Raw genomic sequence first — 55,581 nt, 5'->3', positions numbered from 1 at the left:
AAACCTAATTACATGTTACCATCATTCATCTTAGAAGAATAAGCTTGGTTATCCTTACGGCAATTCTTCTTCAGGTTGTGACTTTTACGCCACCAACCGGTAACCGCCACTTTCCGTGACCAGCAACCGCGCATTCGACGGATCGGGTTCGATCTTTTGACGCAGACGGTAAATGTGGGTTTCCAGCGTGTGGGTCGTGACCCCGGCGTTGTAGCCCCAGACCTCGTGCAGCAGCACATCACGCGCCACCACCCCGTCGTTCGAGCGATAGAGGAACTTGAGAATGTTCGTCTCTTTCTCGGTCAGGCGGATTTTCTTTTCTTCTTCGGTGATCAGCATCTTCATGCTGGGGCGAAAGGTATACGGCCCAAGCTGAAAGACAGCGTCCTCGCTTTGCTCATGCTGGCGCAGCTGGGCACGAATACGCGCCAGAAGCACCGGAAACTTGAACGGCTTGGTGATGTAATCATTCGCACCCGCGTCCAGACCCAGAATGGTATCCGCGTCGCTGTCATGTCCGGTCAGCATGATGACGGGCGCCTTGACGCCCTGCTTGCGCATCAGTTTGCACAGTTCGCGGCCGTCGGTGTCGGGCAGACCCACGTCAAGGATCAGCAGGTCGAACAGGGATTCCTTGACCTTCTGCATCGCGCAGGCGCCGTTGTTTGCCTCAAGAACGTCGAAGTCCTCGGTCATGACCAACTGCTCGCTCAGCGCTTCGCGCAGGTCATCGTCGTCATCGACCAGAAGAATGCGTTTCAATTGTGCCATGTGTGGCCCTCCTTCTTGCGGCCAGTCGTGGCCGGTTCCGATCACATGTGCGTGCATCCCCCTCCCGACAAGAATTGCTACCATCCTTTCACGCGGACGTGTCTGTCGGGGCGTTATTGTTTCAACTTTGACATTTTTGGTCTTAGATAAGGCCCGGTCTGCAAAGGCTTTCTGCAATAGGTTCCCGATGTCCCTGATCCCCGACACCACCGAAATACTGGCCCGCGCGCGCGCTGATCTGCGCATGGGGCTGCCTGTCGTTCTGCGGGATGGCGACCGATTGCTGCTGGTCGCGGCGGTCGAAACCCTGTCGGACGACAGGCTGGCGGCGCTGCGTGCTATGACATCCGTTCACTTGGCGATCACCGCGCGACGGGCCGAAACGCTGAAAGCGCGGCCCTACGATGGCGATCTGGCGCGGTTGGTGCTGCCCGATGATGCGGGCCTGTCTTGGCTGAACGCCGTAGCGGACCCGGCGGATGATTTGCGGTCTCCGATGAAAGGACCGTTCGTTGCGCTGCGCGATGGGCCTGCCGATCTGGACCGTCTGGCCCTGCGCATTCTGAAATCCGCCCGCCTTCTTCCCGCAGCGCTGTGCGCCCTGATTGATGCCGCGCCCGACGGTCTGACCATCCTTAACGCGCAGCCGACCCGAGAGGTGATGGACCAAAGCGCGCCGCTACATGAAATCATCTTTGCCCGCGTCCCGATCACCGTCGCGGAAAACACCCGTCTGCACGTCTTTCGCCCCGATGACGGAGGAGAGGAACATTACGCCATCGAAATCGGCCGCCCGCCCCGCGATAAACCCGTGCTGGCGCGGCTTCATTCGGCCTGTTTTACGGGCGATCTGCTGGGATCGTTGAAATGTGATTGCGGGCCGCAGCTGCATGGCGCACTGGCGCAGATGGGGTCCGAAGGGGCGGGCGTCTTGCTGTACCTGAACCAAGAAGGCCGCGGGATCGGCTTGGCCAACAAGATGCGCGCTTATTCCCTGCAGGATCAGGGCTTCGACACGGTCGAGGCGAACCACCGTTTGGGTTTCGAGGATGATGAGAGAGATTTCCGGCTGGGCGCGGCGTTGCTGAAAGACATGGGCTTTAGCTCGGCCCGGTTGCTGACGAACAACCCCAACAAGATCGCGATGATGGAGCGTGCGGGCATCGCTGTCACGGAACGCGTCCCACTGAAAGTTGGGGAAAACCCGCATAACACCGCCTATCTGGCCACTAAGGCCAAGAAATCCGGTCACCTGCTGTGATTCGTCTGACGCCCCAAGGCCTGCGCGTTGGCCAGATCACCCTGCCCTGCACCATGGGGCGCGGCGGTCTGAGCGACGCGAAACGCGAAGGCGACGGGGCCACCCCGCGCGGGGTTCTGCATATTGTCGGCTGTCTCTATCGCCCTGATCGCACCACCGCCCCGGCACCTTGGGCCAGACCCATCCTGCCGGGAATGCTATGGTCCGATGCTGCGGACGATCCGCAGTACAACCATCTGGTACACGCGCCCTACGCCCCCAGTCACGAAACCCTACGTCGTGCTGATTCGCTATATGACATCGTTCTGATCACCGATTGGAACTGGCCCGACGCGACCCCCGGCGCTGGATCTGCGATCTTTTTTCACCAATGGCGCCGGCCCGGATACCCGACCGAAGGCTGTCTGGCCTTTTCCCGGTCGGATATTCGCTGGCTGGCCAGCGTGACGCCACCTGGCACGCCGGTCCTGATCTAAGGCTTAGGCCGTCAGAATGCGCCCGGTCTGAGGGCGGATCGGCATGGGCGTTCCGCGTTCTGCCAGATAGGCGGGGCGGGGCGATTTGGCGGCGTAGGGTTCTGTCACCGCATTCGACAGCGCGTTGTAGACGAAGAACGCGTTAGACCGGGGGTCCGGGGTGATGTTGCCGTTCGATCCGTGCAGCGTGTTGCAGTCGAAAAAGATCACGGTGCCCGCAGGCCCCTTGGCATGGTCGATCCCGGATTCGGCGGCCAGACGTTCCAGTGTTTCCGGCGACGGAACACCGACCTCTTGGCGCTTGAGGCTGGATTTGTGGTTCTCGTCGGGCGTCTCACCCTGCGTGCAGACGAACACGTTCTGCGATCCGGGGATCAACATCAACGGCCCGTTCAACGACGAATTATCGGTCAGCAGCAAAGACGCAGACACCGCCCGCATCCGCGGCATCCCGTCTTCGGCGTGCCAGGTTTCGAAATCCGAATGCCAGTAGAACTCTTTCCCGGTAAAGCCGGGCTTATAGTTCAGACGGCTTTGATGCAGGTAGACATCGTCGCCCAATAGGAAGGACGCGACACCCGCCATCCTCTCATCCCGCGCGACGCGGTCGAACAGGCTGCTGTGATCGTCCAGACGGAAAATGGTGCGCACGGCGTCGGACTCGGGTTCGGTGACAAGGTCCTCGGCGCGGATTTTCCGCCCCTCTTGGCGCAGTCTGTTGCTGGCGGCGATCATCGCCTGCACTTCATCCGCGTCGAAAATATCCCGGCGGATCATGTAGCCTTTGGTTTTGTAATGCTCTGCATCTTCGCGCGAAATTGGTGCGTTCTCGGACCAGTCGGACCACAGAACGGGGTCCTGACGGTCTATGATGGATTCTCCGTCGGTCAGGCGGGTGGGGTAACAATCCTTATCCGCAATGATCGAGTTTGGGCTTTGAACGTTCATTACGTCCTCCTCATTCACTGTTTGATATCGGGTCCGGACAATCGGACCGCCCAACCAACACAAGGGGGATGCATCACGTTCCTGCGATGAGAATGACAGCGCTAACATCGCCGGGAAAATTGGCGATAAGTTTCACGAGTTCACCGAAAGGTGGGGATCAAGTGGCCTGAGTGTCGCGTTCGCCAAAGATCGCAGAGCCGACGCGCACATGGGTCGCCCCAAGCGCAATCGCCTGTTCGAAATCACCCGACATGCCCATCGACAGCCCATCCAATCCATTTCGTTTCGCCAGCTTTGCCAACAATGCGAAATGCAGTGACGGTGCTTCTTCTACTGGGGGGATGCACATCAGGCCTTTGAGCGGCAGACCCAGATCGCGCACCTCTTTGACAAAGGAATCCGTGTCCTCGGGCAGGATGCCGGCCTTCTGCGGCTCTTCCCCGGTGTTCACCTGAACGAATAGATCCGGGCAGGATCCGATCTCATCCGCCAGCCGCGCGATTGTTTTGGCCAGCTTGGGGCGATCCAACGAATGAATCGCCTGCGCCAGCTCCATCGCTTGCCGGGTTTTGTTGGATTGCAGCGGGCCGATGATATGCAGATCGATCTGACCGAATTCTTCACGAAACCCCGGCCATTTGCCCGCGGCTTCCTGCACCCGGTTTTCGCCATAGACGCGATGCCCCTGCTCCAACACGGCCCGGACGTTTTCGTCTGGCTGCATCTTGGACACGGCAATCAAAGTCACGTCGCTCGGGTCACGCCCGGCGTCGGTTGCGGCTTTGGAAATGCGGGTGGTGATCTCGGTCAGGGACATAAGCAAAGAAATGTCACGAAGCAGAACCGAGGTCCAGAAACGAAATGAGCAGGCCCGAAGGCCTGCTCATCGTAATTCACTCTAAGAGAGGGAATTAGAAGGAGAACGCAACACCCATGGTGCCGGTCTTGGTGGTGCCGTTGGCACGTTCGCCGTACTGAGCGAAGACCGATGCGCCGCCGCCCAGGCCGTAGGTACCGAACACGGTGTAGCCGTTGGAGTTGGCGTTTTTGGAGTTCAGGTAGTTCGCGCCAACGGTCAGGCCGTTTGCGGAGTACTGAGCGGAGATGTTGTAGGTGCCGTTGAAGACGGTTTTGTTCTTCGAGTCAGCGTAGCCTGCTGCGACGGAGAATGCGCCGAAGTCAGCTTTTGCGGACAGACCCCAGTAGTCGTCACCGGTCTGCGATTCATAGGCTGCGCCCATGGTCACTTTTGCGGAACCCAGGTCTGCACCGTAGTTCACACCGATGCCGGTGGATTTGTCGAAGCCAGCGTAGGACACTGCAACAGCAAAATCACCAATCGCGTAGTCGATGCGGGAGATGTTGTTGTTGTCGTTGTTGTCGATGAAGGACGCGCCGCCCCACAGCTCGAAGGCGATACCGGGGATACGGTGAACTTCGACCATCGCTTTGTCGAATGCGCCGTCGGTGTTACCGTAGGAGAAGGTCAGGCCGCCAGCGGATGCCGAGAACACGGTCGACGCCATGACGTCGGTGAGTTTGGTCGCTGCGGTGGACGCGGTACCCAGGCCTTCCATTTCGAACGTAGCCGACAGGGACACGCCGCCGTCGGTTTCGGTCGTACCGGTGAAGTACAGGTCGAAGTTGTTCAGAACGACGGAGGTTTTGGTAACGCCGTTGTAGTTCAGACCAAATGCAGCGCGACCGGAAACGGTGACATCTGCAGCAGCGACGGTTGCGGTGGCAATCAGTGCCGTCGTCGCGAAGAGAATCTTTTTCATAGGTTTTCCCTCGATTTCATAAGTCAGCCCAGCCCGGTCGTCCCGTCTGGGTATGAAAGGTCTTTCGCTCTTTTCGCCCTCTCTTTGCAAGTGATGCACGAAAGGCCGAAAAACTCGGCTTAAAAATGGTGCAGCATTGCCACAGTGTCGTCTTGGGCCTGCCTTGGCGCTGCCGCATCAATTCGCAGTGCTTTTCGCGATATGAATCCAAGCACCATTACAACTTGCCCCGCCCCCGGCTTGCCATTAGGAGTAGTCGGGACCTTAATTGTGGGGCCAGATTATGAACCTGAAAACCGTTGTCATTATGATGTCCATCCTGGCGGTTGCCGGATGTGGACGGTTCGGTGGCTTTACTGGTGGCGCGCCCGGGTCGGCCCGCGACGTGACCGAACAGCGCGAGATTGAGCGCTATGGTCAGCGCCAAACCACGATCTGGGAAGCCCTTCGCAATCAGCGCGACGAAGGTGACCGGGTTGCGGTGAACCGCTACCTCTGGAACGCATCGCTTGAGGTTCTCGACTTTCTGCCCGTGCAATCGGTTGATCCGTTCAGCGGTGTGATCGTCACTGGCTATGGCACCCCTCCGGGTGGTGGCCGTGCCTATCGCGCCACGATCTACATTAAGGATCCCGCGCTGGACGCACGGTCGCTGAACGTGGCACTGGCAACGCGCGGTGGCCCTGTGGCCGCAGGCACGCAGCGGGCCGTCGAAGATGCGATCCTGACTCGCGCGCGTCAGCTGCGCACCGCAGACCGCAACTTCTAAACCGTCATTTCGGCCAACTCGTCGAACCATTCCAACTGCTTGGGCAGGCAATGCCGACGCAGGTCATAGGTCTGCACGATATGTTTGCGTGCCGCAGCACCAAGCCGCGCGCGCGCATCTGCGTCCTCCAGCAGGCTGACGGCCTGATCCACCAGCGCGTCGCCATCGAAGAAATCCACCAGTCGCGCAGTCTTGTCATGCTCTAGCGCCTCAAGCACCGGCGGGGTGGACGACGCAACGATCGCCGCTTCGCAGGACATCGATTCGAACAGCGACCACGACAAAACAAACGGATAGGTCAGATACAGATGTACCCGTCCGACCTGCAGCAGCGATACGAACCGGTCATAAGGTATGCGCCCAAGGAAATGGACGCGCGCCCAGTCCGCATCACTGATCTGTCCCCGCACCTCATCTATATAGATCTGCTTCCACGTTTTACCGGCTGGCGGACGCGACCCGTACGACACGCCGTCCCCGCCGACGATCACGACCTGAGCTTTGGGCCGTTCCTTCAGCAATCGCGGCAGCGCACGCATGAACACGTGATAACCGCGATAGGGCTCTAGATTGCGGTTGACGAAAGTGATGACCTCATCATCGCGCGTCAGCACCTGCCCGGTATCCAGCGTCAGCCTTGCATCGTCTTTGCGCACTAGCGCGTCGGTGTTGATACCGTCATGCACAACGGTGATCTTGCTACGGAACGGCTGTGGAAAAGTGTTCGCCTGGAACTGAGTCGGACTGATCCCCGCCTGTGCCTGATCGAAATGCAGATGGTTGTTGATGTTTTTCAACCGGATGCGAATCTCTCCGTCCAACTCATCATTGATGGGAAATTCGGGATCGAACCCGGCGTGGGGATAATCGGTTAGGTGATACAGCTCACAATACAGACCCATCCGCGCCTTGGGCCAGACATCCCGCAGGAACATCGCCTCGCCCCAGCCATGGTGCGCGATGATGACATCCGGGGCATAGCCCTGATCGCGCAAGGCCCGCGCCGCGCGATAACAGGATTCGGCCCGTGTCACCTTGCTGTCGAGGTCCAGAACCCATGGGTGCGTTTTCTGATCCGACCGCTTCAGGATAGAATAGGGCAGGATATCGACACCGTTCCAGCTGGTGCGTTCCTTGACCCGCAGGGTCAGCGCCTTCACCTGGTGCCCCCGACGCGCCAGATCGGATGCCAAGTGTTTGAATTGTCCGGGAAAATTCTGATGGATAAAAAGGATATTCACGAAAAGGCCTGCATCTGTTTTTGACAGTCTAAACAGGCGCACCCCACCCCGCCAAGCCATCAGACCCCTATAAACTCTGGACCCTTTGGCGCGTGCCGCATATCACCCGACGAAACCGTAACGCAGGAAGGGACGGCATGTCGCGCTATTCCGCATCCGATATCGAACCGAAATGGCAAAAATCCTGGGAAGACGCCGGGGTGTTCCAAGCAGAACGCACCGCCGACAAGCCCAAGTATTACGTGCTGGAGATGTTCCCCTACCCCTCGGGCCGGATCCACATCGGCCACGTGCGCAACTACACGATGGGCGACGTGGTGGCGCGGTACAAACGCGCGACGGGGCACAACGTGCTGCACCCGATGGGGTTTGACGCCTTCGGGATGCCTGCGGAAAACGCGGCGATGGCCAACGGCGGTCACCCCAAGGACTGGACCTATTCCAACATCGACACGATGGTCGGCCAGATGAAGCCTTTGGGCTTTTCGCTCGACTGGACGCGGATGTTCGCGACCTGCGATCCGGAATACTACGGCCAGCAGCAGGCGCTGTTCCTTGATTTCCTTGAAAAGGGTCTGGTCTATCGCAAGAACGCGGTGGTGAACTGGGACCCGGTCGACATGACCGTTCTGGCCAATGAACAGGTCGAGGACGGGCGCGGCTGGCGATCCGGTGCGCTGGTCGAACGGCGGGAACTGACGCAGTGGTTCTTCAAGATCTCCGACTATTCGGATGAATTGCTGTCCGCATTGGACACGCTCGACAACTGGCCCGCCAAGGTGAAGACGATGCAGGCCAACTGGATCGGCAAATCGCGCGGTCTTCAGTTCGCCTTTGGCCTGATCGACGCGCCGCACGGCTTCGACCGGGTCGAAGTTTACACCACCCGCCCCGACACGCTGATGGGCGCGTCCTTCGTTGGCATTTCGCCCGACCACCCGCTGGCCAAAGCGCTTGAGAAGGATAACCCCGACGTCGCGGCCTTCTGTGAAAAGGCCCGCCAAGGTGGCACCACCGAAGAGGCGATCGAAAAGGCCGAAAAGCTGGGCTTTGACACTGGCCTCAAGGTCCGTCATCCCTTTGATACCGCTTGGGAATTGCCCGTCTATATCGCCAACTTCATCCTGATGGACTACGGCACCGGCGCGATCTTTGGCTGCCCGGCGCATGACGAACGCGACCACGAATTCGCAACGAAATACGACCTGCCGATCATCGACACCTTCCTTCCCGTCGAAGGCGACCACGACATCCAGAAGGCCCCCTTCGTTCCGGCCAAGACCGAAAAGGTCCGCTACACCCGTCTGGTTGCTGGCGAAGAAATCCAGACCGGAGAAGAGGCAATCAATGCCACGGTCGATTTCTGTGAACAGAACGGCGTCGGCCATGGCGTGACCAAGTTCCGTCTGCGCGATTGGGGCCTGTCCCGCCAGCGCTACTGGGGCTGCCCGATTCCCGTCGTCCACTGCGACACCTGCGGCGTCGTGCCCGAGAAGAAAGAAAACCTGCCGATCCAGTTGCCTTATGACGAGGGCGACAAGCCGATCGACTTTTCCATCCCCGGCAACCCGCTGGACCGTCACCCGACGTGGCGCGATTGCGCCTGCCCGGCCTGTGGCAAGCCCGCGAAACGCGAAACCGACACGATGGACACCTTCGTCGATTCGTCGTGGTACTTTGCCCGCTTCACCGCGCCGCGCGCCGACACGCCCACCGATATGGCCGAGGCCGAGTATTGGATGAACGTCGATCAGTACATCGGCGGCATCGAACACGCGATCCTTCACCTGCTGTATTCCCGGTTCTTCGCCCGCGCGATGAACATCTGTGGCCACCTGCCCGAGAAGTCGAAGGAACCTTTCGACGCGCTGTTCACGCAGGGCATGGTGACCCACGCGATCTATCAGACCAAAGGTGCCGATGGCCGTCCGGTCTATCACTACCCCGAGGATGTGGAGCTGCGGGATGGCAAAGGCTTCCTGAAAGACGGAACAGAGGTGACGATCATCCCCTCGGCCAAGATGTCGAAATCCAAGAACAACGTCGTCGACCCGGTTCAGATCATCGACCAATACGGCGCGGACACCGCCCGCTGGTTCGTCCTGTCCGACAGCCCGCCGGAACGGGACGTCGAATGGACCGCCGCCGGGGCCGAGGCCGCGTCGAAGCACCTTGGACGTGTCTACCGTCTGGCTGCTGAACTGGACGATTCGCCCGAGAATGAAGAGGCCGACAACGCCCTGCTGCGCGAAATGCACAAGACCGTGCAGGACGTCACCAACGGCATCGACAGCTTTGGCTTCAACGCCTCGATCGCCAAGCTTTACGGCTTCACCAACACCATCGCCAAATCCAAGGCCGGTGCCGTGGCGAAGCGTATGGCGATCAAGACGCTGGCGCAGCTAATGTCGCCGATGACCCCGCACCTGGCCGAAGAAATCTGGGAACTCCTGGGTGGCGAAGGCCTTATCTCTCAGGCGCCTTGGCCCGTCGCGGACGAAGCGATGCTGGTCGAAGACAGCGTCACCATGCCGATCCAGATCAACGGCAAACGCCGTGGTGAAATCGACGTGCCCAAGGATATGGACAAGGCAGAGGTTGAAAAACTCGCCCTTGCCACCGAAGCTGTCCAAAGGGCTTTGGACGGGGCCCAGCCGAAAAAGGTTATCGTCGTCCCGGGACGGATCGTGAATGTGGTTGTCTGATTGGCGTTTGAAACTTGCAGGTCCAATGGCGGCGCTGGCAGTGATCCTGTCGGCCTGTGGCTTTACGCCCGCCTATGGGCCTGACGGCAACGCCAACACGCTGACCCGGAACATTAAGTTGACCGAACCTGACACGCGGCAGGATTACCTTCTGGCGCAACAGGTCGAACGCCGCTTGGGTCGCGCCGAAAACGCCGACTACACGCTGAACGTCGACACCGTAACGACTCAGGACCGGATCGCCGTGACGGGCACCAACGTGACCCGTCGTTTCGAAATCATCGGCAGCGCAAATTACACGCTGACCGGCCCTGACGGCGCGCTTGTCACCAGCGGGATGGTCAGCAGCTTTACCGGCTATTCCGCGACCGGCAGCACCGTGGCGACCACCGCCGCGCGTCGCGATGCGCAGGAACGGCTGATGGTGATTCTGGCCGATCAGATCGTCACCCGGATGATCGCCGCCGCGCCTGCGGGCTGATCCATGAAACTGTCCCCCCGCGACGCTGCCGGTTATTTCACCAAGCCCGATCCGAACAAGACCGGCCTGCTGATCTATGGCGCCGACGGGATGCGCATCGCCCTGAAACGGCAAGAGGTCGTCGCCGCCCTTGTCGGTCCGCAAGGCGAAGAAGAAATGCGCCTAAGCCGGATGAACGCCGCCGACGTGCGCCGCGATCCGGCCATGCTGACCGACGCGATCAAGGCCGTCGGGTTTTTCCCCGGTCCGCGCGTCGTCTTTGTCGAAGACGCGTCAGAAACCCACGCGCCCGCGCTGATCCCCGCACTTGAAGACTGGCAACCGGGTGACGCACAGGTTGTGATCACCGCCGGGAACCTGAAACCGACGTCCAAACTGCGCAAATTCTTTGAGGCCCACAAAAACGCCTATGCCGCCGCGATCTATGACAATCCGCCCACCCGGGCCGAGATCGAATCCGAACTGGCCCGCGCCGGTCTGAAAGACCTGAAACAAGAGGCGCTGCGCGATCTGACCGCGCTGGCCAACGCCCTCGATCCCGGTGATTTCCGTCAGACGCTGGAAAAACTGGTGATCTACAAGCACGGCGACGCCAGCCCCGTAGTGCCCGACGACATTGCCGCTGTCGCCCCCGCCTCAACCGAGGCCGGGATCGACGATCTGATGGACATCGTGGCCGAGGCACGCTCGGACCAGATCGGCCCGCTGATGCAGCGGTTGCGCGCGCAGGGCACGCAGCCGGTGTCCCTGTGTATCGGATTGATGCGCCATTTCCGGACACTTTATGCCGTGGCCGCCCATCCCGGTGGGTCCAACGAAGGCATCAACAAGGTCCGCCCGCCGGTCTATGGCCTGCGCCGCGACAAGGTTTTGCGGCAGGCCCAAGGCTGGGGCGTTGAAAAGCTGCAAAGAGCCCTGACAGAGATTACGGAGACAGACCTTGCCCTGCGATCCGCCGCGCAAACCGCGCCCGCGATGGCGCTGGTCGAACGGTCGCTGATCCGTCTGGCAATGCTGGGCCGGCGTTAAGACCCTTCACGCACCTTCCGCGCGACCTCTCGATCCGCGTGGGCCTTGGCCTTATGCGCGGCCATCTCTGCTTCGGAGCGCGTGGCGGGGTTGGAATAATCCAGCTTCCACGCCGGATCATCGGACCATCGTTGGGGCGACTGAACCGTGGTGCGCGCGGCGGGGGCGCTGTCCAACACCTTCAAAGCCAAGGCCAAAGTTTCCGCCTGTGACTGCGGTTCATGCGGCTTGCCCGCTGAATTGCCCAAGGGGAAATCCGAAAACAGAAACCGTGGCGCGCCGACATGTTCAACGACGTCCTTGGCACAACCCATGATGATCGTGGGGATGCCGTTCGCCTCTAGGTGCCGGGCGATTAGGGTGACGGACTGATGGCATACCGGGCAGTTCGGCACCAAAAGCGCGGCCTCGGCCCCGTCTTGCTGACAGCGCTTTAGGATCTCGGGCGCATCAACCTCCATCGTGTGCCGGACGGATCGGTTCGTGGGCAGCCCATGGAAACGGTCGGTCAAAGACCCAAACAACTCCCCTTCGACCGCCCGCAAAGCCGCCAAGGGGAACCAGCTGTTCGGGTCTTCCATCGACGTATGGTCCCGATCGATCGCGACATGAGAGATCCTTAAGTCGTGATCCTGACGCACGTCACCGGAATAGACGTCATAAAACTTGGCCGCCGCGTTATACGCCGCCCCCGGCCCCTGATCGCCCTTGTCCGGCTGGTAGGACGCGGCGGTCGTAATCAGCGCCAGTTTCGTGTCTGACACAGGCTTTTTCAGCGGCGTAAACGGCACGTCGATGTAATGCGCCCAGACGTATGGGTTGTCGAAACCCAGCGCCAAGTACCAATCCCGCGTGCGCTGCATATACGGCACCGGGACATCATGCAGCGGGGCCTGAACGCTCACGTCACGCCCTTGGCGATGGCGTTCATGGCGCGCACCAGCTCGGCCGAGATCTCGGGCTCGGACAGCGCGTGACCTGCATGATCCACGATCCGCAGCTTGCCATTGGGCCAGCGCTTCGCCAGCTCATACGCCATACGTGGCGGGCAGATCATGTCGTAACGGCCCTGCACGATAACACCGGGGATATGGGCGATGCGGTCCATGTCACGCAGGATCTGACCGTCTTCGTCCAGCCAACCGAGATGAGTGAAATAATGGTTCTCAAGCCGGGCAAAGGCGCGGGCGTAATCGCCGGGCGCTTCGCCGCCCATGCCACCCGTCCGCATCGAGGCCAGCGAATTTTCCCATGACGACCAGACCCGCCCGTATTTCGTCTGAACCGAGATGTCGTCGGAAAACAGCCGCCGATGATAGGCCGCGATCAGATCGTCGCGTTCATCTTCGGGGATCGGATCGACAAAGCGCGCCCAGGCTTCGGGCCAGAACCTCCCTGCGCCGCCCTGATAGAACCAGTCCAGTTCATCGCGGGTCATCAGGAACACGCCCCGCAGGATCAGGTTCATCACACGCTCTGGATGCGTCTGGGCGTAGATCAGCGACAACGTCGCCCCCCAGCTGCCGCCAAAGACGATCCATTTATCGATGCCCAGCGTTTCACGGATCAATTCGATGTCGCTGACCAGATGCCATGTCGTGTTGGCCGTGACGCTGGCATGGGGCCGCGACCGACCGCAGCCGCGCTGATCGAACAGGATCACGCGATAGACCGATGGGTCGAAATACCGCCGCATCGCAGGGCTGCACCCGCCGCCCGGCCCGCCGTGAAACACCACAACAGGCACCCCTTCAGGGTTGCCCGCCTGTTCCATATATACCGTGTGGCCGTCACCCACATCGATCATGCGCTGATCGAACGGATCGATGGGCGCGTAAAGGTACGAAGATGCGCTCTTTTGGCCCGAGGACTTATCCATATCCTGCCCTATATAGATTGCAGGCAGAATGACCCCAAGGATCAGGAAATGCAAACAGCCACCACCATTGACCCAGCCGAAGTTGCAAAGTTCGAAGCCATGGCCGCGGATTGGTGGAATCCGGACGGCAAGTTCAAGCCGCTGCATATGCTGAACCCCTGCCGCTTGGACTATATCACCAGCCAGATCGCCGCCGAATACGGTCGGGATCTGGGGGCTGAGTCGCCGTTCAAAGGCCTCCGCATCCTTGATATCGGCTGCGGCGGCGGGCTGCTGTGCGAACCCATGGCGCGCCTTGGGGCCACTGTAGTCGGCGCAGATGCGGCCGAACGCAATATCCCCGTCGCACAGATCCATGCCGAACAATCCGGGCTAGAGATCGACTATCGCCACACCACGGCCGAGGCGCTGGCCGAAGCGGGCGAACAATTCGACGTGGTCCTGAATATGGAAGTCGTCGAACATGTCTCCGACCCGCTAGCCTATCTGACAGCCTGCCACAACCTGCTGAAACCCAAGGGTCTGCACATCTGTTCGACCATCAACCGCAATCCCAAAAGCTTTGCGATGGCGATTGTCGGGGCCGAGTTCGTGATGCGCTGGCTGCCCAAGGGCACGCATGACTGGAAAAAGTTCATCACCCCGGATGAGCTGTTCGACCTGATGCGTAAGGCCGGTCTGAACCCCGTGGATCGCAAGGGTTTCGTGTTCAACCCGATCTCGTGGCAATGGCGCCTGTCTGACCGCGATCTTAGCGTAAATTACGTCACCGCATCGCTGCGCCCGGAATAAGGGAACCGAAGGTGGACTAAGGCGTTGGGTCTGCATGATTTCTGCGCTTCCGCTGCCCGCCATCTTTGCCCTATTCGCCGTTAGCGCAGGTATCATCTGTATCTGCGGTATCGCCATGACGGGCCGCGCCGACACGTTGGCCGACCGTACCGGTCTGGGCGAGGCGCTGGTCGGCGCTGTCATCCTTGGCGCTGCAACATCGCTGTCGGGCGTGACCGTGTCTGTCACTGCCGCCTTGGACGGGCGGGCATCACTGGCCTTTTCGAACTCGGTCGGCGGGATCGCGGCGCAGACCGCGTTTCTTGCCGTGGCCGACATGGCGTTTCGCAAAGCCAACCTAGAACACGCCGCCGCCGAGGCGACCAACCTGATCCAAGGTGTTCTACTAGTTTTCCTGCTGTCCCTGCCATTCGCCGCCATGGCCGCGCCAGAGGTGACGATCTGGGCCATCCACCCCGTGTCGATCGCGATCCCTGTAATCTACCTGCTTGGCATGGTCGTCAGCCGTCAGGTCCGGGAAGAGCCGATGTGGAAACCCGTCAACACCAAGGAAACGCGCCACGACACCTGCGAAGATGAGGACGACGAAAACACCGGCAAATCCACCGGCCGTCTGGCCGCTGAGTTTACCGTTCTGATGATCGCCATGGGGCTGGCGGGCTGGATGATTTCCCGCACCGGGTCGGCCCTGATCGACCAGATCGGCCTGTCCGCGTCACTGGTGGGGGCGCTAATGACGGCTGTTGCCACGTCGCTGCCCGAACTGGTGACGACCGTCGCCGCCGTCAGACGCGGTGCGTTGCAACTGGCCGTGGGCGGCATCATCGGCGGCAACATGTTCGACACGCTGTTCCTGTCTGCGGCGGACGTCGCCTATCGGGACGGATCGCTGTACCACGCCGCAAACACGCAGGATTATTTCTGGATCTCGACGTCCATCCTGATGACCACCGCGCTGCTGGCCGGCCTGATCGTGCGCGAACGGCAGGGGCCCGCACGGATCGGCATCGATTCCCTATCGCTGCTGGGCCTTTACGGCGCCGCCATCGCGATTCAGATGGTCATGTAAAAAGTTATTCTAGTTTACCGCGTAATTCGCGCAGGATCGGCAGCACCGCCCGCACCTTTTCGGCCCCAAGCTCATTGATCAGATCTTCGACCATCGGAGAGATGCCTTCCAGCGCCGTATCCCGCGCCAGCCGCCCGGCCCGCGAAATCCCCACCATCTTGCGTCGCGCATCTTCCCAGTCCGGGCGGATGTTCACATAGCCCTGCATCTCTAGCCGACCCAAGGTGTTCGTCATCGCCCCGCGCGTCACGTGGAACGTCTGCGCCAACTGCGCGGGCGTGCGTTCCTTTTCGATATGCGCCAGGTGGTTCAGCACCGAGAAGTGAGAGATCTCCATTCCCTTGGGCATCACCTTGGACAGGCGGTTCCGCACCAGCTGATCTGCGGTCAGGATTTCGCTGAACAGCGCAATCGCAAGGGCGTTCTGCGGATCACTCATTGGGCCAAGGTGAACTCTCGGTCATGGGACAGGGACGGCACGCGGCGGCGCGCGTCATCGACGGCGGACAGGTCCAGATCGACCATATAGACACCCGGTTCGGTGCCAGCGTCCAGCAAGACCTCTCCCCACGGGGCGACGACCATGGAATGGCCGTGGGTCGACCGTTCCTTACCCTTCGATGCGCTGTGCGTGCCGCATTGCGCAGGGGCCATGACAAAGCATCCGGTTTCAATCGCGCGGGTCCGCAGGATGGGGTCCCAATGCGCCTTGCCGGTTACAGGCGAAAAGGCCGCCGGGATCGTCAGGATCTGCGCACCTGCATGGGCCAGCACCAGGTACAATTTGGCGAACCGCAGGTCATAACAGATGGTCATGCCGATCTTGGCAAAGCCCGCATCGGCCACCACCGCGCGATCCCCGGGACGATACCCTGCGGATTCGCGATAGCTTTCCTCGGCCGACACATCGACGTCGAACATGTGGATCTTGTCGTACCACCCGGCGATCTGGCCATCAGGCGAAATCAGGAAAGACCGGTTGGCAAAGCGCCCGTCCGCATCCTCTGTCTTCACGCCGATCGACCCCAGCAGCAGCCAGATGCCCTGCGCCTTTGCCTCCACAATCATCCCGGCAAGGAAGGCGTTGCCGTCTTCCGGCTCCAGCACCTCTTTCTGGTGACTGCGGCTGGTGGACACGCAGTTGGATACCTCGGGCGTCAGAACGAACTCTGCGCCCTGCGCCGCCGCGTCGCGCACCATGCCCCGCAGCATGACGAGGTTTTCGACCGGATCGTCCGATGACGTGATCTGAAGCAGCGCAGCCTTCATCAGGCGGCCAGCATGGGATCAAGCTTGCCCGCGCGTTCCAGCGCATACAGATCGTCACAGCCGCCCACGTGCTGATCGTCGATAAAGATCTGCGGCACGGTGTGGCGACCGGCGCGGTTCATCATCTCTTGCTTCTTCTCGGCATCGCGCATCACGTCGATTTCGTCATAGGCCACGCCCTTCTGGTCCAGCAAACGCTTGGCCGCCGCGCAAAATCCGCAGATCGGGGTCGTGTAGATGGTCACAGGTTTCATATCACCCTCCGGGTTGTTTCCCGGAACCTAAGCGTCTTTGACCGCCCGCGCCAGTGTCAGCACCCGCACATCTGCCGCGCCTGCTCTCATAAGGGCCTGACACGCCGCAGAAAGCGTCGCGCCAGAGGTCATGACATCATCGACGACCAGCACCGGACGCCCCACCGCCAGCCCTGCGCGGTTCGGGTTGATCCGGATCGCCTGCGCCATATCGGCAAAGCGTTGGGCGGGCGATTTGCCGTCCAGAACCGGGGTCGACTGCGGACGGATCAGCAAATCTGGAACGCACGGCAATAAGTGACAGCGCGCCACGCCATGCGCCAGCATCGCGCTTTGGTTATACCGCCGTTTGATCCGCCGCCGCCAATGCAACGGGATCGCGGTGACGATCATTCCCGGCAAGATCAGATCGCGCCCCGCCTCGGCCATCCAATCGGCAACAGCATCGACGTAATCCAGCCGGTCCCCATGCTTCAGCCCCAGCACGATCCGCCGCCCGTTCCCGCCATAGACCATTGCCGTCCGTCCAGCGACCCAAGGGCGCGGCGCCCGCAGGCAATCATCGCAATGCTCGCCCTCCTCCGCGTGATCCGAAGGCATCGGCGCGCCGCACGCCGCGCACACAGGGGCACTGACAAAAGGCGTTTCGCGCCAGCAGGCGCCGCACAGCCCGCCCATCTCGGCCACGGGCGCATCGCAGGTCATGCAGGTCGGCGGGTAAACCAGCCTGATCGCCGTTTGAAAGAGCTGTCGGACAAGCATATCTATGCCCCCATGACCGGATCCACGCCCCCCCGCCTGACCGACCGCACCGCCCTGACGCGCAACCGCGCGCGGGCGAAGGACGATGCGCTGTTCCTGCACGATATGGCCCAAGAGGACCTTCAGGATCGCATCAGCATGGTTAACAGATCGTTCACGGCCCCAGCGATCGTGACCGGCCACCCGAGCAAATGGGCCACGTTCCTGCCAGACGCCAAGATCGTCACCGACACTGACGTGCTGGACCTGACCGAGGGAGCGCATGATCTGGTAATCCACGCCATGGCGCTGCATTGGGCCGACGACCCCATCGGCCAGATCATCCAATGCGCCCGGGCGCTGAAACCCGATGGTCTGTTCCTCGCCACTTTCCCCGGCGGTCAGACGCTGCATGAACTCCGGGCCGCACTCGCCCAAGCGGAATCGCGCGTGACCGGCGGCCTGTCGCCCCGCGTCGCGCCCATGGCCGAAATCCGCGACCTTGGCGCCCTGCTACAGCGCGCAGGATTGGCCCTGCCCGTGGCCGACGGGGATGAGCTGACGGTGACCTATGCCTCCCCCCTCCACCTGATGCGGGAATTGCGGGACATGGGCGAAGCCAACGCCCTGCACCAGCGCCTGCGCCACCTCACCCGGCGCGAGGTCCTGACCCAAGCCGCGCAGATCTACATCGATACCTTCGGCAAGGACGATCGCATCCCCGCCACCTTCGAAATGATCACCCTGACCGGATGGGCCCCGGACGCCAGCCAGCAGCAGCCGCTGCGACCCGGCAGTGCGAAAACCCGGCTGGCCGATGCGTTGAATGCGCGCGAATTGCCGCTGAAGGATTGACCTTTAGCCCGAACTCGCTAGGTCCGACTAAAATACAAGCAAGGGACTGAATATGAGCGAATGCCCGGCACACGCCCCAGCTGATCACCCGAAGGTACCCCGCGAAAAAGTCGGCGTGCTGATCGCGAACCTCGGCACCCCCGACGACACCAGCTATTGGTCCATGCGCCGGTACCTAAGCGAGTTTCTGTCGGACAAGCGCGTCATCGATTATCCCAAATGGCAATGGCAGCCGATCCTTCAGGGCATCGTCCTGTCGATCCGCCCGTTCAAATCCGGGGCCGCCTACGATTCCATCTGGAACAAAGAGGCCGACGAATCGCCGCTGATGACCATCACCAAGCAGCAGGTCGCCAAGCTGACGACAGGGCTGCATGCCAAATATGGCGACGATGTCATGGTCGATTTCTGTATGCGCTACGGCAACCCTTCGACACCGTCCGTGGTGAAGAAAATGGTCGAGGCGGGCTGCACCAAGATCCTGTTTTGCCCGCTGTATCCGCAATACGCCGGCGCCACGACGGCCACCGCCAACGACCAGTTTTTCCGCGCCCTGATGGCCGAGAAATGGCAACCCGCGTCGCGTACCTTGCCGCCCTATTTCGCGGATGACGCCTACATCGACGCGCTGGCGGCATCGGTGGAACGCGCCTATGCCGCCGCCGATCAGGAACCCGACATCCTGATCTGTTCCTACCACGGCCTGCCCTTCCGCTATTTGAAAGAGGGCGACCCGTACCACTGCCAGTGTCAGAAAACGACGCGCCTTCTGAAGGAACGGCTGGGCTGGGCGGACGACCGGATCATGACGACGTTCCAGTCGAAATTCGGCCCCGAAGAATGGCTACAGCCTTACACCGTCGAAGAGGTCGCGCGTCAGGCCGAGAAGGGCAACAAAAAGATCGCCGTGATTGCGCCCGCGTTCTCAGCCGACTGCATCGAAACGCTGGAAGAGATCAACGAAGAGATCAAGGAAAGCTTTGAACACGCGGGCGGTGAACATTTCACCTATATCCCCTGCCTGAACGATGACGACGCGCATATCGCGGCGCTGATGGGCAAGATCACCGAAAACCTGAAAGGCTGGCTGGACTAAGTGGTCCGGCCCCTTTCGGCCCATCTAATTTCAAAGCCGGAAACGAAAAAAGGCGGTGCAACAGCACCGCCTTTTTCCTGAACTAAGTTCGCTGATCTTACTGGGAAGCAGCGACTGCAACAACAGCCAGCAGCAGCAGCGGGATCAGGATGCCAGCGGACGAAGAAGTGGTTTCTTCGACGATGACGGGTGCTTCAACAACCGGCTCAGCGTAGGAGCCTGCGGTTGCGGTCGAAGCGGCGGCTGCCAGAGCGGCGGCGAGAACGAGTTTTTTCATATCGTATCCTCCAGATATTCGCCGGAACAGAAAACATACCTGTCCGGCACCCAAGACTTACCTCGTACCACGTTCTAAGCAGCAAATTCTGTTGATTGCAAATGCTTGTTAAGCATCTGCTATGCTGCACCGCCGCAATGTCGTCAAATAAGCAACACTTGTGTGCCGACCTTGGTCATGTCGAACAGCTGGGTGATGTGTTCGTTGTACAAGCCAATGCAACCGTTGGACGATTTCCGCCCGATCTTGCGTGTGTCGTGGGTGCCGTGAATACGGTAATACGTCCAGCCAAGGTACAGTGCCAGCGGCCCCAGCGGGTTGTCCGGCGCACCACCTTCGACCACGGCCGGCCACTCTGGGTTGCGCTTGCGCATGTTGGGGGTCGGGCGCCACGTCGGCTTGACCACTTTTTGCACAACAGAGGTCCGGCCCCGGCGCGTCAGCTCTTCGGTGACGGGGACAGAGGTCGGGTAAAGACGATAGATCGACTGATCCTCGGACCAGAAATGCAGGGCGCGGCTGTCGATATCGACAAGAATCGCACCGTTGTTGGTATTCGAGAAGTAGGGACGCCAATCCAGCGTCCGGAAGCTGGAGATATTGCGGCGAACCGCAGGCTCATCCAGATCACGTTCTACAACGGTCGAGTTCTCAAAGGGCGACGCATAGTCCGGATCACGGCTTTGTTGCGCCAGGGCGGGTGCCGCAAGTGTCGCGACAGAGCCGGCCAGAAAGGCACGGCGGGACTGGAATGTTCGGCTCATATCACACCTGGAAACTTTTGAATTTGGATTATGCTCTTACTATAGCCTGTTTGACGGTAAAACCAATCAAACCAGTGTTAGTTGCGGCTTCACGCCGATGTGGGTTTGAAAGATGTCCCGCCTTTGGGTAAGCCATTAACCGAAACAGAATTCTAGGACCTTTTCAAATGCGCCTTCCGCTGATCGTCGCCGCAACCATGATTGCCCTGCAGGCCTGCGCCCCGGTCCCCACGTCTGAACCGCGCCAACTGGCCGCCGACGGCAAGCCGCTGCCCAAGCTTTATCGCATCCCCGCAAGCGGTAAGGCCAAGATTCCCTACGAAGTGCTGGACGCCGTGAACAGCCTGCGTGCCGCATCCGGCGCATCGCCTGTTCAACTCGACAGCCGCCTGACCGCCGCCGCCGCGACACACTCTCAGGACATGGCACGACAGAATCGCCCGTGGCACTTCGGGTCGGACGGGTCGTCCCCGATCGACCGTGTCCGCCGCGTGGGCTATTCCGGTATGCTGATCGGTGAAAACATCTCGGAAACCTACGAATCCGAGCTTGAGACCCTGTCGGCGTGGATGGATCAGGATGACACCCGCCGGGTGATTCTGGATCGCCGCGCCACCGACATGGGCTTTGCCTGGCATCAGGAAGGCAACGGCAAGATCTGGTGGACGATGATCACCGGTGCCGGAATGACCTCTCAGCCCGGCACCTGATCTGGTCGGCCATTATGGGTAGACGGTGATAATCGTCCCGTCGCGCACCATCGCATAGATATCTTCGATCTCGTGGTTCTTGACCGCGATGCACCCGGCTGTCCAATCGGGAACCGGCGCTTTCTTGAACCGCTCCGGATAGCCATGGATGAAGATATCGCCGCCCGCGCTTTTCCCCTGAGATGAGGCAAAGGCCACATCATCGGTATTGGGGTATGACATGCCGACGGACAGGTGGAATTCGCTGTTCGGGTTGCGACGGTCGATCCGATAGGTGCCCTCAGGCGTCTTGCCGTCGCCTTCGAACTGCTTGTGACCGACGGGCGCGAACCCCAGCCCGATGTTATAGCTTTTCAGCACTTCCTGATGATGCATCAGGTACATCTTGCGGTCGCCCTTGTAGACGAGGATCTGAGTCACCTCTGGCCCGCGGTAGGTCTTGAACTTGGACGAACAGGCCGACAGCCCAAAGGCCACGACCAGCATCATCATGATGGAAAACACGCGCATAACTGCTGCCCCTTTTTTGCAGCCTTATACCGCCAAAGGTGCATTGCGCATAGGGCTCACTGGCCCCTCACGCTCATGTGAGGCGGAAGCCCGCGACCAGTTCAACATGCGCCGACCAGCGGAACTGGTCCACCACCAGCACCGGCCCCATCTGATACCCCGCCGCGATCAGCCGTGTCGCATCACGGGCAAAGGTCACGGGGCTGCAGGACACATGCGCAATCACGGGCACCTGCGCGCGGGCCAATTCGCCAATCTGCGCCTCCGCTCCGGCGCGGGGCGGGTCGATTACGGCGGCCTCGATGCCTCTGAATTCGTCACTAAGGAGCGGGTTTCGGAACAAATCCCGTGCAACTCCAGTGATCTTCTTCAGACCCTGAGCCTCTCTCCAGCCGCGGTCCAGCGCGGCGATCATCGCCTTGTCGCCTTCAACCGCCAAAACCTCGGCGTTTTTGGCCAGCGGCAGGGCAAAGGTGCCCGCACCCGCGAACAAGTCCACGACCTGAGAGACATCGCCGACGATCTTTTGCACCGCGGCCAGCAACGCCGCCTCACCGTGCTGCGTGGCTTGCAGGAACGATCCCGGCGGCGGCACGACGCGCGCAGGCCCAAAGGTCTGGCCCGGCGCGCGGCGCATGGCGATCACTTCGTCACCCCACGTCAGGCGGGCCAGATCCAGCCGCTCTGCCTCTTGCGCCAGCAACACTTCCAGATCGCGGTCCAGATCTTTTCCGTCGCGCACCGCAACGTCCAGACCCGCATCAGACAGCGTGACCGATACCGACAGCTCTGCCTTACGCGATCCACCAGCCACGGCCAAAGCTTCGGCCACGGGGATGGCGCCCATCAAATCGAGGTGCAGCAGCTGACAGTCCGGTATTTCGACGATGGTGCCCGACGCACGGCCATGAAACCCGGCAATTGCGCCCTTCTTGGTCCGCCGCACCGACAGCGTCGCCCGTCGCCGCGACCGCGGCGGAGACGTCGTGACCCCCGCAATCTCGGCATCAATCCCCTGGGCGCGCAGCGCCTCGGCCACGATCCCGGCTTTCCATGTTTCGACAAAATCGTCAGACGCATGTTGCACCTGACAGCCGCCGCAGGATTTGAAATGCCGACAGGGCGCCGCCACCCGATCCGGCGAAGGGGTGACGATTTTCACACCCTCAAGCCGCTGGCCGTCGGGCGTGCCTGTCACCAGCTCTCCGGGCAGGGTCATGGGGGCGAAAAGGGGCCCGCGCGCGATGCCGTCGCCCTGATGCCCCAAGCGTTCGATACGATATTCTGTCATGCCGCCGGGGTTATCCTGGCGACCGCCAAGCCGTCCAGCCTATTCAGCCGCATCCCGCGCGCCGATGAACCCACCCGACTGCCGATTCCAATACCGCGCATAAAGCCCGCCCTTGGCCAGCAATTCGTCATGCGATCCCAGTTCGGCAATCCGGCCACCGTCCAGCACCGCAATCCGATCCATATGGGAAATCGTCGACAGCCGGTGCGCGACGGCAAGAACCGTCTTGCCCTCCATCACCGTTTCCAGCGCCGACTGGATCGAAGCTTCGACCTCGGAATCAAGGGCCGAGGTCGCTTCGTCCAACACAAGGATCGGCGCGTCCTTCAGGATCGCGCGGGCCAGCGCGATCCGCTGGCGCTGACCACCAGACAGCTTGACCCCCCGTTCGCCCAGCCGCGCCTTGTAACCCTGATTGCCCAGATGATCGGCCAGCGTGCGGATGAACTCATCCGCCTCGGCTTTGCGGGCGGCATCGTAAACCTCAGCCTCGGTCGCGTCGGGACGACCGTAAAGGATGTTGTCAAAGGCCGAACGATTGAACATCGCCGTATCCTGCGTGACCATCCCGATCTGCCGCCGCAGACTGTCCTGCGTCACCTGCGAAATATCCTGACCATCAATCAGAATTCGACCCTGTTCCGCATCATAGAGCCTAAGAAGAAGCGCCACCAAGGTCGATTTCCCGGCACCAGAGGCGCCCACGATCCCAAGCTTTTCGCCCGGCTGGATCGTCAGTTGGATCCCCTCAACACCGCCGACATCCCGGCCATAAGCAAAGCTCAGGTCGTCAAAGGCGATCTCACCGTGGCTCACGTTCAGCACCTTGGCATCTGGCGCATCGTACAGCCGTTGCGCGGGGGCAAGCGTGCGCATCCCGTCCTCCAACTCGCCAATATTCGCGTAGATCCCCATCAGCGTGAAGGACACCCAGCCGGTCATCTGCGCCAGTCGGATCGCCACCGTGCCCGCCGCCACGACAGCCCCGATCGTGGTCGCGCCAGACGACCACAGCCACAGCGCACCCCCGACCAGAACCACCGGCAACACACCCGCCAGCGTCATCAGCAGCACCCGGAAACTGACCGAGACTTTGGCGAAATCCACAGCGCGTTGACGGAAATCAGCGATGGCCCGCAGGGCGACGCTGTCTTCGTGATCGGCATGGGCGAACAGTTTGACCGTCTTGATGTTGGTGATCGTGTCGACCACCTGCCCGGACACCGCCGCGCGCGACGCCGCCCGCGCCTTGGACCGTGCGCGGACCTTCGGGATGAAATATCGGATCAGCGCGACATAGCCGACGAACCAAAGGGCGAACGCCAGCACCAACAGCGGGTGAATCGTGAACAACAGCGCCGCGGCCCCAATGATGGACGCGCTGGCAAAAACCACCGTGTTGATCGATTCCATCGTCACGTCGGTGATCGCGCTGGCGCTTTGCATCTGCTTTTGCGCGATGCGCCCCGCGAAATCATTATCGAAAAACGTGACCCCCTGCCCCAGCGTCCAGCGATGCAGACGGCTAAGCGACAGGGCCGAGACATTGGGCATGATGAACAACGTATTCGCCGCCGACGACAGACCCATCAGGATGGGACGCGCGACGATAAAGAACACCAGCGCCAGCACGATCATCGCAAGACTTTCACCGGAAAACGCGGCCTCTGGCCCCGACTCGGTCGCGCTGTCGATCACTGCGCCCAGCACCCAAGCCGCGCCCACCTCGACGGTGCCTGCGATTGCGGCCAGCACGCTGGCGATCAGCACCATCGGCCACGCACCATGCAGCAACCACCGGGCATAAGCGCCCAGCGTCAGCGGCGGCGCGCCCTTGGCGCGTTGGAAAGGGTCGATCAAACGGCGGGTGTCAAAACGCATCGGGGGGTCCTTCTGTGCACTTTTAAGCTAGCGCAAAGGTTCAGCGTTCAACCATCCCCATCAGCGCACAACTGCTCACGCGTGAGTGTGAAGCCAGAGGAAATCCAGCGGTCCTCAAGCTCTTTCAACCGCGCGCCCAGCGCGGGGCCTTCGAAATCGGGGATCAGATCGACGGCCTGCACAGGAAACTTCGCGCGCGCGCCTGTCTCCAGCCACTGCATGTTATGCGCAGTGATCGGCTGTTCGAACATGGCCGCACGCAGCAGCATGACGTCCAAACCGGTCTGCATCCCGTGACGATATCCCAGTTCAGCGGGACGCGTCATTTGGCCCATCTCGTCCCGCAACAGATCCAGCCGCCGGGCGTCCGCCTTGCTAAGCCGCAGCGCACTGGCGACGTTCTGGCCGCCAAGGCTTGCCAATCGCCGGATCGGATCGGGGGCAACCTCCCCTTCCAGATGCACCAGAAGCGCCAGCATCTTGTCGTCCGCACCGGGCAAGATGTGCCCCAGCACCCCGGTCTGCCGCATCGCCGCCACCGAAGGCGCAGGATCGGGTGCGCTTAGCAGTTTCAGCACCTCGGTTCCCACCCGTTCGTGGGACAGTTGCGTCAGGCCCTCCGCCCCGTCGGCGATCGCGGCCAGCGCGTCAGGGTCCATGCCCTGATCAGGATCGCCGTACCATGCGTGAAACCGGAAATAGCGCAGGATGCGCAGGTAGTCCTCGGCAATGCGCTGTGCCGGATCACCGACAAACCGCAGCCGCCGAGCCTGCAAGTCAGGCAACCCGCCCAAGGGGTCCACAACCTCTCCGTCCGGCTTGGCATATAGCGCGTTCATCGTAAAATCTCGCCGCGCGGCATCATCGGCGATATCGTCGGAGAACTGCACGACCGCGTGACGACCATCAGTCTCTATATCGCTGCGTAGGGTCGTTATTTCATGTGCCAGCCCGTGGCTGACCAACGTAACGGTGCCGTGGTCGAACCCTGTCGGGATGGCCTTGATACCCGCGTTCTTCGCAATCTCAAGCACCTGCTGCGGGTGTGCGTCGGTGGCGATATCGATGTCCCCGATCCGTCGATCCAACAGCGCGTCGCGCACACATCCCCCGACGAAAAAGGCCTGATGCCCAGCGCCTGTCAGCACATCCATCACGGCGCGCGTTCCCGGATGATCCAGCCAAGCGCCCGTGACCCGCATCACGCCATCCTGTCTGCCAGCACCCGGCAGATCCGCGCGGTCGCGCCCCAGATGTAATAGGGGCCATAAGGGGCCACGAAGTATTCCCGCCGCTGCCCGCGCCAGCGCCGTCCCTGAACGCGGTAATTGTCCGGGTTCAGCAGATGGGCCAAAGGCACCTCGAAAATCTCTTCGACCTCGCCCGGTTCGGCAACCTGCGGAAAATCATTGGTGATCCGCGCCACCACGGGAGTCATGGAAAATACGCTGACCGTTTCGTGGCGTGGCAGGTACCCCAGCACCTCGACCAGCTCGGTCGGCAACCCGATCTCTTCCCGCGCCTCGCGCAGGGCGGCGGCGGTGACATCGGCATCGGTGGGTTCGACCTTACCGCCGGGAAAGGCGATCTGTCCGGGGTGATGTTTCAGGTGCGACGACCGTTTCGTCAGGATCACGTTGATCTGACCCTGACGTTCGATCAATGGCACCAGCACGCCCGCAGGACGCAGCTGATCCGGGGCAACCAACCCCATCCGCCCGTTCAGATCGAAATCCGAGGAGCCCTCGCCGGGTTTGGCAAGGGCGTCTCGGATTTGATCGTAAACGGAAGGGTCAGCTTTCACCCTTATCCTCCGCCTCGAACCCGACAGACTTTGGGTCCAGCTCGTAATGCGCGCCGCAGAACTGGCAATCGGCCGTCACCAGACCATCATCCGTGGTCATCTTTTCGATGTCCTTGGCGGAATAGATCGACAACGACTGGCGCACGCGGTCTTCGGAACAGGTGCAGCCAAAGCGGACGGGCTGGGCGTCAAAGACGCGCGGCTGTTCCTCGTGAAACAGGCGGACCAGCAGGTCGGTCGGCGTCACGTTCGGCCCGATCAATTCCAGATCCTCAACCGTGTCGAGGTGGAGGTTCACGCGATTCCAATCCTCTTCCTTGTCGCCTTCGACCAAGTCAGAGGCGACCAGCACACCGCCTTCGCCCGATCCACCGTCTTGGGCAACATGTACCCCGGCCACAGGCATGACCTGCACCATCACACCGCCCGCGCGCCAATGTTCAGCGCCGCCCGCTTCGGTCGACTTGCCAAAGGACAGCGAAAACCGCGTGGGCAATTGTTCGGACTGCGCGAAATAGCTTTCGGCACAGGCTTTGAGCGACCCACCAGCCAGCGGCGTGATCCCCTTGTAGGGCTGCATCCCCTGCCCCTGATCCAGAAGCACGGCAAAATATCCGGTTTCCAGCTGATCAAAGGCCGACCCGGGGCGCAGCTTGGTTTCATCAAAGCTGGCGTAAGCGCGGATCAGGGCGGGATCGCCCTCTTTCTCGGGGCCATAGTAATCGGTGGCGATCATGCGCACGGCGCCCTTGGACTGCACCTGAAGCGACAGTTTCCAGCGCAGTTTGATCGTCTGACCGATCAGCGCGGTCAGCAGGGCCATTTCGGCCACCAGCGCCTCGATCTGCGGGGGGTAATCATGTTGGCTCAGGATACCTCCCAGCACGCCATCCAGCCGCGCAACGCGGCCGCGCACATCAGAGGCATCAAGCTGAAAGGGCAGGACCGTATCGTCCCAGGCCAGTTTCGATCCAATCGTCATGGGGTTTCCTTCTGCGCCTGTCACAGGCATATCTTGGCCTGCACCTAGGGGCAATGATGCCCGGTTACAAGGCAGGCCCCCATGCGTCGTTACGGAGAACCCCCAGAACCCGGCCGTCAGTACACGTTTCGCCCCGGCGTCTACGCGATCCTGCCGCGCGGGTCTGACCTGCTGCTGACCCACCAGTTAGAGCCGACGCCGGAATTTCAACTGCCCGGCGGAGGCATCGATCCGGGTGAGTCGCCCCTGCAGGCCCTGCACCGCGAGGTGTTCGAGGAAACCGGCTGGGCCATCGCCGATCCACGGCGCGTCGGCACCTTCCGACGGTTCACCTACATGCCAGAATACGACAAGTGGGCGGAAAAGATGTGCACCATCTACATCGCCCGCCCCGTCCGACCCCATGGCAATCCGACAGAGCCCGGCCATACCGCCATCTGGACCCCCGCCGCGCTGGCGTTGGATATCATCGCTGACGACGGTAGCGCCGATACCCTTGCCACTTTGCTGGCTTAGGCTGGGGTATAGTCCAGCGTTATGGCCGACACGTCGTCTTCGAACCGGCCATCCTCGCGCCGGTCAGACAGTGACCAGACCAGCGCCTCTAGCATGGCGATACCGGACAGGCTGGATAGAGACTGAAGCAGGGCGATCAGACCCTCTTCTTCCAGCATCTGGCCGTGTTCATCGGTACATTCCGTCGCCCCGTCCGACATCAGGACCAACCGGTCGCCCGGCATCAGGCGGTCGGTGACGATGTCGAACTCTGCCTCATCGACCAAACCTATGGGAAAGCCGCCCTGACCCAAGACATCAATCCGGCCATCCGCCCGTTGGATCATCGGATGCGGATGCCCCGCCTGCACCATGCGCAGCGCGCCAGTGGTCAGATCAACCTCGGCCAAAGCCAAGGTAAAGTAATGGCCGTTGTCCATTTCCTGCAACGCGATGCGGTTCAGCCGTGCGGCGATCCGGTCCGGCGCCACCGGCACCGGCCCCTGCGCCCCGCGCATGTCCACGCCGATATTCTGCTGTGGCATCGCGGGCGACAGCACCCCCGCCAGTCGCGCCGTCATCAACGCCGAACTGACACCATGCCCCGACACATCCAGCGCGTAGACCACGACGCGATTGGGCCCGACAGGGTAATAGCCCACCAGATCCCCCCCAACACGCCCAGCCGTGCGCAAGATCTGCGCGATCCGGGCGGGTCCAACCCTGACCTCGCGTTCCCGGACAAGGGATTGCTGCAGCTTCTTCGCCTCGATCAAGTCGTTGTCGATGGAATCATACAGCTGCTGCAACTCGTGCAACGTCTCTTCGATCACCCGGTTCTTGCGCGTCAGGTCCCAATGCATCCTGTGCACCCGGTCCCCCGCGATCAACCGCGCGCGCAATTCACCGGAATTCACTGGTTTGGTCAGGAAATCATCCGCGCCACTGGTCAGCCCTTCGGCGACGTCCAGCTTGTCAGCCTTGGAAGTCAGCAGGATGAAATACCCGTAATTATCGCGCGGCATCGCCCGAAAGGCTTGGCAAAATTCGGGCCCCGTCAGGCCCGGCATCATCCAATCGGAAATCACGATATCCGGCGGCGCCTTGGCGCACAGTTCGATCGCTTCTTCGCCGGTTCCCGCCTCCAGCACCTCGTATCCCCAGCGCGCAAGTGAGACACTGAGGATCCGGCGCTGCATCTTGCTATCGTCCACGACAAGAACCCGGCGTGCCTGCCCTGCCGCCGGAATCTGATCCCTGCCCCGTCGTACCTGTTCCGCCTGATCCATTACCTGCGCCTACCTTTGGCCCATGGATAGCGCCCTGCCCTCTAATGCGGTGTTAAGCCTAAAATTTTCCGTATCGATTGAGATTTCAGTAAGGTCACGCGGCTAGCGTACAGGCATGAGCGACCAGCCAACCCTTATCGACTGGACCAAGGTTCAGGATCTTTGCGAAGACGTCGGTCGCGACGGCTTTGACGAAGTGGTTGAGTTGTTCTTGGAAGAGGTCGAAACCGCCCTGCAAACCATCGGTATGGCCGAGGATTTGGAAGCCGCGTTGCATTTCGTCAAAGGCTGCGCCCTGAACATCGGCTTTGATCATTTCACCGATCTCGCGGCCCAAGGCGAACGTCTGGCCGCGCGCGGTCTGCCGGATCAGGTCGATCTGGTCGCGCTGGACCACGCGTATCGTATCACCAGGGACCTGTTCCTGTCGGAAGTCCGCGACAGGATCGCCGCTTAGATCAGGAATTCGGACAGGGTCGTATCCTGCGTGATGTCGCGATAGGTGAACCCGCCGTCTTCCAGCCGCTGAAACAACCCATCGAAATCGCTGGCCTGCTTGACCTCGATCCCGATCAGCACGGACCCGAAGTTGCGCGCCGATTTCTTCAGATATTCGAACCGGGTGATATCGTCCCCCGGCCCCAGCAGGTTCAGGAAATCCTTTAACGCGCCGGGCCGCTGCGGCAGGCGCAGGATCAGGTACTTTTTGATCCCGGAATACCGCTGCCCACGTTCCTTCACATCCGGCAGGCGTTCGAAATCGAAATTCCCGCCCGAGGTGACGCAGATCACGCGTTTTCCCTTTATTTCGTCCCTGATATCGTCCAGCACATCCACCGACAAGGCACCCGCAGGTTCCAGCACAATGCCTTCGATATTCAGCATCTCAAGCATGGTGATGCAGATGCGATCCTCTGGCGCGGCCAGAACGTCGGACCGCTGAATTCCCTTCAACCGATCCCAAGGGCGCGCCCCGATCCGTGCAACCGCAGCGCCATCGACGAAACTATCAACCTTGTTCAACGTGACAGGCCCGCCGTTTTCGACCGCCGCGGCCAAGGACATGCCGCCCGAGGGCTCCACATATTTGATCGCCTGATCGGGACCGAAATAGCTGCGCATTCCCGCCGACAGACCACCACCCCCAACGGGCAGCACGATCAGATCGGCCCCATCGGGCAGTTCCGCCTCAATCTCGGCCGCGATTGTCGCCTGTCCTTCGATCACGTCGTCATCGTCGAAGGGGGCAAGGAAATGCGCGCCCTCTTCGGCACAAAAGGCCTGCGCCTCGGCCAGCGTGTCATCGAAGTAATCGCCGGTCAGCCGGATCTCGACCATGTCGCCACCAAAGATGCGGGTCTTGTCGATCTTTTGCTGCGGCGTCGTCACCGGCATAAAGATCACGCCGCCCACCCCAAAGTGACGGCACATGAACGCAACGCCCTGCGCGTGATTGCCCGCACTGGCACAGACGAACAGCGTCGCCCCCCGCGCCCGCCGCATCGCATTGAACGCGCCCCGCAGCTTGTAGGATCGCACAGGCGACAGGTCTTCGCGCTTCAGCCAGATGTCCGCATCATATTTGTCGGACAGGTGATCGTTCCGCATCAGCGGCGTCGCCGGAAACACGGACCGCATCGCCACCATCGCGGCGCGCGCCTTGTCACGGAATTCTTCTGTGTTGGGCAGGTTGGTATCGCTCATCAGATATCCCTGCCCCGCCGCTTGGCATTGCGCAAGCTTCTCAATCTAAACTGCGTCTCTGCACCGCAACGCCATAGGTCACGGTCATCACGCTGGTCACAAGCGTGAACACCAAGGTCCAGGCCATCCCCCACAGGGCAAACTGCACCATGTAAGATGAGCCGACAAAGATATTGGTTACGATCGAGACCGCTTCGGAAATCGCATAAATTACGACTGTCGCGACCCCCAAAGACCCAGCCAGCGGCGCGGTCAAATCCCACGCCCGCACCAGCCCGACAGGTCTACCCAAAGCAGCCCCCACGATCGCCGGCGACAGGCGCAAAAACAGGGCCCAGAACATGATTGCCCCGATCACAAGCCGCACGATGTAGGACATTGAGGACGGCAAGGTGCCGACGACGCCCATCATCACACGTCCGATGAACAAACCGATCATCAACCCCGCCACCAACATACCGACCCAAAACCCGACAAACCGCAGCAGCGCGGGCAAAGGCACCGATGGCAACCAACCGACCACACCGTCCAGCAACACAAACCGATGCCACGCCGCAGCCGCCCAAAAGATGCAAACAATCACGATCAGTCCCGGCGCGACGAAAACCAAGACATCGCCGTTGCCCACCGCACGCGGCGACCAGACCCAAAGACCCACAAGGATCAGCGCCAATACGCCCGGAACCACCACCACTTTCGCCAGCCCCAAAGGGGACGCCCACAACAGGCGCAGCGCTTTCATCAATATCTTCATCAAAGACCTTCTGCTTAAGGCGTTAAATCCGCCGCCTTGCGTGTCCCAAAATGACCCTCAGCTTGCTCTTGTCGAGGAAAACCGCTACGTCGCCGCAGAACTTATCCGAGGGAAATTACATGTCCGCGCCGAAAAAAGTCGTCCTGGCCTATTCCGGGGGTCTCGACACCTCGATCATCCTGAAGTGGCTGCAAACCGAATACGGCTGCGAAGTCGTCACCTTCACCGCTGACCTCGGTCAGGGGGAAGAGCTCGACCCCGCCCGCAAGAAGGCCGAACTGCTGGGGATCAAACCCGAAAACATCTTTATCGAAGACATCCGCGAAGAGTTCGTGCGCGACTTTGTTTTCCCGATGTTCCGCGCCAACGCTCTGTACGAAGGTCTGTACCTGCTGGGCACTTCGATCGCGCGCCCGCTGATTTCGAAACGTCTGGTGGAAATCGCCGCACAAACCGGTGCCGACGCCGTGTCCCACGGCGCGACCGGCAAGGGCAACGATCAGGTTCGCTTTGAACTATCCGCATACGCCCTGAACCCCGACATCAAGGTCATCGCGCCCTGGCGTGAATGGGACCTGTCCTCGCGCACCAAGCTTCTAGAATTCGCCGAACAGCACCAGATCCCGATCGCCAAGGACAAACGTGGCGAAGCCCCCTTCTCGGTCGATGCGAACCTTCTGCACACCTCGTCCGAAGGCAAAGTGCTGGAAGACCCGGCCCAGAACGCGCCCGATTACGTTCTGCAGCGGATCACCCGCCCAGAAGACGCGCCCGACACCCCAGAAGAGGTAGAGATCACCTTCGAAAAGGGTGACGCGGTCGCCATCAACGGCGAAGCCATGTCCCCCGCAACCATTCTGACCAAGCTGAACGAACTGGGCGGAAAACACGGCATCGGCATCCTCGATCTGGTCGAAAACCGTTTTGTGGGCATGAAATCCCGTGGTGTTTATGAAACCCCCGGCGGCACCATCCTGCTCGAAGCACACCGCGGGATCGAACAGATCACGCTCGATAGCGGCGCGGGCCACCTGAAGGATTCGATCATGCCCCGCTATGCGGAACTGATCTACAACGGCTTCTGGTTCTCGCCTGAACGCGAAATGCTGCAGGCCCTGATCGACAAGAGCCAAGAGCACGTCACCGGTACGGTTCGCCTGAAACTCTACAAAGGCTCGGCCCGAACCATCGCCCGCTGGTCCGATCACTCGCTCTATTCCGAGGCGCACGTGACCTTCGAAGAAGACGCCGGTGCCTACGATCAGAAAGACGCCCAAGGCTTCATTCAGCTGAACGCCCTGCGCCTGAAACTTCTGGCCGCACGGAACCGCCGCCTCAAAGGCTGATTGGGTCCAATCCCAAAAGCAAAAACCGCCGGCACCCCCGGCGGTTTTTTCATGTCTTCATCTTTCCCAAAATACTCCGGGGGAGCGCGAGGGGGCAGCGCCCTCTCGTTCCCGCACTCTCAATCCCGCGCCTCCGCCACGTCACGCTTGCGAAATCTTCACGTCCCGTCGTTAACCTGCTGCGAAACTCACCAAAGGTCGCCTGAATGACGCTCTCTGAAATCGCCGCAGCGCTACAAAACGCGTTGAACCGCAAGCCGCTCGACAATTCGATCAAATTCGACTGCGGGGACGACGGGGCCATCACCCTTGACGGCAGCACCGCTTATCTGGACGACCGCGCCGCCGATTGTACCATCCGCATCAGCGAACCCAACCTCGCCAAGCTGATCCAAGGCAAGCTGAACCCTATGACCGCCTTTGCCATGGGCAAGATCAAGGTCTCGGGTGATATGTCGGTGGCGCTGAAGCTCAGCCAGCTGTTGTGAATGCGAAAAGGGCCGCAACTGGGATGCGGCCCTTAACGTCAGTGCCAGAATACCCAGCCTGACACCCGGCCCCTAGCCTAGGGTTGGGGCCGGAAGACAAAACCGATTACTCGGCGGTGATCGTGGTCATCACCAGTTCACCGTCCGGCTTGACCGGACCGTCTTCTTTCGCGCCCAGCGTGTATTCAAAGATACCCGTCTTTTCGCCACCGGCTTCGGAGTGAACCATCAGCATCAGCATGTCGCCCGATGCGACTTCTTCGGTCAGGATGGCGGACACGTCCATGTTTTCGCCCATCTTGATCGGCGCGTGGCCAACCACGACGCCCGGCTTCATGTCTTCACCGGTGCGGTGCACGACCAGCCAGCCGTTTTCAGAGGCGACGATTTTGGATGCGGTGACAGTGCCGCCGGATACGTCCTGATCGGACCCTTCGATCATCGGTGCCATGGCGTGGCCAGCAGCAAAAGCGGTGCCAGCGGTAAGAATTGCGGCGGTCGTTGCGATAAAGCGTTTCATAAAACAGCTCCCTGTGTTTGGTCGTTCAATACCGGCCCTCATTGGCCGTCACCCCAAACTACGAAGCTTCGAGAGGCAGAGTTTCAGCTCTCGTGAAAAAAGTTCGAAATTTCTTCTGTGGTCGGAATCACATCCGCCGTGCCCAGCCGCGTCACCATCACCGCACCCGCGCGCTGCGCCTGTTGGATGGCGTGTTCCATCGTCAGGCCCTGATCCAGACCGGCCAGAAGATATCCGGTAAACGTATCGCCCGCGCCCGTCGTATCGATAGGCGTAACCTTGGGCGCCGCGAAATCCGTCGCCTTACCGTCACGGATCCACCGACACCCCTGCGCGCCCAGCGTCACGACGATATCGGCCACCGGCAGGGCGGTGATATCAACGCCCAGCGCGGCCTCTAGCTGCGCGGCCTCGACGGCGTTCAGGATCAGCAGATCGATCATCGGCAGCACGTCCTGCACCGCAGTCACCGAAAACGGCGCTGCGGCGTAACACACGCGCATACCCCGCGCGCGCGCTGCCGCAGCAAAGGCGGCCTGCGCATTGGTTTCGTTCTGAAAGACGGCAATATCGCCGGACGCAGCCTTCGCCAGAACAGTCTCTAATCCAGCAGGAGCGATACTTATGTTGGCCGCCGGAAAGATGATGATCTGGTTTTCGCCCGCCGTGTCCAAGGCCACGATCGCATGGCCCGACACGTCACCGATCACCTTCAGATGATCGACGTTCACGCCGTATTCGGCCAACTGATCCCGCATCCATAGACCGTCTTGGCCGATGGCCCCGATATGATGAACCCGCGCCCCAGCGCGCACCCCGGCCACGGACATATTGGCACCCTTGCCGCCCAGCCCCCGCTGATGATCCGTCGCCGCCAGCGTTTCCCCCGGTCCGGGCAGATGCGGCAGGCGATAAACCATGTCCGCATTGACCGATCCGAGGTTCCAGATTGTCATCAGCGCGCCTTGCTGGCCGCCAGAAGCGCCATGTTCAGAATGTCGTTCACGGTCGAGCCGGTCGAACAAATCTGGATGGGTTTGTCGACGCCCGACAGGATCGGACCGATCACCGTCGCATCGGCCAGTTCCTGCATCATCTTCACGCTGATACTGGCCGAATGCCGCGCAGGTACGACCAGAATATTCGCGTTGTCGGTCAGCCGGGCAAAGGGATAGGCGTCCCGCGCCTTAGTGTTCAGGGCCACGTCGACGGTCATTTCGCCTTCGAATTCGAAGTCCACACCGCGCTTTGCCAGCACCTTGGGCGCCAGATGCATTTTCTCGGCCCGTTCCGACACCGGATACCCGAAGGTCGAGAAGGACACGAAAGCCACCCGCGGCTCCAACCCGAAATCGCGCGCAACTTCGGCGCAGCGTTCGGCGATATTTGCCAGGTCTTCTTCGTCTGGCCATTCGTGCACCAGCGTGTCCGACACCAGAACGATCCGACCCTTGTGGATCAGCGCGGTGACACCCGCCGCCCCATGCGCCGCATCCGCGTCAAACACGTGGTTGATCAGTTCCAGCACATGCGCCGATTTCCGCGTCGCGCCAGTCACCAGACCATCCCCGTGCCCATGCGCCAGCATCAGCGCAGAAAACACATGCCGATCTCGCGCCGCCAGACGGTGGATATCATGCTGGTCCATCCCTTTGCGCTGCAGGCGGTTATACAGGAACGCCTTATATTCCTCGAGGTGCTCGGTATTGGCGGCGTTCACCACCTTCAGCTCTCCAACCGCGTCGGACAGACCGGCGGCTTCCAGCTTTTGCTTCACGTCAGCCTCACGACCGACCACCAGCGCCTCACCCAGACCCGAGCGTTGATACATCACCGCAGCACGCAGAACGCGCGGATCGTCACCTTCTGCAAAGATCATCCGCGCCTGAGCATTCCGGGCCCGCGTATTGATCGACCGCAGGATATTCGCCGTCGGATCCATCCGCGATTTCAGCGACAGCTCGTATGCGTCCATATCCACGATCGGCCGCCGCGCCGCGCCCGTGTCCATCCCGGCCTTCGCCACGGCGGGCGGGATGCGGTGGATCAGACGCGGATCGAACGGCGTCGGAATGATGTAGTCGCGCCCGAAAGTCAGCGCCTTGCCATAGGCCATCGCGACCTCGTCCGGGACGTCTTCGCGCGCCAGATCGGCCAGCGCCTCGGCACAGGCGATTTTCATTTCGTCGTTGATCGCGCGGGCGTGGATGTCCAACGCGCCGCGGAACAGGTAAGGAAAGCCCAGAACGTTGTTCACCTGGTTCGGGTAATCCGACCGGCCTGTGGCCACGATCACATCTTCACGAACCTCGTGCACCTCTTCCGGCGTCACCTCGGGATCCGGGTTCGCCATGGCAAAGATCACTGCGTCCTTGGCCATGCTTTTCACCATCTCCTGCGTCACGGCCCCTTTGACCGACACGCCAAGGAACACGTCGGCACCGTCCATAGCTTCTTCCAGCGTGCGCAGATCGGTGGTGATCGCATGGGCCGACTTCCACTGGTTCATCCCCTCGGTCCGGCCTTGGTAGATGACGCCCTTAGTATCGCAGACGATGCAATTTTCGTGTTTTGCGCCCATCCGCTTCAACAGCTCAATGCACGCAATGCCCGCAGCCCCCGCGCCGTTCAGCACGATCTTGCAGTCCTCGATCTTCTTGCCAGAGATTTTCAGCGCGTTCAGCAGACCCGCCGCACAGATCACCGCCGTGCCGTGCTGATCATCGTGGAAGACGGGAATATCCATCTCGTCCTTCAGGCGCTGTTCGATGATGAAACACTCGGGCGCCTTAATGTCCTCAAGGTTGATGCCACCGAACGACGGACCCATCAGTTTCACCGCATTGATGAAGGCCTCGGTATCCTCGGTGTCCAGCTCCAGATCGATCGAGTTCACATCGGCAAACCGTTTGAACAGGACCGACTTGCCCTCCATCACCGGTTTCGACGCCAGCGCGCCAAGGTTGCCCAACCCCAGCACCGCCGTCCCGTTCGAAATCACGGCCACAAGGTTACCCTTGTTGGTATAGTCATAAGCCGTTTCCGGGTTCTCGTGGATTGCCTCGCAGGGCACGGCCACGCCCGGCGAATAGGCCAGCGACAAATCCCGCTGTGTCGTCATGGGAACGGTGGCCTGCACCTCCCATTTGCCCGGCGAGGGTTCGAGGTGGAACGCCAGCGCGTCTTCGGGCGTAATCCGGGATTTCGACTTGGTCATGCGGCCTTCTCCTCCATGGGCTTGCGCCTCTTACACGAAGGCACCCGCCACACTCAACCATTTCGACTTTCACCCCCTTTTCCCGCTTTGTATGGTCGCGGGAAAGCCACGGGGGGTCGCAGTGTCCAAGGAAACCGTCACGCCAATGATGGCGCAGTATCTTGAGATCAAATCAGGGTACCCAGACGCGTTGCTGTTCTACCGGATGGGCGATTTTTACGAACTTTTCTTCGACGACGCGGTCGCGGCGTCCGAGGCGCTAGATATTGCCCTGACAAAACGCGGCAAACATCTGGGCGAAGACATCCCCATGTGCGGCGTGCCCGTCCATTCGGCGGAAAACTACCTGCTGACTCTGATCCGCAAAGGGTTTCGCGTCGCCGTGGGCGAACAGATGGAAACCCCGGAAGAGGCGAAGAAGCGCGGCTCCAAATCCGTGGTCGCCCGCGACGTGGTGCGGCTGGTGACGCCCGGCACGTTGACCGAGGAATCCCTGCTCGACGCCCGCCGCCACAACTTCCTGGCGGCCTTCACCGTGGTGCGCGATGACGCGGCATTGGCTTGGGTCGACATTTCGACCGGCGCGTTTCACGTAATGCCATTGCCCACCGTGCGCCTTGGCCCGGAACTCGCGCGGCTGGCCCCATCCGAACTGCTAATCCCGGACGAGATAGAGACTGATTACCGTGAAACAGTCTCTGATTTCGGGATTTCCCTGACCCCGCTGTCACGCGGATCATTCGATAGTACCGGCGCGACCGACCGCATCTGCGCACTCTTCAAAATCGCATCGCTCGACGCCTTCGGCACATTCACCCGGGCCGAGGTTTCGGCCATGGGTGCCATCGTCGATTACCTAGACATCACGCAAAAGGGCAAACTCCCCCTGCTGCGCAAACCGGTTCGCGAAGCCTCTGACCGGTCCGTTCAGATCGACGCCGCCACGCGCCGCAATCTGGAACTGACCCACGCCCTGTCCGGCGGTCGCGCCGGGTCACTTTTGTCCGCCATCGATCGCACCGTCACCCCCGGCGGCGCGCGGCTGTTGGAACGTCGTCTCTCCAGCCCGTCCCGTGATATCGACACGATCAACGCCCGCCTGATGGCCGTCGACGCCATGGTTGAAGATCGCAAAACGGCCAAAGACCTGCGCGATGCGCTGCGGTCAGTCCCTGACATCGACCGCGCCCTGTCCCGTCTGGCCATCGACCGCGCCGGGCCCCGCGATCTGGCCTCGATCCGCAACGGGCTGACCCAGGCCGAACAGATCACACAGATCCTCGACACCGATCTGCCGCCCCTGTTGGCCGACGCGACCAGGGCGCTCACCGGCCACGACGATTTGCTGGAACTGCTCGACGCCGCGCTGGTTGCGGAACCCCCGCTGCTGACACGCGACGGCGGTTTCATTGCCCCCGGCTACGACGCCGATCTGGATGACGCCCGCAAACTTCGTGATGAAGGCCGCGGTGTGATTGCCGCGATGCAAACGGAATACGCCGAGCTGACCGGCATTCCGTCGATCAAGATCAAGCATAACAACGTCCTCGGCTACTTCATCGAAGTCACCGCCACCCACGCCGATAAAATGCTGTCGGAACCGCTGAACGAAAAGTTCAAACACCGCCAGACGACCGCCAACCAGCTCCGCTTTACCACGCCCGAACTCAGCGAGATGGAAACCAAGATCATCAACGCCGGTGGTCGCGCGCTGGATATCGAAAAGCGTCTCTACGACGCACTTAAGGGTCGAATTCTGGACGCATCCTCCGACCTGACAGACACCGCGCGGGCACTGTCCGAACTCGACCTCGCCACGGCATTGGCCGACCTGTCGATCGCTGAAAACTGGTGCCGTCCCAAGATCACCGACGATCGCACCCTGCGCATCATTGGCGGCCGCCACCCGGTCGTCGAACAATCCCTGCGCCGCGACGGATCGCCCTTCATCGCCAACGACACCGACCTGTCGGGCGACCCGTCTTCGATCTGGCTGCTGACCGGTCCGAACATGGCCGGTAAATCGACCTTCCTGCGCCAGACAGCGCTGATCACCCTCCTTGCCCAAATGGGCAGCCACGTCCCGGCGACCGAGGCTGATATCGGCGTGATCTCGCAACTCTTCAGCCGCGTCGGTGCTTCCGACGATCTGGCCCGTGGCCGCTCCACCTTCATGGTCGAAATGGTCGAAACCGCCGCGATCCTGAACCAAGCCGACGACCGCGCGCTGGTTATCCTTGACGAAATCGGTCGTGGCACGGCGACCTACGACGGCCTGTCCATCGCATGGGCAACGCTTGAACACCTGCACGAGGTCAACCAAAGCCGCGCCCTTTTCGCCACGCATTACCACGAAATGACCCAACTGGCTGGCAAACTCCCCGCCGTTGAAAACGCCACGGTCGCGGTGCGCGAACACGACGGCGACGTCGTCTTCCTGCACGAGGTCATCCGCGGCGCCGCCGACCGGTCTTACGGCGTTCAGGTCGCCCGCCTCGCCGGCCTACCCGACAGTGTCGTCGCCCGTGCGCGCGAAGTCCTGAACGCGTTGGAAGAAGGCGACCGCAACAGCGGCCAAAAACCCAAGGCCATCATCGACGACCTGCCCCTGTTCGCCGCCGCCGCCCCCGCGCCAACGGCAAAACCTGACCCGGTCCCACCGCATTACGCCGACGTCGCCAAACTCCTAGACGACACGCACCCGGACGAACTCACCCCGCGCGAAGCGCTCGACCTGCTCTACAAATTGAAAGAGGCGTCCCGCACATAGCGAAACGCCCCTCTTCATCTTTCCAAAAATACCTCCCGCCGGAGGCAAATCACGCAGGTGTCGACGACACGCCAACCTGCGCCGGACGCAGCAACCGATCCGACAACCAGAACCCTTCGGCGGACACCTGAATGATGTCGCCTGCCTTGGTTCCGGGCACAGGCGCTTCGAACATGGCTTCGTGCACATTGGGGTCGAACTTGTCGCCAACTTCGGGCGCAATCGGTTCAATCCCGTGCTTTTTGAAGGTGTTCAGCAGCTCACGCATCGTCAGCTCAATCCCTTCGATGAGCGCAGCGTTTTCTTCGGTGGTCTCGCCCGCCGCTTCCAACGCCCGCTTCATGTTGTCGTAAACGGGCAGCAGATCACGGGCCAGCTTGGACCCGCCGTACATCTCGGCTTCGCGCCGCTGCTTATCGGCCCGTTTGCGCGCGTTTTCGATTTCCGCCAGCGCGCGCATCCATTTGTCTTTCAGGTCGTCACGTTCCGCCCGCAGCGCATCGATCTCGATGGTTTCATCGTCCATCTCGTCGATGTCGTCGGAATATACGTCCGCTTCGGCCGAATCGATGTCGTCCAGAAAGTCGTCGTCTTCAGGTCCAGCCATGTCTCTACCTCTAGCTCCGGTCGGTGATCATCCGTCCAACCAACTGCGCGGTGTAATCCACGATGGGCACGATCCGCCCATAATTCAGCCGCGTCGGTCCAATGACCCCAACCGCACCAATGATCTTACGGTCCGCGTTCATATAAGGAGAGACCACCAGAGAGGAACCCGAAAGTGAAAAAAGTTTGTTTTCCGAGCCGATAAAAATGCGCACACCCTCGCCATCTTCGGCCAGTTCAAGAAATTCGGCGATGTCCCGCTTGCGCTCAAGGTCATCAAACAGGCTACGGATACGCTCCAAATCCTCTTCGGCGGCGTCGGTGCCCAACAGGTTAGACCGTCCGCGCACGATCAACCGCTCATAGCTCGACCCCTGATCGTCCCATTCGGCCCAGCCCGAATCGATCAGATCGCGCGCCAGCGCATCGATTTCCTGCCGACGGCGGGTGATTTCATCTTTCACCACCTGCGACAGTTCGGTCAGCGTGCGCCCCTCGGCCAGCGAATTCACGAAATTCGCCGCTTCGCGCATCGAACTGGGGGTCTGCCCCGGCGGCGGCGTAAACACACGGTTTTCCACGTGCCCGTCCGCAAAGACCAGCACGACCAACGCACGGTCATGCCCAAGCCCGACAAATTCGATATGTTTGATCGGCGCTTCATGCTTTGGCGCCAGCACCAGCGATGCGCCTTGCGTCGCCCCGGACAGGGCCGACCCGATCCGATCCAGCAAACCGCCCACGTCGCCGCCACCATTCCCGATCGTCGCGTCGATCTTTTCGCGGTCGGTGTTGTCCAGATCGCCGACCTCTAGCAGCCCATCCACGAACATCCGCAGCCCCTGCTGCGTCGGAACGCGTCCGGCGGACACATGCGGGCTGTCCAGCAGACCAAGATATTCCAGATCCTGCATGACGTTGCGGATCGTCGCCGCGCTGACCTTTTCGTCCATCGACCGGGTCAGCGTCCGCGACCCCACCGGTTCCCCGTTCAGCAGATAGCCCTCGACCACCCGGCGAAACACTTCTCGGGATCGGTCGTTCAGCTCTTCCAGGATTTTCGAAGTATTACTCATCTAGACGTCGGTTATTGCCACGTGGAACACAAAACATAGTCCGGGCTTGCCTTCCGTACCATGCCAAGACTATCCCAACCGCAACAGATAACCCATCTTTGAAAGGGAAACCCGATGCGGCCATCAGGACGAGAGTTAAGCGAAATGCGCGCGGTTTCAATCGAAACCAACGTCACGAAACACGCCGAAGGATCGTGCCTGATCAAAGTGGGCGACACCCACGTGATCTGCACCGCCACGATCGAAGACCGCGTACCCCCTTTTATCAAAGGCTCGGGCCTTGGTTGGGTCACCGCTGAATACGGCATGCTGCCCCGGTCGACCTCTTCCCGGATGCGTCGGGAAGCATCCGCAGGGAAGCAGGGCGGACGAACTGTTGAAATTCAACGTCTTATCGGTCGCTCGCTGCGCGCAGGCGTGGATCGCGTGGCCCTTGGCGAACGTCAGATCAGCATCGACTGTGACGTGATCCAGGCCGATGGCGGGACGCGCTGCGCCTCGATCACCGGCGGTTGGGTTGCGCTGCGTCTGGCCGTGAACAAGCTGATGAAAGCAGGCGACGTGGTCAGCGATCCGCTGGTCGATCCCGTGGCTGCGGTATCCTGCGGTATCTATGCCGGTCAGCCCGTGCTGGATCTGGACTATCCCGAAGACAGCGATGCGGGCGTCGACGGTAACTTTATCATGACCGGATCGAAGCGACTGATCGAAGTGCAGATGAGCGCAGAGGGCGCGACCTTCTCTCGGGATCAGATGGACCAACTGATGGACCTTGCCGACAAAGGCGTTGGCGAATTGGTCGAAATCCAGAAAGCGGCCTGCGCATAAATGCGAAAGTTCGAAGGAAATCAACTGGTTATAGCCAGCCACAACACAGGAAAGCTGCGGGAAATCGCGGCTTTGCTGGAACCCTTTGGGATTACCTGCACCAATGCAGGCGATCACGGCTTGGAAGAACCGGAAGAAACCGAGGATACATTCGTCGGCAACGCCCGGATCAAGGCTCATTTTGCCGCCAAAGGCACCGGCCTGCCCGCCCTGTCGGATGACAGCGGCATCACGGTCGACGCCCTAGACGGCGCGCCGGGTGTTTACACGGCCGATTGGGCCGAAACGCCTAACGGTCGCGACTTTCCCATGGCAATGACCAAAGTCTGGGATCTGCTGGAACAGAAGAACGCCCCGACCCCACGGACGGCGGCGTTCAATTGTACGCTGGTGCTCGCGTGGCCCGATGGGCACGACGAAGTCTTCGAAGGCATCGTCCACGGTCAGGTCGTCTGGCCCATGCGCGGCGAACTAGGGTTCGGCTTTGACCCCGTGTTCTTGCCGGATGGTGAAACCGAAACCTTCGGCGAAATGGACCCGGCCAAAAAACACGCCATGTCCCACCGCGCGGACGCCTTCCGCAAACTTGTCGCGGGTTGCTTTGACTGAAGATTGGGAAGCCGGCGGGTTCGGCATCTATATCCATTGGCCGTTCTGTCAGGCCAAATGCCCCTATTGCGACTTCAACTCTCATGTCGCGAAAGTGGTCGATCATACCCGCTGGCGCGACGCCTACCTGAGTGAGCTTGACCGTCACGCCGCCGAAACCCCCGGCCGCGTCGTTCGGTCGGTATTTTTCGGCGGCGGCACGCCCAGCCTGATGGACCCGGATACTGTTGATGCGATCCTGAGCCGGATCAGGCAATTGTGGCCGCAGGCCAATGATCCCGAAATCACACTAGAGGCTAACCCCGGATCAGTCGAATCCGCCCGGTTTAGAGCCTTTTTTGACGCTGGCGTGTCGCGCGTTTCCATGGGGATTCAGGCCCTGAATGACCGCGATCTTCAGCGTCTTGGACGTATTCACACCGCCAAAGAGGCGATGCAGGCCTTCGACATAGCCAGATCCACGTTTGATCGGGTTAGTTTTGACCTGATCTACGCACGGCAGGACCAAACGCCAGAGGCATGGCGGACAGAGCTAAAACAGGCACTAAACATGGCAATTGACCATCTTTCCCTGTATCAGCTGACAATCGAAGATGGCACCGCCTTTGGGGATCGCTACCGGATCGGCAAGCTGCGCGGACTGCCCGATGATGATGCTGCGGCGGACATGTACGACATCACGCAAGACGAAACGGCCAAGGCCGGGTTCAACACCTACGAGGTCAGCAATCACGCGCGCCCGGGGGCCGAGTCCCGGCACAACATTCTTTATTGGCGATACGGTGATTACGTAGGCATCGGCCCCGGCGCTCATGGTCGCCTGACATTAAACGGCATCCGCACCGCGACCGAGGCGATCCGTATGCCCAACGCCTGGCTTGATGCGGCCGAGGCCGGCAGCGGTGATAAACTGCGCACGTCCCTGTCGCGCGATGATCAGGCAACCGAATTTCTGCTCATGGGTCTTCGTCTAACGGATGGGATCGATATGGACAGGTTTGCCAATCTGGCGGGCCATCCTATTTCAAACCAACCCCTGCAGGAGCTGATCGATTTAGGGATGGTTCAGACCAATGGGGTAAACCTGCGGGCGACGGATCAAGGGCGATTGGTGCTAAACGCGGTGATTGCCCGACTTTTGGAGTAACTGATGCGCTATCTTTGGGCCGGATTGGGTTGCCTATCGCTCCTGTGTGGGTTCATCGGCGTGTTCCTCCCCCTGATCCCAACCGTCCCCTTCATCCTTCTTGCCGCATTTCTGTTCGCCAGATCATCAGAGCGTATGCACAACTGGCTGATGTCGCACCCCACCTTCGGACCGTCGATCGTGGATTGGCAGACCCATGGCGCGGTATCTCGGCGGGCAAAAAAATCGGCGACGCTTGCCTGCGCCGCCGTTCTCTTACTCTCGGTTTTCATGGGCCTTCGCTGGCAATTGATCGCCATTCAGGCCGTCACGCTAAGCTGCGTGATGATCTTTCTCTGGACCAGACCTAACGGCCCGAGCTGAGCGTCTGGCACAGCTGATCCAGCTGGTCCAAATCCTTGTATCGGATACTGACCGTCCCGCCGTCGCCCGCACCGGAATGGTTGATCACGACAGACATGCCCATCGCGGCGCTCAGATCGCTTTCCAGCATCCGTGTATCCGCGTCCTTTTCAGGTACAGACGGCTTTTTCGCCTGTTTAGTCTCTGATTTGCCTTCAGCGGCCAGCTTTTCGGTTTCCCGAACGGACAGCCCACCAGAGACCACTCGCGCCGCCAGAACCGACGGATTTTCCGCAGTAATCAGCGCCCGCGCATGACCCGCGGACAGCTTTCCTGCCTTCAACATATCCTGCACATCTTCTGGCAAGTTCAGCAGGCGCATCAGGTTGGCAATATAGCTGCGGCTTTTACCCAGAGCTTCGGCGAGCTTTTCCTGCGTATGACCAAATCGATCCATCAACTGGCGATAACCAGCCGCTTCTTCGACCGGGTTCAGATCAGCCCGCTGGATGTTCTCAATGATCGCAACTTCAAGAACTTCGGTATCGTCATAGTCGCGCAGCAAAACCGGCACTTCGTGCAGTTTCGCCATCTGAGCCGCACGCCAACGACGCTCTCCCGCGACGATTTCGTATTGATCGCCCTTCTGACGCACGATCAGCGGCTGGATGATCCCCTTTTCGGAAATCGACTTGGCCAGTTCTTCCAACTGGTCCTGCGTGAAGCTACGTCGCGGCTGATCCGGATTGGGAACCACGTTTTCAACCGGAACCATCAAGTCCGGGCGTCGGGGAGCTTCGGCCGGCGCAGCGGCGGGCTGATCTGCGTTCACGTCCGCCATCAAAGCCGACAAACCACGGCCCAAGCCCCTGTTTTTCTGGTTCTTACTCATGCCCGCTCCTCCTTGGCCTCTGCCGGTTCATTGTTTGTTAGAAATTCTTGCGCCAGCGCGCGATAGGCCTGAGCGCCCTTGGATGTGGTGTCGAACTCCAGCACCGGCATGGCGTAGGACGGCGCCTCACTGACCCGCACGTTGCGCGGGATCTTGGTCCGATAGACGATATCGCCAAGGTTATCGCGCGCATCTGCTTCGACCTGTTGCGACAGGTTGTTCCGAGCGTCGTACATGGTTAACACCACCCCCTCCATCCGGAGGTTCGGGTTAGCCGATTGACGGACATCCCGGATCGTCAGCATCAATTGCGACAGGCCTTCCAGCGCAAAGAATTCACTTTGCAGCGGGACAAGGACCGAATGCGCCGCAACCATCGCATTCACCGTCAAAAGGTTCAGGGACGGAGGGCAATCAATCAGGATAAAATCGAAATTGTATTGTTCCATCGCTGGCTGACGAAGAGCGTCGTGCAAAAGAAAACTGCGCTTTTCGTTGGCAATCAGCTCGATATCAGCAGAGGACAGATCGACCGTCGACGGAACAATGCTCAGACCATCCACATTCGTCGGCAGGATTACATCCTTCAGCTCAGCATCATCCAATAGCAATTCATACGTCGTATTTTCCCGCGCCTCGATATCGATCCCAAGCCCGGTCGAAGCGTTCCCCTGCGGGTCCAGATCAATGATCAGAACGTTGCTGCCGAACTCGGCCAAAGCAGCGGCCATGTTGATCGTCGTGGTCGTTTTTCCAACGCCACCCTTTTGGTTCGCGATCGCGACGATTTTAGCGCCGGACAGCGTTAATAGATCAGACATGCTCTACTTCCTTGATCTTCAAAATGACTGCCTCGGGATCAGTTTTACTGGGGATCACTTCGTGTTGAAAGCGCCATTCTTTCCGGGCCTCTTCAACTTCGTCTTTCCACGACCTGCCCTTCTGAAAAAGCATCACCGTGTCGGGTGTGCGATGTTTTTCCGCCAAGTTTAGGAGCGCCCCAAGAGGCGCCAGGGCGCGAGCGGAAATGATTGTGGCGGCAGCTGGGTTCAGATCATCCAGCCGGGACGCCATGACCTTGACCTGCACGCCAACTTCGCGGGCGGTATTGCGAAGAAAAGCGCACTTCCGTTGATCAGAATCGACGAGTTGAAACATCAGGTCTGGCTTTGTGTCATGGGCCATAATCGCGCAGACAAGCCCGGGGAACCCACCGCCACTGCCCATATCCAGCCAAAGCCCCTCGGCGACCTCACCCAGATTGAAAACTTGGATCGAATCTTCGATGTGTCGGGTCCATGCGTCGTCTATCGTCGACTTGGCGACCAGATTGATCTTCGGATTCCATTTTTTTAGCAGCGCTTCGTATGTCTTCAGCCGCTCTTTTGTTTCACGTGAAACATTCATAGCTAGGCCGACTTCTCTCTTTTGTCGCGCCGCAAACGCGCCAGCAGCAAGGTCAAGGCTGCTGGAGTCATGCCCTCGACCCGAGCCGCCTGCGCCAAATTTGCCGGTTTATGCAAGGAAAGCTTGCCCCGCAACTCTGCGGAAAGACCGTCCATCGCGGTAAAGTCAAAGTTTTCAGGAATGATTTGAGCTTCGTCCCTCTTCACCGCTTCAACGTCTTTATGCTGTCGCGCAATATAATTTTCGTACAAAGCGTCCTTTGCAAGCTGCTCTCGCGTCTCGTCATCCAGCTTACCTACCTCTGAATCAACAGCGATAAGTTGATCGAAGGACACGTCCTGGAATGACAAAAACTGATAAAGCGTGCGGCGAGCACCATCATTGCTGACCTTAATTCCGGCATGAGCAACCTCCTGAGGGGAGTATTCTTTGGCGGAAAGGGCTGCCCTACCGGCCGCCAAGGCATCCATCTTTGTCGAAAACACATCCCGACGCTTAGGCCCGACGCAGCCAACATCTACACCTAGAGGCGTCAACCGTTGATCGGCATTGTCCGCCCTCAGGGACAACCGAAATTCCGCCCGCGAGGTAAACATGCGGTACGGCTCTGACACACCCCGGGTTGTCAGATCGTCAATCATCACGCCAATGTAGCTATCCGTTCGGCTAAACCGCACCGGGTCCATGTCCAATGCCGACCCGGCCGCGTTCAAACCGGCGACCAGTCCCTGCGCGGCGGCTTCTTCATAGCCAGTAGTCCCATTGATCTGCCCAGCCAAAAAGAGCCCGGGTACAGATTTCAGCTCTAACCGAAGATCAAGCGCGCGCGGGTCCACGTAATCGTATTCGATCGCATAGCCCGGCTGAAAAATCTTTGCGTTTTCTAAACCTTTAATCGAATGCACATAAGCTTCTTGAACATCCGCCGGCAGAGAGGTCGAAATACCATTTGGGTACACCGTCGGATCATCAGCCCCTTCAGGCTCCAAAAAGATCTGATGGGATGATTTATCGGCGAACCGAACCACCTTGTCTTCAATCGACGGGCAATACCGCGGGCCGACCCCGTCAATATGCCCCCCATACATTGCTGACCTATTCAAGTTTTCCTGAATGATCGCATGGGTTTGTTCATTCGTGTGGGTAATACCGCACGACACCTGGGGCGCCGAAACCGCCTTCGACAGGAAAGAGAACAACACCGGCTCTTCATCACCCGGCTGCTTTTCCAACTCGTCCCAATTGATCGTACGGCCATCCAAACGCGGCGGCGTGCCCGTCTTAAGTCGCCCCAGGGGCAATCCGAAACCGTCAATTCGCTCTGCCAGCTTCACGGATGGCTTATCGCCAATCCGTCCACCCGGGCGTGACTGGTCCCCAATATGAATAACACCCCGTAAAAATGTACCGGTTGTCAGGATGACCGCCTTGGCGCTTATCTCACTGCCGTCCGCTAAGGTAACGCCACAAACGCGACCACCGTCCATCCTCAGGTCGGTGACCTCTCCCTCCAATATCTCAAGCGACGGGATATTCTGCAGTTCTCGTAGCATTTGGGTCCGGTAAATTTTTCGATCCGCCTGTGCACGCGGCCCCTGCACCGCAGGACCTTTTCGGCGGTTCAGCAAACGGAACTGGATCCCTGCCAAATCAGCAATGCGGCCCATCACGCCATCCATCGCATCAATTTCGCGAACCAAATGACCTTTGCCCAACCCGCCAATAGCAGGGTTGCAGGACATAACACCAATGCCAGCGATTTTCAGCGAAATAAGGGCGGTCCGCGCGCCACGGCGCGCGGACGCGGCGGCGGCTTCACTACCTGCGTGCCCACCACCAATTACAATAACGTCGAAGTCTGGATGTTTCACGTGAAACAACTCCTACTTGCCGATGCAAAAACTCGAGAAGATGTCGTCCAATAACATCTCCACATCCACTCGGCCAACCAAAGAATCCAGCGCGCGAACTCCTGCGCGCAAGTCTTCCGCTGCCATCTCAGACATCTCCATACCCACCGCGAGCTTGTCTTTTGCCGCTCTCAAATCCAGCAATCCACGGCGCATCGCATGGGCGTGTCTTTCCCGCGTCGCAACGCCGCTACGACCGCTCAGTTCCGCCAATCGATCAGCGATACGTTCCACCAAAGCCGACAGCCCGTAGCCAGTTACGCCAGAAACCGCGCCCGGCGACTCACCCACCTGATCCGCTTTCCCTACCACAACCACATCACCAGCAACGGTTTCAAACACCGGAGCTCCATCCGCACCCGTCAGAAACACCCGCATATCAGCGTGCTCTGCCCGCTCTTTCGCGCGTTGCACACCGATCGCCTCAACCGTGTCGTCGGTATCTCGGACACCAGCCGTATCCAGAACTGTCACTGGCAGCCCGCCCAAGTCCATGCGCACTTCGATAACGTCCCGGGTCGTCCCAGCCACTTCGGAGGTGATCGCCGCATCCCGACCCGCGAGCGCATTCAACAAGGTCGACTTTCCAACATTCGGAGCTCCAACAATCGCCACTTCGAACCCAGTCCGAACACGCTCTGCGATGCCCACGCCGGCGATCTCTTGTTCCAGCGCCGACTCGACCCCTGCCAGCAATTCAAATACCTCCGGGCTCACGTCGACCGGAACTTCCTCGTCTGCAAAATCAATCGTCGCTTCGATCAGCGCTGCGGCCCGGATCAAATCTCGCCGCCAGCTGTCCGCCTTGCGCCCCAGCTCTCCTGCCAAAACGCGCTGCGCCTGTTGACGCTGCGCTTCGGTTTCGGCGTCGATCAAATCCGCCAGCCCTTCGACCTGGGCCAGATCGAGACATCCGTTTTCCAAAGCACGCCGAGTAAACTCTCCGGGCTCTGCCATGCGCAGCCCATCACGGCGACCCAGATCTTGCAACACGGCATTCACCACCGCCGTCGACCCATGCAAATGGAACTCTGCCACCCGTTCCCCGGTAAAGCTTGCGCCTTTCTCAAAGACCAGCACCAAGGCTTCGTCCAGAACGCCACTTTCCCCGCGTAAAGTCCGAACGCCGGACATCCGCGCTGCCGGCACGCTGCCGCACATCTCTTGTACCACCTGCCAGGCCAATGGCCCCGACAAACGCACAATCGCAACGCCCGCCTTACCGGGCGCCGTGGCCAAAGCAAAAATCGTGTCCATCTTCGCCCCTCCCGAGGCGCGGGGTTACCCGTTCATCGACTCGAAGAATTCGCTGTTCGTCTTGGTCTGTTTCAATTTCGAAATCAGGAATTCGATCGCATCCGTTGTCCCCATCGGGTTCAGGATACGGCGCAGCACAAAGGTCTTTTGCAGATCGATCTTGTCGGTCAGCAGGTCTTCTTTCCGCGTGCCGGACTTCAGAATATCCATCGCCGGATACACGCGCTTGTCCGCAACTTTCCGATCCAGAACGATTTCCGAGTTACCGGTCCCCTTGAATTCTTCAAAGATCACTTCGTCCATACGGCTGCCGGTATCGATCAGGGCCGTCGCGATGATCGTCAGCGATCCACCCTCTTCGATATTCCGCGCAGCGCCAAAGAACCGCTTGGGTCGCTGCAACGCGTTCGCATCCACACCACCGGTCAAAACCTTACCGGACGACGGCACAACAGTGTTGAACGCTCTACCAAGTCTTGTGATCGAGTCGAGCAAGATAACAACATCTCGCTTATGCTCCACCAGACGCTTGGCCTTTTCAATCACCATCTCAGACACAGCCACGTGCCGCGTCGCAGGCTCGTCAAAGGTCGAAGAGATCACCTCGCCCTTCACGGTCCGCTGCATGTCCGTCACTTCTTCTGGTCGTTCATCGATCAGCAGAACGATCAGATAGCACTCAGGATGGTTGGTTTCGATCGACTTGGCGATGTTCTGCAGCAGAACCGTCTTACCGGTCCGAGGAGGCGCCGTAATCAGCGACCGCTGGCCTTTCCCGATCGGGGCCACCAGATCGATAATCCGGGCCGAGCGATCCTTGATCGTCGGGTCCTCGATTTCCATCTTCAGACGCTCGTCCGGGTACAGCGGCGTCAGGTTGTCAAAGGACACCTTGTGCTTGGCCTTCTCGGGGTCTTCAAAGTTGATCTTCGTGACCGAGGTCAGCGCAAAATACCGCTCATTATCGTCAGGCTGTTTCATCAGCCCTTCGACCGTATCCCCGGTCCGCAGCGAATACTGGCGGATCATGTCGGGCGAGACGTAGATGTCATCCGGGCCCGGCAGATAGTTCGCCTCGGGCGAGCGGAGGAACCCGAACCCGTCCTGCAGCACTTCCAGCACGCCGTCGCCACCGATTTCCCAATCCTCATCCGCACGCTCGCGCAGGATTTGGAACATCATCTCGCCCTTCCGCATGGTCGAGGCGTTCTCGATCTCCAGCTCCTCCGCCATCGACAGCAGGTCTTTGGGGCTTTGGGCTTTCAGATCGGACAGGTTCAGACGGTTCGTGGTCATACAAAAACTCCGGCATACGGCCCGGATGGGCGCGCGGATAGGGCAACAGGGGGAATCGATACGCCCGGACGGACGATTTGATCGCTGGAAATAGGGATCCAACCCTCACAAGTCAACGACGATCCCGTCAGCCGTCAGAACTTCACCACCACCGACAGCACGATCACCACCATCAAAAGCGTCGGCACTTCGTTCATCATCCGGTATTGGCGGCCCGTCACGGTGTTGGTCCCAGCCGCCAAGTCCTTGCGCCGTTTCGCCAGCCAATGATGAAACCAGGTCATCGCGATCACGCTTGCCGCCTTCAACCACGGCCAGACCATGCTCCAATCGACGATCCCGGGCGTGAAGACCAAAAGCAATCCGAACAGCCAAGTCGAGATGCTGGCAGGGTTCATGATCACCTTGAGAAGTTTTTTCTCCATCATCTGGAACGTTTCGTCCATCTCCGCGTTAGACGATTGTTCGACGTGATGTACGAAGAGCCTTGGAAGATAGAAAATCCCTGCCATCCACGCGATCACAGACATGATGTGAAGCGATTTGGTCCAGGGATAGAGGGTGGCAAGCAAGTCAGACATTCGTCTCTCTTATTCTTAAATATAAAAAAGAAAAAGATTGATGAATATAGATGGCTCGCCAGATCCTGTGGATTACTGACTTTGCCTTAGTCTTGCCAACATTTCGCCACATCCTGTGGATGCTTATGTGTAGGTTTTCTGGACCCCTGAGGACGGGATCAGAATTTCCTTAGATATTTCAGATAGCTATAGGCTTACGAACGAAATATCAGCCACGGGATAGTTTTTTGGAGAAAAGCTGAGCATCCCGATCTGTCCACCGCCCAGCACTTATCCATGCCAACAGCGGGAGAGCCGTGGGGATCGCGCGGGACAACGGGGATAGTTACCCATCCCTTGCCTCTTGGCTGTGGATTCTACAGAACCAGTCCTTAACAAATCCCTAAGGTTTTCCCGGATTCCATCCACATGTCCCAGATCATCCTCGCCTCTGGCTCTGCCATCCGGGCCGAGCTTTTGACCAAGGCCCAGGTCCCCTTTGAGGTCAAAACCGCCCCCGTCGATGAAGAGACGATCAAAGCATCTCTGCTGGCCGAAAACACCCGCCCGCGCGACATCTCTGACGCGTTGGCCGAAGCGAAAGCGCAGCGCGTCGCGATGAAGACCCCCGACGATTTCGTCATCGGATGCGATCAGGTGCTAGAACTTGATGGCACGCTGTTCTCCAAAGCGTCTGATCGCGATCAGGCGGCGGAACATCTGACCCAGCTGTCCGGCAAAACCCATCGCCTCTATTCCGCCGCCGTCATCTTTCACGAAGCGCGCCCTATCTGGCGGTTCATCGGCGAAGCCCGGCTGACCATGAGAAACCTATCCACGGCCTATATAGACGACTACCTGGACCGGAACTGGCCCGACGTGTCCTATTGCGTTGGCTGCTACCAGATCGAAGGCGAAGGCAGCCGTCTGTTCTCTCGTATCGACGGGGATCACTTTTCGATCCTTGGCCTTCCACTTCTGCCTTTGTTGACCTTCCTGAACGATCGCGGCCTTATCACCACATGACGCATCCACCCCGCATCCCCCTAGCTGCCGTGATCGGCGCCCCGGTCGCCCATTCGAAATCCCCCACCCTGTTCCGGCATTGGTTCGACGCTTATGGGATCGCCGGCCACTACGTACCGATTCACGTGGAACAAAAGGACCTGGACGAGGTTCTGAAGACCCTGCCAAGGCTGGGTTTTGTCGGCTGCAACGTAACCATTCCGCATAAGGAACAGGTTTTGGAACTGGCCGATACGGTTACCGACCGCGCCAGTCAGATCGGGGCCGCGAACACCCTGACCTTCCATGATGGCGGGTTCGAGGCTGACAATACCGACGGCATCGGCTTTATCGAAAACCTGCGCCAGAACGCCCCCACATGGGATCCGACCTCTGGCCCTGCCGTCGTCCTTGGCGCGGGCGGCGCGGCGCGCGGCATTCTGTCTGCGCTGTTAGAGGCCGGCGTGCCGGACATCCTGATCGCGAACAGAACCCGCGAACGGGCGGAACAACTTTCCGACGTCTTTGGCGCGCAGGTGAAAGTGGTCGACTGGACCGATGCGCCAGACGCTTTGGGTCAGGGGCGCGTGGTGATCAACACGACCTCTTTGGGGATGATAGGTAAAGCGCCTTTGGAGTTGCCGTTGGATACGCTCCATGACGGGCAATTGGTGACCGATATCGTTTATACGCCTTTGGAAACCGACCTGCTGAAAACGGCAAAAGCCAAAGGATGTCAAACGGTTGACGGCCTTGGGATGCTTCTTCACCAAGCCGTTCCCGGGTTTACCCGATGGTTCGGAACACGCCCCGAGGTCACAGAAGACACAAGAAAGGCGGTGCTGGGATGACATATCTTGTTGGCCTGACCGGATCGATCGGCATGGGCAAATCCACCACCGCGCTGATGTTCGTCGAAGAAGGTTGCGCGCTATGGGATGCCGACGCGGCGGTGCATCGGTTGTACGCCAAGGGCGGCGCAGCCGTGGCACCGATGGCAGAGGTCTTTCCGCAGGCGATCCAAGACGGTGCCGTATCGCGCGACGCGCTGAAATCCGCCATCGCTGCCGATCCCACGGCCCTGCGCAAGATCGAACAGATCGTGCACCCTTTGGTCGCCGAAGATCGCCAAGCGTTCATCGCCGGTACTGATGCCGACATCACCGTGCTGGATATCCCCCTGCTGTTTGAAGGCAGTGGGCACAAACTGGTCCAGACCACCGTTTGCGTGTCGGTCGATGAGGCCACGCAGCGCGACCGCGTTCTTGCCCGCGGCACGATGAGCGAAGAGCAGTTCCAGATGATCAAATCCAAGCAGATGCCGGATGCGGAAAAACGCGCTCTGGCAGATTATGTGGTGATCACCGATACTCTGGACCACGCGCGCGAACAGGTGCGGGCGATTGTTACCGAAATCAGGGATAAGCTGAAAAATGCGTGAGATTGTTCTGGATACGGAAACGACAGGCTTCGACCCGGAGCAAGGCGACCGGATCGTGGAAATCGGCGCGGTCGAGCTGTGGAACCACGTCCCCACCGGCGAAACCTATCACGTCTACATCAACCCCGAACGCTCCATGCCGCAAGAAGCGTTCGAGGTGCACGGGCTGGGCGATGATTTCCTGCGCGACAAGCCTGTGTTCAAGGACATCGCGCAAGGCTTTCTAGACTTCGTGAAGACCGACAAACTGGTCATTCACAACGCCAGTTTCGATATGAAATTCCTGAACGCCGAACTGGGCTGGCTGAACCTTCGCAAACTGCCGTGGGAACAGGCGGTCGATACGCTGGCCATCGCGCGCCAACGCTTTCCCGGTTCGCCCGCGTCTTTGGATGCCTTGTGCCGCCGCTTTGGGATCGACAATTCGTCCCGGACGCTGCACGGCGCGCTTCTTGACTCGGAAATTCTGGCCGAAGTGTATCTGGAACTGATCGGGGGTCGTCAGCCTGACTTCGCTCTGGCCAGCCATACTGGCGGGTCGGGCGGATCGGCGGGTGACGATTGGCGTCCGAAACCGCGTCCGACACCCCTGCCCTCGCGGATCTCAGACGAAGAAGCCGCCGCCCATGCCGAATTTACGGCAAAGTTGGGCGACGGCGCAGTCTGGAAGATTTACCAGAATTAAGGGCCGAAGCCCTTTATCTATGCCTTGGTCTTAGGCCTGTGCGGGCTGGGCTGCGGCGCGACGCTGCAGTTCGTTCCGGTACAGGCTGACGAAATCGATGTTTTCCAGATTCAGCGGCGGGAAGCCACCGTCGCGGGTCACGTCGGACACGATGCGGCGCACGAAGGGGAACAGCATCCGCGGGCATTCGATCAGCAGGAAGGGGTGCAGCTGGTCTTCGGGCACGCCTTCGATCTGGAACAGACCGGCGTATTCGATTTCCAGGATAAACAGCGCGTCTTCGGTGCCCTGAGCGACAGAT

59 protein-coding genes (1 of these 59 running past the window's edge) are annotated in these 55,581 nt (G+C 60.2%); 24 read left to right on the top strand and 35 right to left on the bottom strand.

Going from position 1 to position 55,581, the window contains the following annotated elements; all coding sequences use genetic code 11:
• Positions 1-84: 84 nt before the first annotated feature.
• The gene (locus ACI3GR_RS09255; protein ID WP_407493942.1) at positions 85-771 is read right to left on the bottom strand and encodes a response regulator transcription factor; all 687 of its coding nucleotides are present in this window, start codon (positions 769-771) and stop codon (positions 85-87) included.
• Positions 772-958: 187 nt separating this feature from the next.
• On the opposite strand from ACI3GR_RS09255, the gene ribA reads away from it, so the two are divergent.
• A complete protein-coding gene (gene ribA, locus ACI3GR_RS09250; protein ID WP_407493941.1) occupies positions 959-2,032 on the top strand; it encodes a GTP cyclohydrolase II in 1,074 nt (357 codons plus the stop codon).
• Positions 2,032-2,508, top strand: coding sequence for a L,D-transpeptidase family protein (locus ACI3GR_RS09245; protein WP_407494888.1), 477 nt, complete (start codon positions 2,032-2,034; stop codon positions 2,506-2,508). Before ribA ends, ACI3GR_RS09245 begins: the two co-directional genes overlap by 1 nt.
• A gap of 3 nt (positions 2,509-2,511) precedes the next feature.
• Here ACI3GR_RS09245 and thpD read toward each other — a convergent pair whose 3' ends face one another.
• The 3 genes from thpD to ACI3GR_RS09230 form a co-directional block, all read right to left on the bottom strand.
• Positions 2,512-3,456 (bottom strand): ectoine hydroxylase, encoded by a 945-nt coding sequence (gene thpD, locus ACI3GR_RS09240; RefSeq protein ID WP_407493940.1) that lies wholly within the window; start codon positions 3,454-3,456, stop codon positions 2,512-2,514.
• Positions 3,457-3,613: 157 nt separating this feature from the next.
• Entirely contained in the window at positions 3,614-4,273 is a 660-nt protein-coding gene (locus ACI3GR_RS09235; protein WP_407493939.1) for a YggS family pyridoxal phosphate-dependent enzyme, read from the bottom strand.
• Positions 4,274-4,367: 94 nt separating this feature from the next.
• Positions 4,368-5,237: a porin gene (locus ACI3GR_RS09230; protein WP_407493938.1), complete on the bottom strand. Its 870-nt coding sequence runs from the start codon at positions 5,235-5,237 to the stop codon at positions 4,368-4,370.
• 283 nt (positions 5,238-5,520) lie between these two features.
• Here ACI3GR_RS09230 and ACI3GR_RS09225 point away from each other — a divergent pair, with 283 nt between their 5' ends.
• Positions 5,521-6,006 (top strand): DUF3576 domain-containing protein, encoded by a 486-nt coding sequence (locus ACI3GR_RS09225; RefSeq protein WP_407493936.1) that lies wholly within the window; start codon positions 5,521-5,523, stop codon positions 6,004-6,006.
• Here the strand turns inward: ACI3GR_RS09225 and ACI3GR_RS09220 are convergent.
• On the bottom strand, positions 6,003-7,247 hold the full coding sequence (locus tag ACI3GR_RS09220) for a glycosyltransferase (protein WP_407493935.1): 1,245 nt from the start codon (positions 7,245-7,247) through the stop codon (positions 6,003-6,005). The two genes, ACI3GR_RS09225 and ACI3GR_RS09220, sit on opposite strands and share 4 nt — an antisense overlap.
• Before the next feature lie 137 nt (positions 7,248-7,384).
• Here ACI3GR_RS09220 and leuS point away from each other — a divergent pair, with 137 nt between their 5' ends.
• The 3 genes from leuS to holA are packed head-to-tail and all read left to right on the top strand — an operon-like array spanning position 7,385 to position 11,462.
• Positions 7,385-9,952 carry a leucine--tRNA ligase gene (gene leuS, locus ACI3GR_RS09215; RefSeq protein WP_407493934.1) on the top strand — a complete coding sequence of 856 codons (2,568 nt, stop codon included), beginning with the start codon at positions 7,385-7,387 and terminating at the stop codon, positions 9,950-9,952.
• A gap of 25 nt (positions 9,953-9,977) precedes the next feature.
• On the top strand, positions 9,978-10,433 hold the full coding sequence (lptE, locus tag ACI3GR_RS09210; RefSeq protein ID WP_407493932.1) for an LPS assembly lipoprotein LptE: 456 nt from the start codon (positions 9,978-9,980) through the stop codon (positions 10,431-10,433).
• A 3-nt stretch (positions 10,434-10,436) separates the two neighbouring features.
• The gene (gene holA, locus ACI3GR_RS09205) at positions 10,437-11,462 is read left to right on the top strand and encodes a DNA polymerase III subunit delta (protein ID WP_407493930.1); all 1,026 of its coding nucleotides are present in this window, start codon (positions 10,437-10,439) and stop codon (positions 11,460-11,462) included.
• On the opposite strand, the gene ACI3GR_RS09200 is transcribed toward holA, so the two are convergent.
• Together ACI3GR_RS09200 and pip are read right to left on the bottom strand one after the other, a co-directional pair.
• Positions 11,459-12,367 (bottom strand): glycine reductase, encoded by a 909-nt coding sequence (locus ACI3GR_RS09200; RefSeq protein WP_407493929.1) that lies wholly within the window; start codon positions 12,365-12,367, stop codon positions 11,459-11,461. The two genes, holA and ACI3GR_RS09200, sit on opposite strands and share 4 nt — an antisense overlap.
• Positions 12,364-13,341 (bottom strand): prolyl aminopeptidase, encoded by a 978-nt coding sequence (pip, locus tag ACI3GR_RS09195; RefSeq protein ID WP_407493927.1) that lies wholly within the window; start codon positions 13,339-13,341, stop codon positions 12,364-12,366. Before pip ends, ACI3GR_RS09200 begins: the two co-directional genes overlap by 4 nt.
• Positions 13,342-13,389: 48 nt before the next feature.
• Here pip and ubiG point away from each other — a divergent pair, with 48 nt between their 5' ends.
• Both ubiG and ACI3GR_RS09185 read left to right on the top strand, forming a co-directional pair.
• A complete protein-coding gene (gene ubiG, locus ACI3GR_RS09190; RefSeq protein WP_407493926.1) occupies positions 13,390-14,133 on the top strand; it encodes a bifunctional 2-polyprenyl-6-hydroxyphenol methylase/3-demethylubiquinol 3-O-methyltransferase UbiG in 744 nt (247 codons plus the stop codon).
• Between the two features lie 34 nt (positions 14,134-14,167).
• A complete protein-coding gene (locus ACI3GR_RS09185) occupies positions 14,168-15,202 on the top strand; it encodes a sodium:calcium antiporter (RefSeq protein ID WP_407493925.1) in 1,035 nt (344 codons plus the stop codon).
• Between the two features lie 4 nt (positions 15,203-15,206).
• Here the strand turns inward: ACI3GR_RS09185 and ACI3GR_RS09180 are convergent, their stop codons facing one another.
• From ACI3GR_RS09180 to ACI3GR_RS09165, 4 genes are read right to left on the bottom strand one after another with little or no spacing between them, the layout of a single operon-like run.
• Positions 15,207-15,641: a MarR family winged helix-turn-helix transcriptional regulator gene (locus tag ACI3GR_RS09180; protein ID WP_407493923.1), complete on the bottom strand. Its 435-nt coding sequence runs from the start codon at positions 15,639-15,641 to the stop codon at positions 15,207-15,209.
• Positions 15,638-16,471 carry a carbon-nitrogen hydrolase family protein gene (locus tag ACI3GR_RS09175; protein ID WP_407493921.1) on the bottom strand — a complete coding sequence of 278 codons (834 nt, stop codon included), beginning with the start codon at positions 16,469-16,471 and terminating at the stop codon, positions 15,638-15,640. The genes ACI3GR_RS09180 and ACI3GR_RS09175 overlap by 4 nt, the downstream gene beginning before the upstream one ends.
• The gene (gene grxC / locus ACI3GR_RS09170; protein ID WP_407493919.1) at positions 16,471-16,725 is read right to left on the bottom strand and encodes a glutaredoxin 3; all 255 of its coding nucleotides are present in this window, start codon (positions 16,723-16,725) and stop codon (positions 16,471-16,473) included. Before grxC ends, ACI3GR_RS09175 begins: the two co-directional genes overlap by 1 nt.
• A gap of 27 nt (positions 16,726-16,752) precedes the next feature.
• Positions 16,753-17,487 (bottom strand): ComF family protein, encoded by a 735-nt coding sequence (locus tag ACI3GR_RS09165; protein ID WP_407493918.1) that lies wholly within the window; start codon positions 17,485-17,487, stop codon positions 16,753-16,755.
• A gap of 12 nt (positions 17,488-17,499) precedes the next feature.
• On the opposite strand from ACI3GR_RS09165, the gene ACI3GR_RS09160 reads away from it, so the two are divergent.
• Entirely contained in the window at positions 17,500-18,321 is an 822-nt protein-coding gene (locus tag ACI3GR_RS09160) for a methyltransferase domain-containing protein (RefSeq protein WP_407493916.1), read from the top strand.
• A gap of 52 nt (positions 18,322-18,373) precedes the next feature.
• Positions 18,374-19,417 carry a ferrochelatase gene (hemH, locus tag ACI3GR_RS09155; protein WP_407493914.1) on the top strand — a complete coding sequence of 348 codons (1,044 nt, stop codon included), beginning with the start codon at positions 18,374-18,376 and terminating at the stop codon, positions 19,415-19,417.
• Between the two features lie 97 nt (positions 19,418-19,514).
• Here the strand turns inward: hemH and ACI3GR_RS09150 are convergent, their stop codons facing one another.
• Both ACI3GR_RS09150 and ACI3GR_RS09145 read right to left on the bottom strand, forming a co-directional pair.
• A complete protein-coding gene (locus tag ACI3GR_RS09150) occupies positions 19,515-19,694 on the bottom strand; it encodes a hypothetical protein (RefSeq protein WP_407493913.1) in 180 nt (59 codons plus the stop codon).
• Positions 19,695-19,837: 143 nt separating this feature from the next.
• Positions 19,838-20,458, bottom strand: a complete 621-nt coding sequence (locus tag ACI3GR_RS09145) for a L,D-transpeptidase (RefSeq protein ID WP_407493911.1) — start codon at positions 20,456-20,458, stop codon at positions 19,838-19,840.
• Between the two features lie 167 nt (positions 20,459-20,625).
• On the opposite strand from ACI3GR_RS09145, the gene dalA reads away from it, so the two are divergent.
• Positions 20,626-21,168: a divisome-associated lipoprotein DalA gene (gene dalA, locus ACI3GR_RS09140; RefSeq protein WP_407493909.1), complete on the top strand. Its 543-nt coding sequence runs from the start codon at positions 20,626-20,628 to the stop codon at positions 21,166-21,168.
• Between the two features lie 12 nt (positions 21,169-21,180).
• On the opposite strand, the gene ACI3GR_RS09135 is transcribed toward dalA, so the two are convergent.
• The 6 genes from ACI3GR_RS09135 to hslO form a co-directional block, all read right to left on the bottom strand.
• On the bottom strand, positions 21,181-21,678 hold the full coding sequence (locus ACI3GR_RS09135) for a L,D-transpeptidase family protein (protein ID WP_407493907.1): 498 nt from the start codon (positions 21,676-21,678) through the stop codon (positions 21,181-21,183).
• Positions 21,679-21,751: 73 nt separating this feature from the next.
• Complete coding sequence (locus tag ACI3GR_RS09130; protein WP_407493905.1) at positions 21,752-22,969, bottom strand: class I SAM-dependent RNA methyltransferase; 1,218 nt, start codon at positions 22,967-22,969, stop codon at positions 21,752-21,754.
• A gap of 39 nt (positions 22,970-23,008) precedes the next feature.
• Positions 23,009-24,850, bottom strand: coding sequence for an ABC transporter ATP-binding protein (locus tag ACI3GR_RS09125; RefSeq protein WP_407493903.1), 1,842 nt, complete (start codon positions 24,848-24,850; stop codon positions 23,009-23,011).
• 47 nt (positions 24,851-24,897) lie between these two features.
• Positions 24,898-26,052 carry a CCA tRNA nucleotidyltransferase gene (locus ACI3GR_RS09120; protein WP_407493902.1) on the bottom strand — a complete coding sequence of 385 codons (1,155 nt, stop codon included), beginning with the start codon at positions 26,050-26,052 and terminating at the stop codon, positions 24,898-24,900.
• Positions 26,052-26,654, bottom strand: coding sequence for a CoA pyrophosphatase (locus ACI3GR_RS09115; RefSeq protein ID WP_407493900.1), 603 nt, complete (start codon positions 26,652-26,654; stop codon positions 26,052-26,054). Before ACI3GR_RS09115 ends, ACI3GR_RS09120 begins: the two co-directional genes overlap by 1 nt.
• Entirely contained in the window at positions 26,644-27,636 is a 993-nt protein-coding gene (hslO, locus tag ACI3GR_RS09110; RefSeq protein WP_407493899.1) for an Hsp33 family molecular chaperone HslO, read from the bottom strand. Before hslO ends, ACI3GR_RS09115 begins: the two co-directional genes overlap by 11 nt.
• Before the next feature lie 81 nt (positions 27,637-27,717).
• Between hslO and ACI3GR_RS09105 the strand changes: the two genes are divergently transcribed.
• Positions 27,718-28,152 (top strand): NUDIX domain-containing protein, encoded by a 435-nt coding sequence (locus tag ACI3GR_RS09105; protein ID WP_407493897.1) that lies wholly within the window; start codon positions 27,718-27,720, stop codon positions 28,150-28,152.
• On the opposite strand, the gene ACI3GR_RS09100 is transcribed toward ACI3GR_RS09105, so the two are convergent.
• Positions 28,149-29,420, bottom strand: coding sequence for a PP2C family protein-serine/threonine phosphatase (locus ACI3GR_RS09100; protein ID WP_407493895.1), 1,272 nt, complete (start codon positions 29,418-29,420; stop codon positions 28,149-28,151). The two genes, ACI3GR_RS09105 and ACI3GR_RS09100, sit on opposite strands and share 4 nt — an antisense overlap.
• A 115-nt stretch (positions 29,421-29,535) precedes the next feature.
• On the opposite strand from ACI3GR_RS09100, the gene ACI3GR_RS09095 reads away from it, so the two are divergent.
• Positions 29,536-29,877 carry an Hpt domain-containing protein gene (locus ACI3GR_RS09095; protein ID WP_407493893.1) on the top strand — a complete coding sequence of 114 codons (342 nt, stop codon included), beginning with the start codon at positions 29,536-29,538 and terminating at the stop codon, positions 29,875-29,877.
• Here the strand turns inward: ACI3GR_RS09095 and ilvA are convergent.
• Together ilvA and ACI3GR_RS09085 are read right to left on the bottom strand one after the other, a co-directional pair.
• Positions 29,874-31,124, bottom strand: coding sequence for a threonine ammonia-lyase IlvA (ilvA, locus tag ACI3GR_RS09090; RefSeq protein ID WP_407493891.1), 1,251 nt, complete (start codon positions 31,122-31,124; stop codon positions 29,874-29,876). The genes ACI3GR_RS09095 and ilvA overlap by 4 nt on opposite strands.
• A 40-nt stretch (positions 31,125-31,164) precedes the next feature.
• Positions 31,165-31,878 carry a hypothetical protein gene (locus tag ACI3GR_RS09085; protein WP_407493890.1) on the bottom strand — a complete coding sequence of 238 codons (714 nt, stop codon included), beginning with the start codon at positions 31,876-31,878 and terminating at the stop codon, positions 31,165-31,167.
• Positions 31,879-31,997: 119 nt separating this feature from the next.
• On the opposite strand from ACI3GR_RS09085, the gene ACI3GR_RS09080 reads away from it, so the two are divergent.
• Both ACI3GR_RS09080 and ACI3GR_RS09075 read left to right on the top strand, forming a co-directional pair.
• Positions 31,998-33,224: an argininosuccinate synthase gene (locus tag ACI3GR_RS09080; RefSeq protein WP_407493889.1), complete on the top strand. Its 1,227-nt coding sequence runs from the start codon at positions 31,998-32,000 to the stop codon at positions 33,222-33,224.
• Positions 33,225-33,430: 206 nt separating this feature from the next.
• Entirely contained in the window at positions 33,431-33,712 is a 282-nt protein-coding gene (locus tag ACI3GR_RS09075; RefSeq protein WP_407493888.1) for an SCP2 sterol-binding domain-containing protein, read from the top strand.
• A gap of 106 nt (positions 33,713-33,818) precedes the next feature.
• On the opposite strand, the gene ACI3GR_RS09070 is transcribed toward ACI3GR_RS09075, so the two are convergent.
• From ACI3GR_RS09070 to ACI3GR_RS09060, 3 genes are all read right to left on the bottom strand, one after another.
• A complete protein-coding gene (locus tag ACI3GR_RS09070; RefSeq protein ID WP_407493887.1) occupies positions 33,819-34,232 on the bottom strand; it encodes a DUF7282 domain-containing protein in 414 nt (137 codons plus the stop codon).
• A gap of 83 nt (positions 34,233-34,315) precedes the next feature.
• Positions 34,316-35,188 (bottom strand): ribokinase, encoded by an 873-nt coding sequence (locus ACI3GR_RS09065; RefSeq protein WP_407493886.1) that lies wholly within the window; start codon positions 35,186-35,188, stop codon positions 34,316-34,318.
• Entirely contained in the window at positions 35,188-37,449 is a 2,262-nt protein-coding gene (locus ACI3GR_RS09060; protein WP_407493885.1) for an NADP-dependent malic enzyme, read from the bottom strand. Before ACI3GR_RS09060 ends, ACI3GR_RS09065 begins: the two co-directional genes overlap by 1 nt.
• Before the next feature lie 145 nt (positions 37,450-37,594).
• Here ACI3GR_RS09060 and mutS point away from each other — a divergent pair, with 145 nt between their 5' ends.
• Positions 37,595-40,219 (top strand): DNA mismatch repair protein MutS, encoded by a 2,625-nt coding sequence (gene mutS / locus ACI3GR_RS09055; protein ID WP_407494887.1) that lies wholly within the window; start codon positions 37,595-37,597, stop codon positions 40,217-40,219.
• Positions 40,220-40,268: 49 nt separating this feature from the next.
• Here the strand turns inward: mutS and ACI3GR_RS09050 are convergent, their stop codons facing one another.
• Positions 40,269-40,826, bottom strand: coding sequence for a nucleotide exchange factor GrpE (locus tag ACI3GR_RS09050; protein WP_407493884.1), 558 nt, complete (start codon positions 40,824-40,826; stop codon positions 40,269-40,271).
• A 10-nt stretch (positions 40,827-40,836) separates the two neighbouring features.
• A complete protein-coding gene (gene hrcA, locus ACI3GR_RS09045) occupies positions 40,837-41,901 on the bottom strand; it encodes a heat-inducible transcriptional repressor HrcA (RefSeq protein ID WP_407493882.1) in 1,065 nt (354 codons plus the stop codon).
• A 114-nt stretch (positions 41,902-42,015) separates the two neighbouring features.
• On the opposite strand from hrcA, the gene rph reads away from it, so the two are divergent.
• The 4 genes from rph to ACI3GR_RS09025 are packed head-to-tail and all read left to right on the top strand — an operon-like array spanning position 42,016 to position 44,848.
• Complete coding sequence (rph, locus tag ACI3GR_RS09040) at positions 42,016-42,729, top strand: ribonuclease PH (protein ID WP_407493881.1); 714 nt, start codon at positions 42,016-42,018, stop codon at positions 42,727-42,729.
• Positions 42,730-43,338: an RdgB/HAM1 family non-canonical purine NTP pyrophosphatase gene (gene rdgB / locus ACI3GR_RS09035; RefSeq protein ID WP_407493880.1), complete on the top strand. Its 609-nt coding sequence runs from the start codon at positions 42,730-42,732 to the stop codon at positions 43,336-43,338.
• On the top strand, positions 43,331-44,485 hold the full coding sequence (gene hemW, locus ACI3GR_RS09030) for a radical SAM family heme chaperone HemW (protein ID WP_407493879.1): 1,155 nt from the start codon (positions 43,331-43,333) through the stop codon (positions 44,483-44,485). The genes rdgB and hemW overlap by 8 nt, the downstream gene beginning before the upstream one ends.
• Before the next feature lie 3 nt (positions 44,486-44,488).
• Positions 44,489-44,848, top strand: coding sequence for a YbaN family protein (locus ACI3GR_RS09025; protein WP_407493878.1), 360 nt, complete (start codon positions 44,489-44,491; stop codon positions 44,846-44,848).
• On the opposite strand, the gene ACI3GR_RS09020 is transcribed toward ACI3GR_RS09025, so the two are convergent.
• The 7 genes from ACI3GR_RS09020 to hemJ all read right to left on the bottom strand — a co-directional run bounded on the left by ACI3GR_RS09020 (position 44,832) and on the right by hemJ (position 52,170).
• Positions 44,832-45,719: a ParB/RepB/Spo0J family partition protein gene (locus ACI3GR_RS09020; protein WP_407493877.1), complete on the bottom strand. Its 888-nt coding sequence runs from the start codon at positions 45,717-45,719 to the stop codon at positions 44,832-44,834. The genes ACI3GR_RS09025 and ACI3GR_RS09020 overlap by 17 nt on opposite strands.
• The gene (locus ACI3GR_RS09015; RefSeq protein WP_407493875.1) at positions 45,716-46,540 is read right to left on the bottom strand and encodes a ParA family protein; all 825 of its coding nucleotides are present in this window, start codon (positions 46,538-46,540) and stop codon (positions 45,716-45,718) included. Before ACI3GR_RS09015 ends, ACI3GR_RS09020 begins: the two co-directional genes overlap by 4 nt.
• On the bottom strand, positions 46,533-47,126 hold the full coding sequence (gene rsmG / locus ACI3GR_RS09010; protein ID WP_407493874.1) for a 16S rRNA (guanine(527)-N(7))-methyltransferase RsmG: 594 nt from the start codon (positions 47,124-47,126) through the stop codon (positions 46,533-46,535). Before rsmG ends, ACI3GR_RS09015 begins: the two co-directional genes overlap by 8 nt.
• 2 nt (positions 47,127-47,128) lie before the next feature.
• Complete coding sequence (mnmG, locus tag ACI3GR_RS09005) at positions 47,129-48,997, bottom strand: tRNA uridine-5-carboxymethylaminomethyl(34) synthesis enzyme MnmG (protein WP_407493872.1); 1,869 nt, start codon at positions 48,995-48,997, stop codon at positions 47,129-47,131.
• A gap of 12 nt (positions 48,998-49,009) precedes the next feature.
• Complete coding sequence (gene mnmE, locus ACI3GR_RS09000) at positions 49,010-50,293, bottom strand: tRNA uridine-5-carboxymethylaminomethyl(34) synthesis GTPase MnmE (protein ID WP_407493871.1); 1,284 nt, start codon at positions 50,291-50,293, stop codon at positions 49,010-49,012.
• A gap of 24 nt (positions 50,294-50,317) precedes the next feature.
• On the bottom strand, positions 50,318-51,589 hold the full coding sequence (rho, locus tag ACI3GR_RS08995; protein WP_407493870.1) for a transcription termination factor Rho: 1,272 nt from the start codon (positions 51,587-51,589) through the stop codon (positions 50,318-50,320).
• A 134-nt stretch (positions 51,590-51,723) separates the two neighbouring features.
• Entirely contained in the window at positions 51,724-52,170 is a 447-nt protein-coding gene (gene hemJ, locus ACI3GR_RS08990; protein WP_407493869.1) for a protoporphyrinogen oxidase HemJ, read from the bottom strand.
• Between the two features lie 408 nt (positions 52,171-52,578).
• Here hemJ and ACI3GR_RS08985 point away from each other — a divergent pair, with 408 nt between their 5' ends.
• The 4 genes from ACI3GR_RS08985 to dnaQ are packed head-to-tail and all read left to right on the top strand — an operon-like array spanning position 52,579 to position 55,280.
• Complete coding sequence (locus tag ACI3GR_RS08985) at positions 52,579-53,175, top strand: Maf family protein (RefSeq protein ID WP_407493868.1); 597 nt, start codon at positions 52,579-52,581, stop codon at positions 53,173-53,175.
• Positions 53,172-54,005: a shikimate dehydrogenase gene (locus tag ACI3GR_RS08980; protein WP_407493866.1), complete on the top strand. Its 834-nt coding sequence runs from the start codon at positions 53,172-53,174 to the stop codon at positions 54,003-54,005. The genes ACI3GR_RS08985 and ACI3GR_RS08980 overlap by 4 nt, the downstream gene beginning before the upstream one ends.
• A complete protein-coding gene (gene coaE, locus ACI3GR_RS08975) occupies positions 54,002-54,595 on the top strand; it encodes a dephospho-CoA kinase (protein ID WP_407493865.1) in 594 nt (197 codons plus the stop codon). The genes ACI3GR_RS08980 and coaE overlap by 4 nt, the downstream gene beginning before the upstream one ends.
• Complete coding sequence (dnaQ, locus tag ACI3GR_RS08970; RefSeq protein ID WP_407493863.1) at positions 54,588-55,280, top strand: DNA polymerase III subunit epsilon; 693 nt, start codon at positions 54,588-54,590, stop codon at positions 55,278-55,280. The genes coaE and dnaQ overlap by 8 nt, the downstream gene beginning before the upstream one ends.
• A gap of 30 nt (positions 55,281-55,310) precedes the next feature.
• Here dnaQ and secB read toward each other — a convergent pair whose 3' ends face one another.
• Positions 55,311-55,581: the 3' portion of a protein-export chaperone SecB gene (gene secB, locus ACI3GR_RS08965; protein WP_407493862.1), read on the bottom strand. It continues 215 nt past the right edge of the window; the window shows 271 of its 486 coding nt (coding positions 216-486); the start codon falls outside the window, past its right edge; it ends in the stop codon at positions 55,311-55,313.

This window comes from Pseudooceanicola aestuariicola, assembly GCF_045763785.1.
GTDB lineage: Bacteria > Pseudomonadota > Alphaproteobacteria > Rhodobacterales > Rhodobacteraceae > Pseudooceanicola.
This window is presented reverse-complemented; position numbering and strand designations above follow the sequence as displayed.

Bases quoted from the DNA above. Each gene is read 5' to 3' on its own strand.
- ACI3GR_RS09060 (WP_407493885.1), bottom strand. From the start codon at position 37,449: ATGACCAAGTCGAAATCCCGGATTACGCCCGAAGACGCGCTGGCGTTC.
- coaE (WP_407493865.1), top strand. From the start codon at position 54,002: ATGACATATCTTGTTGGCCTGACCGGATCGATCGGCATGGGCAAATCC.
- ilvA (WP_407493891.1), bottom strand. From the start codon at position 31,124: ATGAGCGATACCAACCTGCCCAACACAGAAGAATTCCGTGACAAGGCG.
- ACI3GR_RS09015 (WP_407493875.1), bottom strand. From the start codon at position 46,540: ATGTCTGATCTATTAACGCTGTCCGGCGCTAAAATCGTCGCGATCGCG.
- hemH (WP_407493914.1), top strand. From the start codon at position 18,374: ATGAGCGAATGCCCGGCACACGCCCCAGCTGATCACCCGAAGGTACCC.
- ACI3GR_RS09020 (WP_407493877.1), bottom strand. From the start codon at position 45,719: ATGAGTAAGAACCAGAAAAACAGGGGCTTGGGCCGTGGTTTGTCGGCT.
- ubiG (WP_407493926.1), top strand. From the start codon at position 13,390: ATGCAAACAGCCACCACCATTGACCCAGCCGAAGTTGCAAAGTTCGAA.
- mnmE (WP_407493871.1), bottom strand. From the start codon at position 50,293: ATGGACACGATTTTTGCTTTGGCCACGGCGCCCGGTAAGGCGGGCGTT.
- thpD (WP_407493940.1), bottom strand. From the start codon at position 3,456: ATGAACGTTCAAAGCCCAAACTCGATCATTGCGGATAAGGATTGTTAC.
- grxC (WP_407493919.1), bottom strand. From the start codon at position 16,725: ATGAAACCTGTGACCATCTACACGACCCCGATCTGCGGATTTTGCGCG.
- pip (WP_407493927.1), bottom strand. From the start codon at position 13,341: ATGGATAAGTCCTCGGGCCAAAAGAGCGCATCTTCGTACCTTTACGCG.
- rsmG (WP_407493874.1), bottom strand. From the start codon at position 47,126: ATGAATGTTTCACGTGAAACAAAAGAGCGGCTGAAGACATACGAAGCG.
- ACI3GR_RS09125 (WP_407493903.1), bottom strand. From the start codon at position 24,850: ATGCGTTTTGACACCCGCCGTTTGATCGACCCTTTCCAACGCGCCAAG.
- rho (WP_407493870.1), bottom strand. From the start codon at position 51,589: ATGACCACGAACCGTCTGAACCTGTCCGATCTGAAAGCCCAAAGCCCC.
- rdgB (WP_407493880.1), top strand. From the start codon at position 42,730: ATGCGAAAGTTCGAAGGAAATCAACTGGTTATAGCCAGCCACAACACA.
- ACI3GR_RS09185 (WP_407493925.1), top strand. From the start codon at position 14,168: ATGATTTCTGCGCTTCCGCTGCCCGCCATCTTTGCCCTATTCGCCGTT.
- mutS (WP_407494887.1), top strand. From the start codon at position 37,595: ATGATGGCGCAGTATCTTGAGATCAAATCAGGGTACCCAGACGCGTTG.
- ACI3GR_RS09065 (WP_407493886.1), bottom strand. From the start codon at position 35,188: ATGACAATCTGGAACCTCGGATCGGTCAATGCGGACATGGTTTATCGC.
- ACI3GR_RS08980 (WP_407493866.1), top strand. From the start codon at position 53,172: ATGACGCATCCACCCCGCATCCCCCTAGCTGCCGTGATCGGCGCCCCG.
- ACI3GR_RS09255 (WP_407493942.1), bottom strand. From the start codon at position 771: ATGGCACAATTGAAACGCATTCTTCTGGTCGATGACGACGATGACCTG.
- ACI3GR_RS09230 (WP_407493938.1), bottom strand. From the start codon at position 5,237: ATGAAAAAGATTCTCTTCGCGACGACGGCACTGATTGCCACCGCAACC.
- ACI3GR_RS09145 (WP_407493911.1), bottom strand. From the start codon at position 20,458: ATGAGCCGAACATTCCAGTCCCGCCGTGCCTTTCTGGCCGGCTCTGTC.
- ACI3GR_RS09165 (WP_407493918.1), bottom strand. From the start codon at position 17,487: ATGCTTGTCCGACAGCTCTTTCAAACGGCGATCAGGCTGGTTTACCCG.
- lptE (WP_407493932.1), top strand. From the start codon at position 9,978: ATGGCGGCGCTGGCAGTGATCCTGTCGGCCTGTGGCTTTACGCCCGCC.
- hslO (WP_407493899.1), bottom strand. From the start codon at position 27,636: ATGACGATTGGATCGAAACTGGCCTGGGACGATACGGTCCTGCCCTTT.
- hemJ (WP_407493869.1), bottom strand. From the start codon at position 52,170: ATGTCTGACTTGCTTGCCACCCTCTATCCCTGGACCAAATCGCTTCAC.
- ACI3GR_RS09070 (WP_407493887.1), bottom strand. From the start codon at position 34,232: ATGAAACGCTTTATCGCAACGACCGCCGCAATTCTTACCGCTGGCACC.
- ribA (WP_407493941.1), top strand. From the start codon at position 959: ATGTCCCTGATCCCCGACACCACCGAAATACTGGCCCGCGCGCGCGCT.
- dalA (WP_407493909.1), top strand. From the start codon at position 20,626: ATGCGCCTTCCGCTGATCGTCGCCGCAACCATGATTGCCCTGCAGGCC.
- ACI3GR_RS09025 (WP_407493878.1), top strand. From the start codon at position 44,489: ATGCGCTATCTTTGGGCCGGATTGGGTTGCCTATCGCTCCTGTGTGGG.
- ACI3GR_RS09050 (WP_407493884.1), bottom strand. From the start codon at position 40,826: ATGGCTGGACCTGAAGACGACGACTTTCTGGACGACATCGATTCGGCC.
- ACI3GR_RS09095 (WP_407493893.1), top strand. From the start codon at position 29,536: ATGAGCGACCAGCCAACCCTTATCGACTGGACCAAGGTTCAGGATCTT.
- ACI3GR_RS08985 (WP_407493868.1), top strand. From the start codon at position 52,579: ATGTCCCAGATCATCCTCGCCTCTGGCTCTGCCATCCGGGCCGAGCTT.
- ACI3GR_RS09180 (WP_407493923.1), bottom strand. From the start codon at position 15,641: ATGAGTGATCCGCAGAACGCCCTTGCGATTGCGCTGTTCAGCGAAATC.
- leuS (WP_407493934.1), top strand. From the start codon at position 7,385: ATGTCGCGCTATTCCGCATCCGATATCGAACCGAAATGGCAAAAATCC.
- ACI3GR_RS09130 (WP_407493905.1), bottom strand. From the start codon at position 22,969: ATGACAGAATATCGTATCGAACGCTTGGGGCATCAGGGCGACGGCATC.
- ACI3GR_RS09105 (WP_407493897.1), top strand. From the start codon at position 27,718: ATGCGTCGTTACGGAGAACCCCCAGAACCCGGCCGTCAGTACACGTTT.
- ACI3GR_RS09160 (WP_407493916.1), top strand. From the start codon at position 17,500: ATGACCGGATCCACGCCCCCCCGCCTGACCGACCGCACCGCCCTGACG.
- ACI3GR_RS09100 (WP_407493895.1), bottom strand. From the start codon at position 29,420: ATGGATCAGGCGGAACAGGTACGACGGGGCAGGGATCAGATTCCGGCG.
- dnaQ (WP_407493863.1), top strand. From the start codon at position 54,588: ATGCGTGAGATTGTTCTGGATACGGAAACGACAGGCTTCGACCCGGAG.
- ACI3GR_RS09080 (WP_407493889.1), top strand. From the start codon at position 31,998: ATGTCCGCGCCGAAAAAAGTCGTCCTGGCCTATTCCGGGGGTCTCGAC.
- ACI3GR_RS09150 (WP_407493913.1), bottom strand. From the start codon at position 19,694: ATGAAAAAACTCGTTCTCGCCGCCGCTCTGGCAGCCGCCGCTTCGACC.
- ACI3GR_RS09120 (WP_407493902.1), bottom strand. From the start codon at position 26,052: ATGCGGGTCACGGGCGCTTGGCTGGATCATCCGGGAACGCGCGCCGTG.
- ACI3GR_RS09175 (WP_407493921.1), bottom strand. From the start codon at position 16,471: ATGAAGGCTGCGCTGCTTCAGATCACGTCATCGGACGATCCGGTCGAA.
- ACI3GR_RS09235 (WP_407493939.1), bottom strand. From the start codon at position 4,273: ATGTCCCTGACCGAGATCACCACCCGCATTTCCAAAGCCGCAACCGAC.
- ACI3GR_RS09085 (WP_407493890.1), bottom strand. From the start codon at position 31,878: ATGAAGATATTGATGAAAGCGCTGCGCCTGTTGTGGGCGTCCCCTTTG.
- rph (WP_407493881.1), top strand. From the start codon at position 42,016: ATGCGGCCATCAGGACGAGAGTTAAGCGAAATGCGCGCGGTTTCAATC.
- ACI3GR_RS09135 (WP_407493907.1), bottom strand. From the start codon at position 21,678: ATGCGCGTGTTTTCCATCATGATGATGCTGGTCGTGGCCTTTGGGCTG.
- ACI3GR_RS09225 (WP_407493936.1), top strand. From the start codon at position 5,521: ATGAACCTGAAAACCGTTGTCATTATGATGTCCATCCTGGCGGTTGCC.
- ACI3GR_RS09075 (WP_407493888.1), top strand. From the start codon at position 33,431: ATGACGCTCTCTGAAATCGCCGCAGCGCTACAAAACGCGTTGAACCGC.
- holA (WP_407493930.1), top strand. From the start codon at position 10,437: ATGAAACTGTCCCCCCGCGACGCTGCCGGTTATTTCACCAAGCCCGAT.
- hrcA (WP_407493882.1), bottom strand. From the start codon at position 41,901: ATGAGTAATACTTCGAAAATCCTGGAAGAGCTGAACGACCGATCCCGA.